The following is a 56,376-nucleotide window of genomic DNA, read 5'->3' on the forward strand; positions in this document are numbered from 1 at the left end:
ATCGCGCTCTACTGGCCGAGCGACGGTGAGCCCGATCTGCGTGCGCTGATCGAGACCCTGCGCGGACGCGGGCATGACTTCTATCTGCCGGTGCTGCGTCGCCCGGCGCCGGCCCGTGGCTCGACGCTGTGGTTCGTGCGCCACCAGCCGGGACGGCGGATGTGTCCCAATCGCTACCGCATTCCCGAACCTTGTGCGCGCGGTCGTGCGATCCGCCCGGTGAGGCAGCTCGATCTGGTGCTGGTGCCGCTGGTGGGGTTCGATGCCGATTGTCATCGCATCGGCATGGGCGGCGGTTTCTACGACCGCGCCCTGGCGCACCTGCGCCGTCATCGTCGCTGGCGCCGGCCACGGCTGTTCGGCATCGCCCACGAGTGTCAGCGTCTCGAGCGTATCGCGCCACGCCCCTGGGACGTGGCGCTCGATGCGGTCTTCACCGAGCGTCGGCGTTATCGGCGTCCGCCGTGCTGAGCGGCCCGGCGCCGGCGAACAGTCGGTAGGCGAGGTTGTCGGTCTCCTCCCAATAGCTGTAACCGAGCGCGTCGAGCGATGCGCGGAAGTTGGCGCGTTCGCCCGCCGGCACCTGGGCGCCGAGCAGCACCCGGCCATAGGCCGCGCCGTGGTTGCGGTAGTGGAACAGGCTGATGTTCCAGCGCTTGCCGATGGCGGTGAGGAAGTTGAGCAGGGCGCCGGGGCGCTCGGGGAACTCGAAGCGCACCAGCACCTCGTCGGCGATCCCCGGCGCGTGTCCGCCGACCATGAAGCGGATGTGCAGCTTGGCCGTCTCGTTGTCGCTCATGTCGACGACCTCGAGGCCCTTGGCGGCGAGCTTGGCGGTCAGCTCCTCGCGCTCGGACTGGCCCCGACTCAGCTCGACCCCGACGAAGACCTGGGCCTGACGGGCATCGGCATAGCGATAGTTGAACTCGGTGATCTGGCGCCTGCCGAGCAGCTTGCAGAAGGCGAGGAAGCTGCCCGGCCGCTCGGGGATGGCGACGGCGAGCAGGGCCTCGCGACGCTCGCCGAGTTCGGCACGCTCGGCGACATGGCGCAGGCGGTCGAAGTTGACGTTGGCGCCGCTCTCGATGGCCACCAGCTGCTGGTCGCGGATGTCGTGGGTGGCGACATAGCGCTTCATCCCCGCCACCGCGAGCGCCCCGGCCGGCTCGGCGATGCCGCGGGTGTCGTCGAAGATGTCCTTGACCGCGGCGCAGAGTTCGTCGGTGCTCACCAGCACCACCTCGTCGACGTATTCGCGGGCGATGCGGAAGGTCTCCTCGCCGATGCGCCTGACCGCGACCCCGTCGGCGAACAGCCCGACCCGTTCGAGCTCGACCGGGGCGCCGGCGGCGAGTGCCTGGTACAGGGTCGGCGCTTCCTCGGGCTCGACGCCGATGATCCGCACCTGAGGATAGAGCCACTTCACATAGGCGGCGATCCCGGCGATCAGCCCACCGCCGCCGACCGGGACGAAGATGGCGTCGGGTGGGGTCGGGTGCTGGCGCAGGATCTCCATGCCGATGGTGCCCTGGCCGGCGATCACCTCGGGGTCGTCGAAGGGATGGATGAAGGTCAGCCCCTGCGCCTCGACCAGCGCCATGGCATGGGCATAGGCCTCGTCATAGGAGTCGCCGTGGAGCACCGCCTTGGCGCCGAGGCGGCGCACCGCGCCGACCTTGATCGCCGGGGTGGTGCGCGGCATCACGATGGTGGCGGTGATCCCCAGGCGCTTGGCGCCGAGGGCGACGCCCTGGGCGTGGTTGCCGGCGCTGGCGGCGATCACCCCGCGCGCACGCGCCTCGTCATCGAGTCCGACGAGCTTGTTGTAGGCCCCGCGCAGCTTGAACGAGAACACCGGCTGCAGGTCCTCGCGCTTGAGATAGACGGCGTTGTCGAGTCGGGCGGAGAGCAGCGGTGCCTTGGTCAGCGGGGTTTCGCAGGCGACGTCGTAGACGCGGGCGCGGAGGATGCGCTCGATGTAGTGTGTGGGCATGGAGGACTCCGGGGATAGCGTTGCCGCTCCATGTTAGCGCAGCGACGCCCCGGCGCGGTTGCTATGATGGCCGCCCGCGGCCGTGCCGGCCGTGTCATCACGCCGAGTCCCTCGGCGTGTTCGTCAGCCAGAGAGTCCCATGCGGAGGAGTGAGATGGACCAGGACGCGATGAAGCGCCAGGCGGCCGAGGCCGCGTTGGCCTATGTCGAGGGCGGTGTGATCGGGGTGGGGACGGGCTCGACCGTCAACCATTTCATCGATGCGCTGGCCGGCATCAAGGGGCAGATCGAGGGGGCGGTGTCGAGCTCCGAGGCCTCGACCGAGCGGCTGAAGGCGCACGGTATCCCGGTGTTCGACCTCAATGCCACCGGGGAGCTGACGCTCTATGTCGATGGCGCCGACGAGTCGAACGCGCGCCTGCAGCTGATCAAGGGTGGCGGTGGCGCGCTGACGCGCGAGAAGATCGTCGCCGCGGCGAGCAAGCGCTTCGTCTGCATCGCCGACGAGAGCAAGCTGGTCGATGTGCTGGGCGCCTTTCCGCTGCCGGTGGAGGTGATCCCGATGGCGCGCAGCCATGTCGCGCGTGCGCTGGTCGAGCTGGGCGGGACGCCGGTGTGGCGTGATGGCTTCGTCACCGACAACGGTAACCTGATCCTCGACGTCCATCATCTCGAGATCCAGGATCCGGTGGCGCTGGAGCAACAGATCAATGCCATCGCCGGGGTGGTGACCGTGGGGATCTTCGCCCAGCGTCCGGCCGATGTGCTGATCCTCGGCTCTGCCGAGGGTGCACGGACGTTGACCGTGGCGGGTTGATCCTCGGTCGGTCGCACGCCTGGAGCGGACGCCGGTCGTCTTTTTTCCGGGCAACGAAAAACGGGGCCGCTGGCCCCGTTTTTCGTTCCACGGTTCTAGAGCGCGAGGCTTAGAAGCTGTGGATCATGCCGACCGAGAAGCCGTCCCAGTCCTCGACGTCGAGATCGCTGTCGACCTGGGTGTACAGCACGTACGCCTTGGTGCGCTTGCTGAAGTTGTGGTCGAAGGCGATGGCCCAGGCGTCGGCGTCGATGTCGTCGACGTTGTTCACGCCGAGGTCATAGGAGTTGGCGCCGTACATGGCCTTGACCTGGTTGTTGCCGAAGGCATAACCGGCCTGGATCTGCCACAGGTCAGCCGACGGATCGCCGAAGTCCTGGTTCTCGTAGACGGCGGCCAGGGTGAAGCCGTTCCAGTCGAGGAGACCGAGGCCGGCACGCCACTTGGTGTAGTCGTCCTCGACGTAGCCCGGGTTGGCGACGACGCGGCCGTTGGGCAGGACGATGTTCTTGCCGGTCAGGCTGTCAGCGGAGTCCATGAACAGCTCGTTGCCGATCGACTCGTAGGAGAGAGCGGCGTAGAACGGGCCGTTGGAGTAGATACCGGCCAGCGAGTAACCCTCGGCGAGGCTGTCGGCGTTGACGTTCTCACCGAAGCCCAGGGTCGAGCCGCCACCAGCGTGGGTCGCGGCGGCCAGCTGGAAGCCGCTGAAGCTCGGGCTGATGTAGGCGATGGCGTTGTCGAAACGGTTATCGTCGAAGCCGATGGTGCCGTTGTAGTCAGCCATGGTGTCGGCGAACAGGTCGAGCTTGCCGGTGGAGATCTTCATCGGGCTGTCGTGACGACCGACGAGGAAGGTACCCCAGTTGCCGGCGAGACCGACGAAGCTGTTACGCATGGTGATGGTGTCGTTGGCGCCGGAAGCGGCGTTGCCGTAGCCTTCCTCGGTCATGCGCACGCCGAACTCGACCTGGTAGATGGCCTTCAGACCGTTACCCAGATCCTCCGAGCCCTTCACGCCGATGCGGTTGGCGCGGCCAGCACCAGGCAGATCGCCGCCGCCGTTCAGGCCCCAGCCCTTGAAGCCGACGCTCTCGCCGGTGACGGGATCGATGGCGGTTGCCTCGACGTCTGCATAGTCGATCGACATGTGCAGCTTGCCGTAGAGGACAGCCTCAGCCATCGCAGCGGCCGGAGCGGCCATGGCGGTGGCGACCGCCAGGGTGATGAGTTTCTTGTTCATGATGTTCTCCGCTGTTGTGAATTTGTCAGACAGACTGCAGAAACCGAGCGCAATCATGCTTTGCGAAGTGAACTATAGAGGAGGGCATGGTGTTTTGCAACAGATTGGACGGGAAAAAGACACACCCATTAAAAAGTGTCTCTTTTTTGCATCGCTAGCGCTTGGTCGGACGGCTGAGTGCATCCCCCAAAAGTTTATCGGATGATTGCACGGCCCTGCTGTCGATGCGGTTTTTACGAATGCATCGAGCGGGGCGTTTCGAGCCGGTCGCGTATCGGCTGTAATTCGAGCACCCTGGGAGCGATCGGGCATCGCTTGTTGTGAAAAGGGTACATCTGTGTCAAGACCCGATATCGGGACAAGGATGAGGCGGGGAGGGGGATAAAGAAAAAGGCCCGAACCCTGAGGGCTCGGACCTTTTCCTGGAGTATGGCTGGGGGACTAGGATTCGAACCTAGGTTGACGGAGTCAGAGTCCGTAGTCCTGCCGCTAGACGATCCCCCAATATCGCTTGCCGCGATATGTCGGAGAATTATAGCGACTCCGACATACCGTGACAACCCCGAAGTTTTAACGCTTCGAGAACTGCGGACGCTTGCGCGCCTTGTGCAGACCGACCTTCTTGCGCTCGACCTCACGGGCATCGCGGGTCAGGAAGCCAGCGCGACGCATCGGAGAACGCAGGGTCTCGTCGTACTCGGTCAGTGCGCGGGCGATGCCGAGGCGGATGGCGCCGGCCTGCCCAGTGTTGCCGCCACCCTTGACGGTGACGTTGACATCGATCTTGTCGGCCAGCTCGGCGGTCTCGAGCGGCTGACGGACCACCATACGGGCAGTCTCGCGACCGAAGAACTGGTCGATCGGACGACCGTTGATCGTGATGTTGCCAGCGCCTGCCGTCAAGAAAACTCGTGCGGCGGACGTCTTGCGGCGACCAATAGCGTGTTGCGTCTCCGACATGCGTCTGATTCCTAAACGTTGAGCTCGAGGGGCTGAGGCTGCTGCGCCTGGTGTTCGTGATTCGGACCGGCGTAGACACGCAGCTTGCGGAACATGGCGCGTCCCAGCGGACCGCGCGGCAGCATCCCCTTGACTGCGAGCTGGATGGCACGCTCAGGGGCGGTCTCGAGCAGCTTTTCGAGGCTGGTCGACTTCAGGTTACCGACATACCCCGTGTGACGGTAGTACATCTTGTCCTGCATCTTGTTGCCGGTCACGCGAATCTTGTCCGCGTTGACGACCACCAGATAATCACCGGTATCGACGTGCGGGGTGTATTGCGGTTTGTGCTTGCCGCGAAGGCGCAACGCCAGTTCGCTGGCGAGCCGGCCGAGTGTCTTGCCTTCGGCGTCGATCAGGTACCAGGCGCGGCGAACCTCTGCGGGTTTGGCGCTAACAGTCGTTGTCATGTCCTTCGCTCCGGGAAGTCCACGCGCAACAGAACGGCGCGCGGTCCGTGAATTCGTTATCTGCGTCGAGAAAGACCGGGGATGGTACGCGATCGGTTTCGCGAGCGCAACCCCCCGTTGTATCATCGGGTGCGATCTGTGCTGCGGGTCCGTTCAGCCGGGCAACTTCAAGCGGTCAACGTGCTTGCCGGCGAGCAGATGAGACTGGAGGATCTCCTCGATATCCTCCTGATCCACGAAAGTGTACCAGACTCCCTCTGGATAGACCACGATCACCGGACCCAGCTCGCAACGCCCCAGGCAGCCGGCGGTGCTGATCTGCACCCCGCCCGGTCCGGTCAGCCCCAGTGCCTTGGCGCGCTGCTTGAGATGGTTGCGCATCTCCAGGGCGCCACACTGATCGCAGCTCTGGCGTCCGTCGCTGCGGGCGTTGGTGCAGAAGAAGACATGATGGCGATAGTAGGTCATCGTCGCTGTCAGAAGGTCCTGATCCAATGCTTGGCCCGGTTGCCCAGGGTAGCACGGAGCGAAGGCTCCCGACCGTTCGCGCCCGGACCGCCCCAGCCCGCTCAGAGTTCGAATGCCTTGAATACCGCCCTCAGCCAGACTTCTTCTTCCGACCCGGCGGCCCTGGAGTTGCTCCGGCTCGCCGATCAATGCGTCAAGTGCGGGCTCTGTCTGCCGCACTGCCCGACCTATGCCCAGACCCGCGACGAGGGCGACTCGCCGCGCGGGCGCATCGCCCTGATCCAGGGTTGGGCGAGCGGCCAGCTGGTGTGGGACACGGCGCTGGCCGCCCATCTCGACGGTTGTCTGGGATGTCGCGCCTGCGAGCGCGCCTGTCCCTCGCTGGTCGCCTACGGTCGGCTGATCGATGGCGCCCGCGCGCGCCATCAGGCGCAGCGCCCGCGCTGGCGGCGCTGGTGGTCGCGCCGGCGCCTGGAGACGGTCTCGGATGCCGTGCAGGTGCGTCGGCTCGTCGGACTGCTCGCGCGGTTGCGCGGGGCCGGGGCGCTGGCCTGGCTGGGTCGGCTCGCCCCGTCGCGACTGGCCGTCTATCTGCGCCTCGCTCGGGTGATCGGGACGCCGTCGCCGGCCCCTGCCGTGCCATCGGTCACGATGGCCGGTGACGCGGTCGAGCTGTTTGTCGGCTGTACCCAGGAGGGGTTGCAGGGCGGTGCGGTGATGGCTGCGCGGGCGCTGCTCGCCCGGCTCGGGGTGCAGACCCGGATCGCCGACGAATCGCTGTGCTGCGGGGCGCTGCTGCGTCACGCCGGTCACCCCGAGGCCGCCGACCGACGCCGCGAGCGGGTCGCCGAGGTGCACGCCGGGCGCACCCTGGTCGGCTTCTCCAGCGCCTGTGTCGGCGAGCTGCGCGAGCACCCGGGGCTCGCCGGGACCACCGAGCTGTGCGCCTATCTCGATGGCCTGGCCTGGCCCGAGGCGCTGCGTCTGCGCCCGACGCCGCTGCGGGTGCTGGTCCACGAGCCCTGCACCCATCGCACCCTGCTCGGCGGCAACGCCGCGGTGCACCGGTTGCTCGGGCGCATCCCCGGGGTGGTGCTGATCGGGCTCGGTGAACAGGCGAGCTGTTGCGGCGCCGCCGGCACCTACATGCTCGAACGCCCGGGGATGGCGCAGGCGCTGTTCGCCGATCAGCTCGCGGCGATCCGCGCCGCCGCCCCCGAGCTGATCGTCACCACCAACCTCGGCTGTGCCCTGCAGCTCGCCGCCTCGCTGCGCGAGGCGGGGCTGGAGATCGCCGTCGAGCATCCGGTCGAGCTGCTCGCGCGCCAGCTCGAGCCCCTGCCGGACACATGAAATCCGCCGTACACGACCCGATATCGCCCCATCACCGATGGCGTGGACGCCGTCGCGCGTGCCGCGCCCTGTCAACACGGACCCAGGAGACCATGAGCACTCGTCACTACACCCCGCTCGATGCCTTGCTGATCCAGGGCGATCGCGCCCTGCGCACCCTGTTCGGTCGGCCACCGCAGACCGAGCGCCCCAACCCCGCGGCCGGTCTCGGCGAGGGCGATCTCGGCAGCGATCAGCGCCGCCATGTCGCCCGGTTGATGCGCATCAACCATACCGGCGAGGTCTGCGCCCAGGCCCTCTACCAGGGCCAGGCGCTCACCGCGCGGTTGCCCGAGACCCGCCACCGGCTGGAGCGTTCGGCGCAGGAGGAGAACGACCACCTCGCCTGGTGCGAGACCCGGCTGCGCGAACTCGACGACCGCAAGAGCCTGCTCAATCCGCTGTGGTATGCCGGCGCCTTCGGGCTCGGTGCGGCCGCCGGGATCGTCGGCGACAAGTGGAGTCTCGGCTTCGTGGTCGAGACCGAGCGTCAGGTCGAACACCATCTCGACGATCATCTCGAACAGATCCCGCTACAGGACGAGAAGAGTCGCGCCATCCTCGAGCAGATGCGCGCCGACGAGATCCATCACGCCCAGGTCGCGCGCGCTGCCGGCGGCGCCGAGCTGCCCGCTCCGGTGCGGCGGATGATGCGTTGGGGCTCGCGGCTGATGACCCGCAGCGTCTACTGGGTCTGATCCGGGCGCTGAGCGCCCCGTTGCGCTGATCGTCTCGGCTGCCGCCGCGCGCCGGATGCGCGCGGCGCCGGGCCGTCGGAGAGCGCCAGCACCAGCCCCAGCATCACCAGCACGGTCACCAGGCTGGTGCCGCCCTGGCTGATCAGCGGCAGGGTGATGCCGGTCAGCGGGATGAGCTTGGTCACGCCGCCGAGATTGAGCAGGGTCTGGCAGGCCAGGGCGCTGACCAGCCCGAGTCCGAGCAGACGACCGAAGCGGTCGCGGGTGCGCTCGGCGACGAGCAACCCGCGCCACAGCAGGATCAGCACGAAGACCACCAGCAGCACGCAGCCGACGAAGCCGAACTCCTCGCCGATCACCGCATAGATGAAGTCCGACTGGGCGATCGGGGTGTACTCCGGATTGCCCGCGCCCAGCCCCTCGCCCCACAGCCCGCCCGAGTACATCCCCGAGAGCCCCTGGAGGATTTGCCAGCTCGCCCCGGTGGGATCGGCGAAGGGATCGAGCCAGGCGGCCAGTCGGCGCTGACCGTGGGCGAACAGCCCCAGCGCCGCCGCGCCGAGCGCGCACCCGAGCCCCAGCCCCCACCACAGATAGCCGCGTCGCCCGCTGCCGGCGACCAGCACCACCAGCTGCACCGTCGCCAGCACCGCGAGCATGCCGAGATCGCGCTGCCACAGCAGCAGCGCCGCGAGCGCCGCCCAGAACCCCACCAACGGCCACAGCGCGCGCAGCGGCGGCCAGATCGACCCGGGTCCGCGCCACTCGCCGAGCGCCTTGGCGTGCCGGTCGACGAACCAGGCCATGAACACCACCGCGGTGATCTTCAGGAGTTCCGTCGGCGTCACCAGCCCGACACCGTAGACCGCGCCGCGAAAGCGCTGCCCGAGCGCCAGCACCACGACGACCAGCGCCAGCGACAGCGCCGCCCACAGCCAGCCGGCGGTGGCGAGCCGGGTGTGGCGCCCGCGCATCGCCAGGGCGCAGGTGACGAGCATCGCCGTCACGCCGAGCGGCAGGGCGTAGAGCCCGGGGTCGGTCGGATCGCCCGGATCGAAGGCGCCCATGCGATAGCGCACCAGCAGCCCGAAGCCGGCGAGCAGGGCGATACAGGCGGTGAGCAGCTGATCGCCGCGACAGCGCAGCGCCACCAGACCGAGATGGATCACCACCACGCAGCCGAGCAGCAGCGCCGGGGCGACCAGCACCTCGGCGCCGAGCCGTGCGCCGGCGGCCTGTGCGCTGCCGATCGCCATGGCGAAACCGAGCCCGACGCACAGCAGCCCCCAGGCGAGCAGTTCGCGCTCCGGGGCCCGCAGCGCCCAGGCCGCGCGCAGATCGGGTGGCGGCGCGCTCATCGCAGCAACCCCCGGCGGGCGGCCTGCTCGATGAGCGCGCGGGCGATCGGCGCGGCGGCCACCGCGCCATAGCCGCCGCGCTCGACCAGCACGGCGACGGCCAGGGTCGGGCGCTCGGCCGGTGCGAGACCGAGAAACCAGCTGTGCGCCCGGCCCTGGGCGTGCTGCGCGGTGCCGGTCTTGCCGGCGATGCGCAGCGCCGGGTCGTCGATCGCGCGCGCCGTGCCCTCGGTGACCACCGCGCGCAGCAGCGGTAGCAGCGCCGCGCTGGTCGTCGGCGAGAAGAACTGGCCGAGCGCCTCGGGCGGCTGGTCGCGCAGCAGCCGGGGGCGCATCGCCACCCCCTGGTTGCCCACCGCCGCGCCGATCAGCGCGAGCTGCGCCGGGCTCATCAGCAGCGCGCCCTGGCCGAGCGACATCTGCGCCAGCCCGTAGCGGTCATCGGGGTCGAGTCGGGGCAGTCGCAGGGTCTGCATGGTGTAGCGTCCGTGGGCGCTGTGGTGGAGCACGATCGGTCGGTTGGCATGGAGCCGGTCGGCGAGGGCGTAGAAGGCGGCGTGACCATAGCCGACGCCGAGCTTGGCGAAGAACACGTTGGAGGAGCGCGCCAGCGCCGTGCCGAGCCCGATCGCGCCGTGACCGGGCCACTGCGTGCCGTGCTCGCGCGCCTCGTAGTACTCGTGGTCGCGGATGCGGGGATAGCGCGCCGAGGTGGTGAAGCCCTCGGCCGGACAGTCGATGGTGGTGTTGAAGCCGTGCTCGAGCGCGAGCGCGGCCATCACCACCTTGAAGGTCGAGCCCGGTGGATAGAGCCCCTGGGTGGCGCGGTTGAGCAGGGGGGCGGCGGCGTCCTCGGCGCCGCCGAGGGTGGCGGCGATGCGCTCGGGGTCGAACCCCGGGGTGCTCGCCAGCACCAGCAGCGCGCCGTCCTGCGGGCGCAGCATCACCACCGCGCCGCGGCGCGCGCCGAGCAGGGCGACGGCGTGGCGTTGCAGCTCGGCATCGAGGGTGAGCCAGAGATCGTGGCCGCGCGGGTGCTCGTCCTGGGTCAGCACCTGACGCCCGACCCGGCCCCAGTCGGCGAGCCGCAACGGGGTGCCGCCGTCGAGATGGACGCTGGCCACCGCCTCCAGCCCGGTGGCGCCGAAGCGCGGGTGTCGATAGCCGACGACATGGCCGAACACCGGTCCGTCGCGGTAGTGACGCCGGACCCGGCCGGCCTGCTCCTCGCTGTAGACCAGCACCTCGCCGTTGCGATCGAGGATACGTCCGCGGCGCAGCCGGTGCGCCGGGTTGAAGTCGCGGCGGTCGTAGAGCTGCATGAAGGCCATGAACTGCGGGCGCAGCATCCCGGTGAGCTGCCAGCTCGCCTGGTGCAGCAGCACCACCGCGAAGAGCAGGATCAGCACCAGCAGCGCGCGCCGCTCGCCGCCCTTGCCGCGCGCCAGCTGGCGCATCGGCAACTGCGGATGGAGGTCGCGGATGCGTTGGAGCAGATAGGCGAGGGCGAGCAGCAACCCGGCATGCAGCGCGACCCGCACCACCGGCCAGCGCGTCGGGTCGGTCAGCGACTCTAGCGCCATCGGCTCAGGGTGCCTGGGCGGGGAAGGGGGTGAAGCCCGAGCCCGGCGTGTCGGGGAGGGCGATGACGCCCTCGCGCGGAGAGGGCGCGACCCCGAGGTCCTCGGCGAGCCAGACGGCGGTATCGAGCCCGTGGGTCTGCGTCGGCGCCAGCGCGGCGGCGAGCTGGGCGTCGACCCACAGCCCGGCGGCGCTCTCGACCACGCTGGTGAGCACCACCTCGAGCCCGGCGGCGCGGGCCCGATCGGCGAGCGCCCGGGTGGCGCGCGGGCCGCCGAGGACGGCGGGCTTGAGCACCACTCGGCGCACCCCGAGCCGCTCCGGGGCAAGCCCGGCGAGCGGCCCGGCGAGCGACTCGTCGAGCGCCAGGGCGAAGGGCGCGCGCGCCTGCAGCGCGGCGAGGGTCGCGGTGTCGGGCTCGCGCAGCGGCTCTTCGAGCGATTCGACCGGCAGCGCGCGACAGGTCTCGATCATGGTCGCGGCGGTGGCCGCGTCCCAGGCGCCGTTGGCGTCGAGCCGCAGCCGTGTCTCTGGCGGCAGGTGGCGGGCGAGCACGCGGAGTCGCGCGCGCTCGGTACGCGGTTCCGCGACCCCGAGCTTGAGCTTGAACACCCGCGCGCCGCGCGCCGCGGCCGCGCTGAGCGCGCTGGCCGGATCGTCGCCGAGTGCGCCGAGCACGGCGTTGACCGCGACCCGTGCCGGGGCCTCGGGGGCGAGCAGGGCGCGCAGCGTCAGCCCGCGCCGCCGTGCGATCAGATCGAGCAGGGCGCTCTCGACCCCGTGTCGCGCCGCCGGGGCGGCGAGGGTCAGGGCCTCGAGTCGGTCGAGCAGCGCCTCGGCGCCGAGTGCGCCGGCCGCCCCGAGCACCCGCGCGAGCGCGGTCTCGGCGACGTCCGGTGACTCGGTCCCGGCCGCCGGCAGCGGCGCGCAGTCGCCCCAGCCGCTGACGCCACCGGCGCTGGCCCTGACCAGCCAGCCGCGGCGTTGGGCGAAGCCGCCGCGGGCGCTCGTCCAGTCGCGCGCCAGCGCCAGGGCGTAGGGGGTGATGCGCAGCGCGACGCTCATCGCCCTAGAGCGCCAGCGCCACCACCAGCAGCAGGGTCAGCGCGCTCTGGTAGAGCGCGGTGCGTGCCAGCTGCTGGTTGAGCGCACGTCCCTCGGCACCGCGCAGCAGGTTTGCCGCCAGCGCCAGCGCCAGCGGCAGCGCGGCGAGCAGCGGCCAGGGGTTGGCCGGTATCCCGGCGAGCAGCAGGATGGGCACCGGCAGCACCAGCAGCAGGGTGTAGAGCAGCCGCGCCCGGGGCCGACCGAGATAGTGACAGAGGGTGCGCCGCCCGGCGCGCCGATCGCTGTCGAGGTCGCGATAGTTGTTGATCACCAGCACCGCCGCCGCCGGCAGCCCCAGCGCCAGCCCCACCAGCAGCGGCGTCCAGCCGAAGCTCAGGGTCTGCAGGTAGTAGGTGCCGCCGACCGCCGCGAGGCCGAAGAACAGCAGCACGTAGAGTTCGCCGAAGGGGCCGTAGGCGATCGGTCGCGGGCCGCTGGTATAGGCGTAGCCGGCGACCAGCGAGGCCAGGCCGATCACCAGGATCGGCCAGCCGCCGCGCCACAGCAGGGCGATGCCGAGGACGAATGCAAGGGCGAAGGCCAGGTGCGCGGCCAGGCGCACCTGACGCGCGCTGAACCAGCCCTCGGCGCTGGCGCGCGCCGGTCCGAGTCGGTCGGGACCGTCGGTGCCGCGTTCGAAGTCGACGGCATCGTTGTGCAGGTTGGTGCCGATCTGGATGGCCATCGCCGCGAGCAGGGTACAGAGCGCGGTGAACGGCGCGAGCCGCCCGGTCTGTGCCACCGCCAGGGCGATGCCCGCGATCACCGGCGCCAAGGCCATCGGTAGGGTCTTGGGCCGGGCCGCGAGGATCCAGCGCACCAGGGGCGAGTGCGTGGCGCTCACGTCAGGGGCGCCAGGGGAAGCGGCTGAAGTCGGGGTCGCGCTTGTCGAGGAAGGCGTTGCGGCCCTCCTGCCCCTCCTCGGTGGTGTAGAAGAGTGCGGTGGCGTTGCCCGCCAGTTCCTGGATACCGGCCATGCCGTCGGTGTCGGCGTTGAACGAGGCCTTGAGGATGCGCAGCGCGGTGGGCGAGAGCTGGAGCATGCGTCGGCACCACTCGACGGTGGTGCGTTCGAGCTCGGCGAGCGGCACCACGGTGTTGACCAGGCCCATGTCGAGCGCCTCGGCGGCGTCGTACTGACGACACAGGAACCAGATCTCCTTGGCCTTCTTCAGCCCCACGGTGCGCGCCATGATGCCGGCGCCGAAGCCGCCGTCGAAGCTGCCCACACGTGGTCCGGTCTGGCCGAAACGGGCGTTGTCGGCGGCGATGCTGAGATCGCAGATCAGGTGCAGCACGTGACCGCCGCCGATCGCGTAGCCGGCGACCATGGCCACCACCGGCTTGGGCAGGGTGCGGATCTGGCGCTGCAGCTCGAGTACGTTGAGGTGCTCGACCCCGGCCTCGTCGCGATAGCCCTCATGGCCACGGATGCGCTGATCGCCGCCGGAGCAGAAGGCAAGATCGCCGGCGCCGGTGAGCACGATCACCCCGACCTTGGGGTCGAGATGGGCGCGGCGGAAGGCGTCGATCAGCTCGCGCACCGTCTGCGGACGGAAGGCGTTGCGCACCTCGGGGCGGTTGATGGTGATGCGTGCGATACGCTCGGCCTGATGGTAGAGGATGTCCTGGTACTCGGGCGCGCCGGCCGGGGTCTCCCAGGCGATCGGACGGCTCGGGTCGGCCGCGCTCGGGGCGGGCAGTTGGACGGACTGGTTGGGGTTGTCTGGCTCCACCTGTGTAGGACCTCTGATGTGACTGTACAGGGTGTCGGGACGGCCTCCTGGTCGTCGCGACACCGCGAAACGGGGCCGGTGGCGCCGGCCCAGGGCCGGGCCTCCCGCCCGTGCCGACGGACGCCCGTGGGCGTCACTCGAACAAGCGGGTGTCCTCGTGCAACCGGCTCCAGAAGGTCTGGTGCACGGCGCGGCTGCGCTCGGCGTCGATCCGCACCTCGATGATCCCGGCGGCGTCCTCGCGGGCGAGGCTGGCGGCGAACTCGGCCGCGCCGGTGACGGCGTGATGGGCGAGCCCGTGAGCGCGCGCCACGGCGCCGATGTCGAGCGGTGGCGGGGTGCGCCAGAGCCGCTCGAAGCCCTCGACGCCCTGCTGCGGGAGATAGTCGAAGATGCGACCGCCACCATTATTGAGCACCACGCAGGGGCGGTCGAGTCGCTGCAGCAGTTGCAGTCCGGAGAGGTCGTGGAGCAGCGACAGGTCGCCGAGCAGGCCGTGACAGGGCACCCCGGCGGCGTTGAGTCCGGCGAGCGTCGAGGCCTGGCCGTCGATGCCGCTGGCGCCGCGGTTGCAGAACAGGCGCAGCGGGGTGGCGCGCGCCCCGGCCCAGGTGTCGAGCTGGCGGATCGGCATCGAGTTGGCGCTGAACAGCCCGGCGCCGGGGTCGATGTGCGCGAGCAGGGTGGCGAGCAGCTGTGGTTCGCACCAGGGCGACTCGGCCAGATGCTCGGCGGCGATCGCCTCGACCCGACGCTCGGCCTGTTGCCAGTGCGCCAGCCAGTCGCGTGGGGCGGGATCGAGCCGCTCGGCGAGCCAGTCGCAGCAGGCCGCCGGGTCGGCGTCGAGCAGCAGGGCGACGTCGTGGTTGGGGTCGCTCCAGCGCGCCGCCGGGTCGATGCGCAGGGTGGGGACGTCGGCGAGCCAGCCGAGCAGGGTCTTGGAGACCGGCGCGCGACCGAGTGCGATCACCCAGTCCGGGCGCAGCTGCGCGCGCGCCCCGGGGTTGCGCAGGAAGCCGTCGTAGCGGGCGATGCGCGCGGGGCTGCCGGGTCCGAAGCGCAGTCCGGAGAGCGGGTCGCAGAGCACTGGGACGCCGAGGTGCTCGGCGAGTTGCCAGAGTCGCGGCGCGAGCCCCGGCCGGGCGGCGTCGGGGCCGCAGCAGATCAGCCCGCGTCCGCGCAGCAGCGCGCGCGCCTGCTCGGCGCGGTGCGGGTCGGGGGCGCCGCCGTGCCAGGCCGCCGGTGGCGGCGGCGGCGTTGGTCTGTGTTGCGCGGCCGGTGGCGCCAGCGTCTCCTCGGGTACCAATGGCTCGCGCAGCGGCAGGTTGATGTGTACCGGACCGGGGTGCGGGCCGCGCGCGACGGCGGCGGCGCGTGCGCCGAGCGCGCGCATCATCTTCAGCGCCGCCGGGTCGTCGGTGGCCGGGCCGGGGTCGTGGCGCTCGCGCGCGAAGGGCACGAACAGCTCCCCCTGCTCGATGGTCTGGTTGGCCCCCCAGCCGCGCAGCTCGGGCGGACGGTCGGCCGAGATCAGCACCAGCGGTCGGCCGGACTGGGCGGCCTCGATCACCGCCGGCAGCCAGTGCGCCGGTGCGCTCCCCGAGGTGGCGAGCAGCGCCACCGGACGGTTCGCCGCAGTGGCCAGGCCGAGGGCGTAGAAGGCGGCGCTGCGCTCGTCGAGGATCGGCTCGATGGCGAGTTCGGCACGGCGCTGCGCGGCGAGGATCACCGGGGTCGAGCGCGAGCCCGGCGACAGCACCAGGGTGGCGACGCCGCCGGCGATCAGCCCGTCGAGCAGTGCCGCGCACCAGTTCAGGTTGCGCGTTCCCTGATCGGTCATCACGGACACCTCAGGCGAACTGCAGCGCGGTGGACATGGCCGCGAGCTTGTGGTCGATCTCCTCCCACTCGCTGACCGGGTCGGAACCGGGGACGATGCCGGCCCCGGCATAGAGCTCGGCGGTGTCACCGGCGACGCGGGCACAGCGCAGCAGCACCCACAGCTCGCCGCTGAGATCGGGCTCGACGATGCCGGCCGCGCCGGTGTACCAATCGCGCTCGAAGGGTTCGTTGCGCCGCAGCCAGTCGTGGGCGTCGCGCCGCGGCTGGCCGTTGGTCGCCGGGGTGGGATGGAGCAGTTCGGCGAGGCTGAAGACATCGCCCTCGGCATCGATCTCGCCGCGCACCAGGCTCCACAGGTGCTGAGCGTTGTTGAGCTGCATCACCTGCGGACCATCGATCGGCTCGATCCGCTCGCAGCAGCGCTCGAGCGCGGCGCGCACCGCCTCGACCACCACCTGGTGCTCGTGCAGGTTCTTGGCGCAGCCGAGCAGCTCGACGGTGAGTGCCGCGTCGCGCGCGGCGTCGGCGGCGCGGCAGGCGGTGCCGGCGATGGCGTCGGCCTCGACCCGGCGACCGCGCAGGGTGAACAGCCGCTCGGGGGTGGCGGCGACGAAACAGCTCTCGCGGTGACGGACGTTGATCACCTGACAGGAGGGGAAGAGATAGGCCAGGGCGTCGTTGAGCCGGTCGAGGTCGAAGCGGCGGTGCCCCTGCAGCCGCTGGCGCCGGCACAGCACCAGTTTCTCCAGCGGGCCGTCACGCTCGATGGCGTCGAGCGCGGCGAGCACCAGGTCGCGCCAGGGCTCGAGCGCCGGCTCGCTGGGACCGCGTTCGAGCGTGGCCGGGGTCTGCGGGGTGCGTGCCGGTTGCGCGAGCAGCGGGACCAGTCGCTCCAGCCAGTCATCCCAGCGCGCCAGCAGGGCCTCGGGCTCGACCGGCAGGCGGGCGGTGAGGATCAGCGCCGATTGCTCGTTGGTGGTGTTGAGTGCGACCTCGGGGATCCAGTAGACGGCGTTGGGCAGGTCGGAGGCGCCGGGCGTGGTGGTCGGCTCGGGGGTGGCGGCGAAGCCGAGCATGGCGAAGCCGCCGAGTCCGGTCTCGTCGGGGTCGAGCTGGTGCCAGTCGGGGGCGGTGGCGCGCGCCCGTTGGCGCAGTTGCTGCAACCGCTGCTCGCCCTCGGCCCGCCACTCGGCGGCGATGCCGTAGCCGGCGCGCAGCTCGCCGCGATGGTTGTGGGCGAACTGGAAGCGCGGGCCGGAGAGCTCGGGAGCGGCATGGAGCGGCTGGGGCAGCTCGAGGGCGAGCGAGACGAGTCCGTGCGCGCGGGTGAATGCAGGAGTGGCGATCGCCTCGCGAACGCGAGCCTTGAGCTGCTCGAGGCGTTGGAGCGGTGCAAGCATGGGATAGATCGATGGACCGGGATTGAGTGCACGGCGCGCGCGGGCGCGCCGGCGTTGGTGTCAGGGCTGTGTCGGGGCCGTCAGCCGGCGGACCGCTCGGACCAGAAGCGGTCGATGGCCGCGGTGGTCTCGGCGGGCCGGTCCCACTGCGGCATGCCACGGGTCGGCGCGATGCGCTCGGCGCGCCAATTGTCATGACGGCAGAGGAAGTCGGGCAACTCGTGGAAGTCGATATTGGGGTCGCGATCGTAGAGCACCAGCACCGGCTGGGTGAGCGAGTCGTAGAGACGCTCGCCGGCCTCGGGGGTGAACAGCTGCCCGGAGAGGAAGTAGAGCGGTGCGTACTTGGCCCCCGGCTGGTGGGAGGTGGCGTAGGCGTAGTCGACCATCTCGGGCGGGGTCGGACCGGCGAAGGCCTGACGATAGAAGTACTTGATGCTCGGGCGCGAGGTCAGCAGCCGGAACAGGCCGTCGTTGAGTCCGGGGATGCTGAGCGCGCGGTGGACACGCTCGGCGGCGACCCCGGTGGGCATGGCGCGGGCGTTGAAGCCGGTGGGCGAGAGCAGTACCAACGAGCCGATGCGCTGCGGGCGCAGCGCGGTGGCGCGGGCGGCGAACTCGCAGCCGAGCGAGAAGGCGACCAGGTCGATCTCACCCTCGTCCTCGACCACCCGGTCGAGGAAGTCGACCAGGGCGTTGGCGTAGAGTTCGGGCGAGTAGCGGCGGTTGCCGCGATCGGAGCGACCGAAGCCGGGCAGGTCGAGGGCATAGACCCGGCGCTCGCCGCGATAGCGCTCGAACAGCGGCTTCATCTCGAAGGCGCTGGGCGCGGCGTTGACGCTGTGCACCAGCACCAGCGGGCGCGTCCCGCTGGGGCCGTCGACATAGTAGTGGATGCGGCCACCGTGCTCGGTGACGAGGTCGTGTGCGGGCGCCTCGAGCGCCGGTGCCAGCTCGACACCGCCGCCTGTGCTGTGTTGCTCGGGACGGGCGATGGAGGAGTCGATACCTGAGTCCATGTGATTGTCACCTCTTGTCTTGAGTGGACGCGAGTGCGTCGATGCCGGGCGTCTCGCGCTCGGCGCGGCGGCAGATCTCGCGGGTCAGCCGTTTGAATACCAGACGGTGGATGGGTTCCAGCGCGTACCAGTAGAGCAACCCCCAGACCCCGGCCGGATGCCAGTAGCCGCTGGTGGTGAGCCGGGCGCGACCGGGGCCGCGCGGCTCGATCTCGAACTCCATCATACCCGCCCCGGGGGCGCGCATGCCGAACCCGAGGGTCAGGCGTCGCTCCGGTTCGAGTCCGATCACCGTCCAGTGGTCGATGCGATCGCCGGCGCGCAGCTGCTGCGGATGACGCCGGCCTCGGCTGCGCCCGGGGCCGCCGATGGCCCAATCGAACCACTCGCGGAGCGACCACAGGGCATTGCAGCAGTAGTAGCGGTTGTCGCCGCCGATGGCCGCGAGCAGCCGCCACAGCGCGGCGGGGTCGGCGCTGGTCTCCGCGCTCACCCGCAGCCGCTTGGCGTAATAGGCGTAGTCCGGGCGCTGCTGGCGCGCGCCCAGCGCGCCCTCGGTCCAGCGGCTGATCACGGCGGTGCGGCGTTCGGCGTCGAGCGCGGCGGCGACCGCCTCGCGGAAATCGAGCAGCCGTTGCGGCAACAGGCGGCGCAGCTCGGCGTCGTCGGCGTGGAAGTCGTGGCGCAGCCCGCCGATGAGGGCGCGGGCGATGTCGGTCGGCACCGCGGTGACCAGCCGCAGCCAATAGGCCGACAGCCCCGGGGTGAGGACCGGGACCGGCAGGATCCAGGGGGGACGACGCCCGGCGGTCTCGGCCAGGATGCGCATCATCTCGGCATAGGTCAGCTGTTGTGGGCCCGCGGCATCGAAGCTGCGACCCGCGCTGGCGTCGACCCAGGGGATGCGCGCGAGATAGTACAGCAGGTTATCGAGCGCGATCGGTGGCGACAGGGACTGCACCCAGCGCGGGGTGATCATCACCGGCAGATGATAAACCAAATCGCGCATCACCTCGAACGCCGCCGAGCCCGGCCCGACGATGATCCCGGCGCGCAGCTCGGTGACCGGGACCGGGCCCTCGCGCAGCACCTCGCCGGTGCGCCGGCGCGAGACGATGTGCTCGCTGGTGGCCGTCGCCGGCGCCAGCCCGCCGAGATAGACGATGCGCCCGACCCCTGCGGCGGCCGCGGCGGCGGCGAAGTTGCGCGCCGCCTCCAGGTCGAGCCGGGCGAAGCCGCGCCCGGCGGCCATCGAGTGCACCAGATAGTAGGCGACCTCGATCCCGGCGAGCGCGGCGGGCAGGGTGGCGGGGTCGAGGGCGTCGGCCGCGACCAGCTCGACGCCCTCCCAGCCGCGCGCCGCGAGCACCGCCGGGTTGCGCGCGCTGGCGCGTACCCGGTGGCCGCGTGCGCGCAGCAGTGGCACCAGGTGGCCGCCGATATAGCCGCTGGCGCCGAAGACCAGACAGTGCGTGCTGCGTTCGGTATCGGGGCTGGGGTGGGGCTGGTCGTTCATCGTCGGGGCTCCGCTCGGCGATCCTGGGGGCGACATTGCCGTCATCTTCTAGCGCACTTGCGGGTCGCAGTGGTGCGCTGCAATGGCGCGGCCTGTCGTCGCCTTGAGGCGGCGGTCGTCGACAGGGCGTGAGCGGGGTTTGCGCCCCCGATGCCTTTGTGGTTCAACTGACCGCATCGAGCCCATCCCGAGGACGCCGCTTGCGCACGTTCGCCCGTACTCCATTGTTGCTCCTGTGGTGCTGTCTGGCGGCGTTGTTGAGCGCGGGCTGTGCCGGGACCGGCGCGGTTCGTGACACGGCCGCCGGCGATGACGCCGTGGTGCGACTCTATCCGGGCACGGGCGCACGGGCGGGCGATCTGGTGGTGCTCGGGCACGGTTTCCTGCGCAAGCAGTCGACCCTGGCCGGACTGGCGCGGACCCTGGCTGCGGCCGGGGTCGATTGCGCGACCCTCGACTTCACCGCGCAACGCCCCTGGGACGGCGCCCATCTGCGCAACGGTCTGGCGATGATCGGCGTCGCCGATCGGCTCGGTGCGCGTCGGGTGGTCTATGTCGGCTTCTCGGCCGGTGGGCTGGCGGCGTTGGTGGCCGCGCGCAATGATCCGCGCGCCCGTGGTGTGGTCACCCTGGATCTGGTCGACGCCGCCGGGCTCGGGCGCGTCACGGCCGCGGCGCTGCGCGTGCCGCTGGTCGGGCTGGAGGGCGAGCCGGGGCGCTGCAATGCACACAATGGGGCAGGGCTGGTCCATGCCCAGGCCCCTCGGGGGCGGCTCGAACGCATCGCCGGCGCTGGTCACTGCGACTTCGAGTCGCCGACCGACCTGCTGTGCGAGATGCTTTGCGGCGAGGCCGATCCGGCCCTCGGCGCGTTGGTACGCGCGCGTGCCAGCGCCGCGGTGCTGGCGTTGCTGGAGCCTGTGGATTCCACCTCGGCGGAGTGACCCGATGCTTTCCCGACTCGCACACTGGATCGAACGACACCCGCCGCTGCATCGTCTGGCGCTGCGGTTGTGGCGGTTGTTCCCGGCGCGCCTGGCCGGATTCCTCAAGGGGGTGTTCGCGCGCCGCTGGGTGGTGGGCGCGGTGGCGGTGATGATCGACGAGACGGTGACGCCGCCCGAGGTGCTGCTGGTCGAGCACAGCTATCGGCGTCGCGGTGCCTGGGGACTGCCGGGCGGTTCGGTGGAGTCGATCCCGGGCAGCCCCACCGCGCCGGGTGGGCCGGCCTCGCCGGACGACGTGCTCGAGGCGACCCTGGCGCGCGAGGTCGAGGAGGAGCTGGGTCTCGCCATCGAGGGGATCGAACTGCTGCGCGTCGATGCCGTGCCTTTCATCCCCGAGGAGCCCGGTCCCTACCGCCTCGACTTCTATTTTCGCTGCCGTCCGGTGGCGGGTTTCGCGACGCTGCGCGAGGCCGCCGCGGCGCCGCGCTCGCCCGAGATCACCGCGGTGCGGATGGTGGCGCTGCCGGCGCTCGCCGACTACGACCTGTTCTCGCCCGACGCCCGCTTCCTCCGCGAGGATCTGCCACGGCTCTGTCCGGGGCTGGCTGATTGACGCTCAGGCGGCCTCGTCGAGCGGTTGCTCGACGGTCTTGGCCATGCGCTTGGCGAAGTAGTAGATGCGCTTGAGCTTCTCGATGATGTCGACCTCGATGGTGTAGGCGGGGATGCGCTTGGGTTCCTGCGCGACCAGGCGCTGTGCCTGGTGCACCGCCGCCGAGTCGGCGATGCGCGAGATCTCCTGCTTCATGGTGGTGACGCTGCGCGCGGCCAGCTCGTTGTTCTGCGCCACCGCCTGGATCGCCGCGGTCACCGCGCGGGTGACGCTGTGGTGGAAGCCGTTGAGGACCTGACGGGTCGGCGTGCTGATCGAGACCCCGGCGTCGATGCGCTGGTGGCCGAGCATCACCAGGTTGGTCTCGACCACGTCGCCGATGTTCTCGAGGTCGTTGACCGCCTCCATCAGCCCCATCAACTCGCCGGTCTGACGCTCGGTGAGACTCAGTCGACTGATCTTGCCGAGATAGGTGAGGATCTGCGCGTGCAGGGTGTCGACGTCGTTGTCCATCAGCTCGACCTCGCGCAGCATCTGTTTGTCGCCGCTGAGGATTGCCGGCATGCTGCGATCGAGCATGCGCTGGACGTACTCGCCCATGTGCAGGATCTCCAGCCGTACCCGGTCGAGCGCGAGCGACGGGGTGGTGAGCAGCTCGTCGTCGAGATACTTGGCGCGCACCGCCACCGCCGCCTCGCCGAGCGGGCGCTCCGGTACCAGCCATTCCACCAGACGTGCGAACTGACCGGCGAAGCCGATGAAGATCAGGGTGTTGGCGATGTTGAACAGGGTGTGGGCGTTGGCCAGCTGGCGGGGCACCTCGGCGGCGAGACGCTCGGCGCCGGCGAGCTCGGGGTGACGCGGCGAGATCTCCTGCACCAGGAGCGACAGCTCGCCGATGAAACCGACCCAGAGCACCACCCCGGCGACATTGAAGATGACGTGCACCAGCGCCGCGCGCAGCGCCTCGCGTGACTTGCCGATCGCGGCCAGCAGCGCGGTGACACAGGTGCCGATGTTGGCGCCGAAGGCCAGGGCGATGCCGGTCGGCAGGGTGATGAAGCCCTGGCTGGCCATGACGATGGCGATGCCGGTGGTCGCCGCCGAGGACTGGATCAAGCCGGTGAAGACCGCCGCCACCAGGATGCCGAGCAGCGGGTTCTCCAGCCGGGTCATGAAATCGAGGAAGGGCTGATAGCTGCGCAGCGGCGCCATCGCCTCGCTCATCACCCCCATGCCGAAGAACACCATCCCCAGCCCCATCAGCATCCCGCCGTAGTGACGCGCGCGCTCGCCCTTGGCGAAGAACTGCAGGGTGAAGCCGACGCCGATCATCAACAGCGCCGCCTCGGTGACCTGGAAGGCGATCAGCTGGGCGGTGACGGTCGAACCGATGTTGGCGCCCATGATCACCCCGACCGACTGCGACAGGGTCATCAGCCCGGCGCTGATGAAGCCGACCACCAGCACCGTGGTCACCGAGGAGGAGTTGATCACCGCGGTGACGAAGGCGCCGGTGAGCGCGCCCATGAAGCGGTTGACGGTGAGCTTGGCGAGGATGTCCTTCATGCGCTCGCCGGCGACCGCCTTGAGCGCGTTGGCCATCTGCTCCATGCCGAAGAGGAACAGCGCCAGACCGCCGAACAGTCCCATGCCCATGGTGGTCCAGTCGATCGTCTCGGCGGCCTCGTCGGCTAGGGCGAGGGTGGGCAGGGCGAATGCGCCCAGGGCGCAGATCAGCAGTGGCCACAGACGCTGGGCGGGATGGTGGTGTGGGGGCGGCGGAGGGGTCGGCTTCATGGAGTACGGTTGCGGGGAGATTTGACGATGGTCACCGGGATCGTCGCGCGGTGGACCACGCGTTCGGCCACCGAGCCGATCAGCAGGTGTCTGAGTCCGGTCAGCCCCTTGCTGCCCATCACGATCTGCTGCGCCGTTCGGCGCTCGGCGATCTCGAGGATACGGGTGCTCGGCAGGCCCTTGACCAGCAGGGTCTCGGCGCCCTGCAGTGGCCCGAGGTCGGGGTGGCGCGCGCTCACCGCGGCGACGAACTCATCGAACATCTCGGCGGCGCCGTCCTCGATGCGGTGGAGCTGCTTCTTCTTCAGTGCGCGCCCGTAGTAGCCGGGCATGCTGAAGGGATCGTGGACGACGTGAAGGATCAGCAGTGGTCGCTCGCGACAGGTGGCCAGCTCGGCGGCGAACGTCAGCGCGGCCTCCGAGTGCGGCGAGAAGTCCACCGGTACCAGGATCGGGCTGGGGGCGGTCGGCTTGGTCATCGATGCTCCTGGTCGCCTGCGGGTTGTCCATGCCGGTCATGGGGTCAGGGTCGGGGCGGACACCGGCGAACACCAGGCCGCGCGGCCTGGCGGTCCCCGCATTATGACACCTGTCTGACGGAATCGTGACGACGCCGGGTCGATCTCAGGCGTTGGCGGAGAAGTGGTTGTAGGCGGCCAGCTGCGGCTCGCTCGGGTAGCGCAGCGGCAGCAGGTGCTTGCGCCCGCGGGTGATCACCCCGATCCAGTCGGGGTGGGCGCCGTAGAGCACGTGGTGATTGGCGATGCCGCCGGCGTCGATCCAGCAGGTCTCGTCGCGCGACAGCGGGGTATGGCCGACGATGCAGGGGGTCTGCTCGCGCACCCCGAGACAGCGGCGCAGCCGTGCCAGATCGCTCGCGCCATAGCCCTTGGGCGAGTTGTTGCGGCGCAGCCGCACATGGGTGAGCTGATGGGCGAGGCGCGGATGGCGGTCGATCTCGACCAGCATCTGCCAGGTGCAATAGCCGGTCGGCGGGCCGGCGTGACAGGCGATATAGCTGGGGGCCACGGCGACATAGGGCAGCAGGTCGTAGAAACGCTGCATGGCGTCGCGATAGGCCTGGCCCCGAGTGGTGATCAGGTGCTGCTCCCAGACCAGCCCCTGGGGGATGCCGGCCTTGCTGATCTCGTCGGAGAAGCTGTCGTGGTTGCCGCGCAGATAGAACACCCGGTCGGGAAAGCGCACCTTGAGGCGGAAGATCAGCTCCATCATCAGCACCGAGTCCTCCATCTCCGCCTCGCGCCCGGGGGCGTCGGGTTGGACCGCATCGCCGAGCAGGATCAGCACCGCGCTGCCCTCGGCGAGCGCATCGAGGAAACCGCCCTGGGTGAGCACCACCAGCAGGTTGTCGATGCGGGCGTGGAGATCGCCGACGAAGATCGGGCGCGCGCGCTCGGGCAGCGCCAGCAGCCCGCCGGGCCGATCGTCCGCGGTGCGTATCCGGTAGGGCTCGGTGGCGAGCAGGGCGTTGACCTGCTCGAGCAGCGTCAGCGCTTCGGCGCCGGGCAGCGGTTCCAGCGGGCCGCGCAACAGGCCGTGCAGCTGGCCGAGCTGGCGCCGTCGCCAGCGGGCCATGCGCTCGCGCGCGCTGCGCGCGGTGAGCGGGGCGATACAGGCCGGGGCGCGGGTCGACTTGCGCTTGAGCGCCAGCCCCTTGGGCGAGAGCTTGAGCCGCAGGTGACGCTCCTCGACCAGCTTGGGGTAGCGCAGCAGACGACGCTGCAGTTGATCGCGTCGCCCGAGGGTGAGCGCCTCGCCGTGATAGAGACGGAGGAACCCGCTGATGTCGCTGAAGTACTCCTCGGGGTCGAGCAGCAGATAGTCGCCGCTGGGTTGGAGCTGGGCGTTGGCGTCGAAACACAGTTCCGGGTAGAGGTGCAGGCGGTAGCCGGGTTCGCTGCCGAGCTGGATCTGCAGCGGCAGGGTCGGTGCGGGGATGCGCACCTTCTCGGTACCGAGCCGCAGCGAGCCGCTGAGATCGACGTCCTCGCAACCCTCCAGCTCCTGGACCAGGCCGTGGAACTGCTGGAGGAAGGTCTTACGGGCGTTGCGTTTTGTCGCCATGGCACTGAACCTCGGGGGTGATCGCGATCCGCTCCGGGATCGCCAGGGCGCGGGTACGGACATGCACGATCATGCCGGCGCGATGCAGGATCATCGCCAGTTGCGCACAGGTCTCGACCTGGGCGTGGATCTGCTCGGGCTCGATGTGTCGGTCGATCGGGTGGGTGCCGCGACGTGCGCGCGCGAGCCGGTCGGCGACGATGGTCTCGGCGTCGGGGAGCAGGAACTCGAAGGCGAAGCGGCGGCGCCAGTCGATGCCGAGCAGCGAGCGTCGCGGCGGCGGGATGCGCAGCCGTGTCGGATCGAGCCGCAGTCGCGCCCAGCCCTCGAGCCAGGCGGCATCGAACAGCGCGAGCGCCTCGCTCTGATCGACGAAGGGTAGCCCGAGATGGATCTCGCGCGGGCGCAGGGCGAGCACCCGGTCGCGCCACCAGCCCTTGTGCGAGAGATCGACATAGCCCTCGCCGGGCCAGCCGCCGAGGCGCTCGACCAGGGTGGTCTTGCCCGAACCCGGCGGGCCGGTCACCAGCAGCTGGCCGAAGCGGACCTCGGGCGAGAGCGGCACGCCACGGATGTACACCGGCGACTCGACCGGGCGCAGTGGCAGCACCAGACGGCCGGTCGTGTCGCTCATCGCGCCCGCCCCCGGGCCCGGCCTCTAGCCGAAGATGCCTGCCAGCACATAGAAGAAGATCGCGGCGAGGATGGCGCCGGCGGGCAGGGTGATGATCCAGGAGAGCACGATGTTGCCGATCACCCGCAGGTCGAGTGCGGCGATCCCGCGCGACAGGCCCACGCCCATCACCGCGCCGACGGCGATGTGGGTGGTCGAGACCGGCAGGCCGGTCTTGGAGGCGAGCACCACCACGCTGGCCGCGGCCAGGGTGGCGCTGAAGCCGCGTGTCGGGGTGAGCTCGGTGATCTTGGTCCCGATGGTCTGCATCACCCGATAGCCCATGGTCGCCAGGCCGACGACGATGCCGACGCCGCCGAGGGCGAGGATCCACAGCGGCAGCGGGGCCTTGGCCATCACCTCGCCGCCACTGTTGATGATCGCCACGATCGCCGCCAGCGGGCCGATGCCGTTGGCGACATCGTTGGAACCGTGGGCGAAGGCCATGGCACAGGCGGTGAACAGCATCATCGGGGTGAACACCCGCTCGACGCTGGCGAAGTGGAAGCTGCGATCGGCGTTGGGGTCGACCTCGACGCGGTCGATGAGCAGCTTGCCGACGGCGGCGGTGGCCAGCCCGATCAGGGTGGCGGTGAGTAGTGTGGCCGGCAGCGAGAGATGGAAATCGAGGTGCTTGAGTCCCTTGAACAGGGTCACCAGACTGACGATCCAGCCGACCAGGAAGACATAGACCGGTCCCCAGCGCTTGGCCTGACGGAAGGGGTCCTCGGTGTTGAGGATCAGGGTGCGGATGCTCAGCATCAGCAACAGCGCCACGGCGCCGCCGAGCACCGGCGAGATCACCCAGCTGGCGACGATCTGGCCGATCTTGTCCCAGTGCACCGCATGGATACCGATGCCGGCGACGGCGAAGCCGACGATGGCGCCGACGATCGAGTGGGTGGTCGAGACCGGCCAGCCACGGGTCGAGGCGATCATCAGCCAGATCGCGGCGGCGAGCAGTGCCGCGAGCATGCCGAAGACCAGCAGCTCCGGCTGGTTGGCCACCGCGCCGGCGTCGATGATGCCGCTGCGGATGGTCGAGGTGACGTTACCGCCGGCGATGAAGGCGCCGGCGAACTCGAAGATGGCGGCGATCACGATCGCCTGCTTGACGGTGATGGCCCCGGAGCCGACCGATGTCCCCATGGCATTGGCGACGTCGTTGGCGCCGATGCCCCAGGTCATGTAGAGACCGAATACGATGGCCAGGATCAGGAAGACCGATCCCCACTCACTGATGATTTCCACGCTTCCTCCAAAACGATGCCGGATGTGGCGGCGGGTCGATGCGCGTCAACGCGCGATAAGCAGTAGCAGGCGTTCGCCGACCTTCTCGGCGTGGTCGGCGAGGTCGCCGATGCGCTCGATCAGGCGATACCAGAACACCACCGAGACCGGGTCGAGCCGGTCCTCGTGGGCGAACAGGGTGCGGTTGAGCGACGCGACCAGGGCGTCGGTCTCGCTCTCGATGTTGCAGAGGGTCTCGACCATCTCCTCGACCCGCGCCGCCTCGCGGCCACGAAAGCCGGTCTCGAGCAGCTCGTCGAGCTCGTCGACCACCCGGGTGGCCTGGATGCAGGCGTCGATACAGCGGCGTACCAGCGTCATCAGCTCCGGCTGCATCACCCCGGGCAGGGGCATCTCGCGCTGCACCAGCACCCCGGCGATCTCCTGGGCGGTGTCGGCGATCGCATCCTGGGTCTCGAGGACCGCCAGCAGGTCGCGACGATCGACCGGCATGAACAGGCTGCGCGGCAGGCGCAGGCGGATCCGGTTCTTGGCCTGGTCGGCGGCGTGCTCCTGGTCGACGATCGCCTGCTGGGCGCGCTCGAGGCGCTCGCGGTCACCCTCGAACAGGGCGGTGAACAGCTCCGGGAGCAGGGCGACGCAAGCATCGACCAGATGCATGTGCTCCTGCATCGGTTTGAACGGCGAGCGACCGAACAGATCGGCGATCGGGTTGCTGGGTTTCATGGTTTCATCCTCCTCGGCGGATGCGACGGGAGCGACCGGTATGGGCTGGGATTGATCATGGGTCGGGTGGTGCTGAATCGATCGACGCTATCCTGCCGATGAACGGCGATCGCGCCGGACGGCGACTGGACGTCGCGACCAGGACGCGTCGAGCATTGGATGACATTCAGGTTGCGGCCGGCGACATAGTGGCAAAAAACGGCAATCGGGTCGCCATCTTTTTGGTACAAGGTCGCGCATGATAGCGGGCCGCGTGGACATGGTCCGCGTTCTCCAGGTCACACGGTAGATGATGGAGGCGGTGCATTGAACCAGATTGCGGGCCGGTTGCGTATCGGCGAGAAGCTCGTCCTCGGCTTCGGGGCGGTGGCCCTGATCTTCCTCGCGGTGATCTGGCACGATCAGCGCGACCTGCGCGCGGTGCTCGAGCAACACCGCGACCTGCACGCGCTCGCTGCGGCGCGCCAGGAGGCGGCCTTCGCCATCGAGCGTCACCTGATCGCGCTGCGCGACGCCGAGGCGCGGTTCCTCGCCGCGCGCGAGCCGGCACAGGCCGAACGGGTGCGGCGCGAGGGCGCGGCGCTGCTCGACTGGGGCGCGCGGCTGGCGGCGACCGACGCCGCGGCCGGGGCCGCCGCCGCGCGGATCCGCGCGGCGCTCTCCGACTATCTGGCGCGTTTCGGCGAGATCGAGGCGGGCTGGCGCCGGCGCGGACTCGATCACGACAGCGGTCTCCAGGGTGACTTCCGCGCCAGCGCCCACGCGCTGGAGGCGCGTCTGGCGCAATGGGCCCCGGCGCTCGAGCGTGAGCTGCTGCAGCTGCGTCGACGCGAGAAGGACTATCTGCTGCGCGGCGAGGCGGGTTATGCGGTGATGGTCGAGCGCATCGCCGAGACGCTCGCACAGGGTCTCGCCGCCGCTGACCTGGAGCGCGGGGCGCGTAGCAGCCTCGAGCAACTGCTCGGCGACTATCTGCGCGATTTCCGCGCGCTGCTCGAACAGGATCGGCGGATCGCCGTGTTGCGCGCACAGATGGATCAGGCCGCGGCCGCGGTCACGCCATTGGTCGAGACCGCGCTCGCCGAGGCCCGTGCCCGGCTCGATGAGACGGTGCGGGGGATCGATGCGGCCTCCACCGAGCGGGCACGGCGCAGCGTCTATCTGGCGCTCGTCGCCACCCTCGTCGGGACCCTGCTGGCGCTGGTCTTCACCGCCCGTCTGGTGCGACCGGTGCGCGAGATGGCCGGGCTGCTCGATCGCCTGACCTACGAGAACCCGCACCAGCGCATCCCCACGCGCCCCGGCGCACGCGACGAGATCGACGCCATGGCCCGTTCGCTCAATGCCCTGGCCGATCATCGCGCCACCTTCACGCATTGGTGGCGCAACGCCATGGCCGAGGCGGTCGCGCTGCGCGACCTGCAGCTGGCCGCGACCCCGGAGTCCGAGGATACGGCGCGGGCCCGGTTGCGCCGTGCCATCCGCGAGCGTGCCCGGCGGTTGCGGACGGTGCGTGCGCGCTGCATGCAGCAGCTCGAGCGTATCCGCACCCTGGCGCGTGCCCCGGTGGCGGCGAGCCGCACCGAGCGTGCGCGCGAGCGGGCGACGCTGCAGCATGCCAGCGAGTCGCTGGCGACCCTGTTGCAGTTGCTCGACGAGCCACTGCCCGATCCGGTTCGCGACGAGGCGGGGCGCCTCCCGAGCGGCGACGAGCGGTCTAGTTGAGCGCCGGCAGGTAGGGGTTGGGGAGCAGCCCGATGCGCCGTCTCCCGGGATGCTTGCCATGTCTGGCGCGGAGGTGGCGCGATCCGTGCGGACCGACGAACAGCCCTGACGCGCTGGCCTTGGCGCGGTGCTTGAGTTCGGCGATGGTCTGGCCGAGCTGCTCGACGCTGCCGTGGTCGTCGCCGGGGCGGATGGTCAGCAGCGCGGCGCTGCAGCGCATCAGCCCGGCGCGACGCGGGGTGCCGTCGCGGTCGTGGGCGAGGATACAGCCGCGAGCGCGGTCCTCGGGGTCGTAGAGGCTCTGCACGTCGGAGCGGAACTTGGCGAGCAGCTGCTCGATGCGGTGGACCACGGCGCCGGACTCGACATCGGCGATGCCGGCGAAGAAGTCGTCGCCGCCGATATGACCGATGAACCACTGCTCGGGACCGAGCAGCTTGCGCAGCAGCTCGGCGAACATCAGGATCGCGCGGTCGCCGCGGCGAAAGCCGTAATGGTCGTTGAAGGCCTTGAAGTTGTCGAAGTCGAGATAGACCAGGTGCCAGATGCGGTGACGCTCGCCGAGCGCGCCCGAGACATAGGCATAGACCGGGTTGTTGCCCGGTAGCCGGGTCAGCGGGTTCTGCTCGCGGGCGGCGGCGAGGTTCTTCTGCTCGACCAGCTGGAGCAGCGCGGTCGCCGAGATGAAGCCGTGATAGCGGGCGTCGCGGGTGAGGATCAGCCCCGCGGGGTTGATGTCGGCGCAGTAGGCGCCGAGCAGCCGCTCGGCCGAGTCGTGGATGTCGACCGTCGGGCAGGGGCGCAGGAAGTCGTGCAGGTTGCGCCCGAAGGCGCGGTTGAGCAGCAGCTCGCGACCATAGTTCGAATAGAGCACATCCTTGATGTCGGCCTCGTGGATCAGCCCGAGCGGGCGCCCGGCATGGTCGATCACCGGCAGCACGTGATGTACGCGGTCGTGACGGAAGGTCTCGATCATCGCGCCGACCTCGGCATCGATCGGTAGTGGCCGGATCGGTTCGATACAGGCGGCGATCAGGCTGCGATCGTCATCGGTGCGTCGCCGGTCGCTGGCGTTGACCCTGGCGATCTCCCGGTAGCGGGTGCGCAGCGCGCGGTGATCGGTCTGCGGGCGGGCGACCAGATAGCCCTGCACCAGATCGCAGCCGACCTCGCGACAGGCGAGCAGCTCGCGCTCGGTCTCCACCCCCTCGGCGATCACCGCGATGCCCATCACGTGGGCCAGCTGCACGGTGCTGGCGACGAACAGTCGCTTCTTGTGATCGTCGGCGATGCCGCTGACGAAGAAACGGTCGATCTTGAGCAGCTCGGGCGGGTGCTCGTAGAGCAGTCGCAGCCCGGCGTAACCACTGCCGAAATCGTCGATGGCGAGATGGAAGCGATGACGGCGATAGGCGGCGATCACCTCGGCCACTCGCGGGCTGGCGGTGAGGTCGGCGCGCTCGGAGAGCTCGAAGCAGACCGTCTCGGGCGGCAGGCCGTGCTGCTCGAGCAGGCGCAGGGTGTGGCCCGGGTCCTCGAGTTCGATCAGCTGGGGGTCGAGGTTGAAGAACAACCGGTAGCGCGCCGCCTCGGGCAACGCGGCGAAGCTGGCGATCGCCAGGGTCCGCAGCTCGCAGTCGAGTTCTGCGGCGCAGCCGAGCCGCCAGGCATGTTCGAGCAGCGCCGGGACGGTGTCGAAACCGAGCCGGTCGACCCCGCGCAGCAGCGCCTCGTAGCCGTAGACACAGCCGGTGTGGATGTTGACGATCGGCTGCAGCGCGTAGCGCAGTCCATCGCGGGCCTGCGCGAGCCAGGTCTCTGGAGTCATGGTGTCGGGCTGGCGATGGGTGCGCTGAGTCATCCCTGGACCCGGAAGAAGGTGACGCGCTCGGTGAGACCCTGCGACAGGTTGCTGAGATGGTGGCTGTGGGCGAAGCCGTCGTTGGCCGCCTCGGCGCTCTCGCGCGCGAGCAGGGTGATGCGCTCGAGGGCGCGGGTGACCTCCTCGGCCATCCGGCTCTGCTCGTCGGCGGCCTGGGAGATCTGCTCGGTCATCCCGGTCAGCTGCTCGATCGAGCCGTAGAAGCCGTCGAACTCCTCGGCCGCGCTGCGGTAGCGGGCGATGCTCTCGCAGGCGCGGCTGCGATTGTCGTGGATCACGCTCACCGCCTCCTCGGCGCTCGACTGCAGCGAGCCGATCAGCCCCTCGATCTCGCCGATCGACTGCTCGGTGCGCTGCGCGAGCTGGCGCACCTCGTCGGCGACCACCGCGAAGCCGCGACCGTGCTCGCCGGCGCGCGCGGCCTCGATCGAGGCGTTGAGCGCGAGCAGGTTGGTCTGCGCCGAGATGGTGCGGATCACTTCGAGCACGTTGCCGACCGACTGGCTGTGTCCGGCCAGTCCGTCGACGACCTCGGCGGCGTGACCGATCTCATCGGTGAGCCGCTCGACCACCGCCGTGGTCTGCTCGAGGATCCGGCGCCCGGCGTCGATCCGCGCCCGCGCCTCACCGGTCGCGGTGGCCGCCGCGCTGGTGTGCTCGGCGACCTGATGAGCGGAGAGCGCCAGCTGGTTGATGGCGTCGTCGACCTGGTGGGTCTCGGCGCGCTGGCGGTCGAACTGTCCCTTGCTCTGCTGCGACAGGTTGGCCATGTCGCCGGCCGAGGCGTGCAGCTCGTGGCTGGCCTGGTGGAGGTGGGAGATGATGTCGCGCATGCGCTCGGTCATCGCCTGCAGCGCCGTCATCAGCTGGCCGACCTCGTCGTTGCGGGCGTGTGGGAAGCGCGCGTTGAGATCGCCCTCGGCGAGCGCCGAGACCGTCTCCAGCGCCGCGCCGAGCGGGCGCAGCGCATGCTTGACGTAGAGAAAGATGCCGCCGCTGGCGAGCGCCAGCACCAGCGCCAGGGCGCCATAGACGGCGAGCTGCAGGCGCCGCTCGGCGTAGTAGGCGGCGCTCTGGTCGGCGATGGTCGTCAGGTGGGCGATCGGCGCGTCGTCGATGCCGAGGATCGGGCGGGTGAGCACGCCGTAGATGCCGCCATCGGCGGCGCGGCGGGTGAGGCCGTGCTCGGTGAGCGGTTGCGCCGGGGGGGCTGTCGTCTCGTACAGCGCCGGGTCGGTGCCGGCGAGCATGCGGCCCTCGGCATCGCTGAGATAGACCTCGGCGCCGTCGATCCGCTTGAAGCGTGCCAGGGCGTCGTCGAGTGTGCGCTCGAACAGTGCGACCCCGACCAGCGTGTGACGGAATTCGAGCGGCAGCGCATGGAAGGCCACCGGGACACCGTCGGCGCCGAGGCCGATGCCCTGACGTGGTTCGCCGGCGCTGCTCGCGCGCTGGGCCAGCAGGGTGCCCGCGGTCGGTATCGGCGTCTCCGGCGAGGGGGCGAGCAGCAGCTTGCCGTCGTCGTCGAGCAGATAGAGCCGATCGAAATAGCCGAGATCGCCGAGCAGGTTGAGCAGCGAGTCGCGTGCGCGCTGCAACGCCTCGCGGTCGCCGGACCTGAGCGCCTGGCGCAACGGGAAGTCGCGCGCGATCGCGTCGACCCCGCCGGCCATGTGCTCGAGCAGTTGCTCGCTCACCATCCGCCAGACCATGCCCTTGCCGGTGTCGACCGCGTCGGCGACGCGCACCTCGAGCCGGGTCTGGTTGAACTGCGCGATCAGGGTCAGGGCGCCTGCGACGAGCAGGGTGACGAGGATGGCAACGAGGGTGACGCTGCGTCTGATAGTCATGGTGTCGAGGTCGGGTGCGTCCAAGGGAGCGCGGACATCGACTGGCGCGAAGTCTTTGGAGGGACAGGCGTGGCGCAGGATGTTCGCGATGCCGCGATCATCGACCGGGGAGCCCGGTGGATCGGATCAGCGGCGCAAGTACACCAGACGAAGGTGAAGATCCGATGACGGACCCTTGGGGGCACGGGGGGCAGCGATCAGAAGATTGAACCGCCAAGGCGCCAAGGGCGCAAAGGAGAGAAGAGCCCCCAGTGGTCAGCCTCCAGCCTCCAGCCGCTACCTGCCCTCAAACACTGGCGCTAAAAACGTACGCCACGACTGATGGTCAGCCGTGCCGTGGTCGAAGGCGCACACTCACTGGAGGCTGGCGGCTGGTCGCTTGCAACTTGAACTTCTTTGCGCTCTTGGCGCCTTGGCGGTTCATCCCCCCCCCCAGCTGTCGACTGGTCACTAACTCCGCCCGTAGACCGGGATCGCCGCGCCGGTGACGGCGCGTGCGGCGGGGGAGGCGAGGAAGACGATGACCTCGGCGATCGCGGCCGGCTCGACCCAGTCGCCGGGGTCCTGGTCGGGCATGGCGGCGCGGTTCTCCGGGGTGTCGACGGTGCCGGGGAGGATACAGTTGACGTTGACGCCCTGGTCGCGCAGCTCGGCCGAGAGGGTCTCGGTGAGTGCGATCACCGCCGACTTGGCGGCGCTGTAGGGGCCCATGTAGGCGCCGGCGGGGCGGGCGGCGCGGGCCGAGACATTGACCATGGCGCCGCCGCCGCCGGCGACCAGGTGAGGGACGGCGGCGCGCGCGCCGTGGAGCAGGGTGCGGGCGTTGATGTCGAGCATCCGCTCCCAGTCGGCGTCACTGGTCTGGTGCAGCGGCGCGCCCATGGCGAAGCCGCCGGCGAGGTTGGTCAGGGTGTCGAGTCGGCCATGGCGTTCGACCAGCCGGGCAAGCTCGGCGCCGAGCGCGTCGGGGGCGAGCAGGTCGCAGGCGAGACACTCGACGGTGATTCCGGCGCCGAGTTCGTCGCGTGTGCGTTCGAGTGCCTCGCGGTCGCGCGCGAGCAATGCCAGCCGGGCGCCGCGTCGGGCGAAGGCGGCGGCGGTGGCGCGACCGAGGTTGCCGGTGGCGCCGGTGATGAGGACCAGTTGCTGGTCGAGTTCGCGGATCATGTTCGGACCTCCTGCCCGAGGGGCTCGTGCCGAGCAATCTGGGGTGGGCGCGGTACGGACTCAAGGCAGGAAGCCTCGTGCGGTCGGTCGCGCCGGCCTGTTATGATTGGGCCGGTGAGCGACCGATCCGGATCACTTGACGGCCCACTCTTCGGTCCTTGCGCTCCTGGGGTGCGAGGTACACGGGCGGTCATGCGCGTGCCGCACGGTGACGCTTGCCGTGATCCCTTGCCGTGGTCGTGCCGCGCAGCCTCAGGTACGGCCCCGGCCCGGCTCGATGGAGTGCGCGCGTGATCGAGATCCTGTTCCTGCTGCTGCCGGTTGCGGCGGCCTCCGGTTGGTGGCTGGCGCGACACGAGCGTCCCGCGTCCCGACGGTCTCGCCGCCCTGCCCATCCGAGCTTCCTGCGCGGACTCAACTATCTGCTCGACGAGCAGCCCGACAAGGCGCTCGACATGTTCATCGAGCTCGCCGAGGTCGACGACGAGACCGTCGAGACCCATCTCGCCCTCGGCAGCCTGTTCCGTCGTCGCGGCGAGGTCGACCGCGCGATCCGTGTCCACCAGAACCTGATGGCGCGTCCCAGCCTCGATGCCGAGCAGCGCGGCTATGCCCTGCTCGAGCTGGGGCAGGACTACATGAGCGCCGGGCTGCTCGATCGCGCCGAGCTGCTGTTCCAGGAGCTGGCCGGTCTCGGCCTGCACCGTCAGCGCGCACTCGCCGGGCTGCGCGAGATCTATCAGCAGGAGCGTGACTGGGAGCGCTGTCTGGAGGTCGCCGAGCAGCTGCGTCCCGGCGGCGAGTCGATGCTCGACGCCGAGATCGCCCACTATCATTGCGAGCTGGCCGAGGAGGCGCGCCGTCGCGGCGAGCACGAGCGCGTTCGCGCGCAACTCGCGCGGGCGCTGGAGACCGATCCGGAGTGCGTGCGCGCCAGCATGCTCGAGGCCCGGGTGGCGCTCGAGGAGGGTGAGCCGCAGCGGGCGCTGGCGCTGTTTCGCGGGCTGGTCGAGCGCCACGGCGCCTATCTGCCGGAGATCCTGCCGGCGCTGATCGAGGCGCTCGAGCGCGTCCCCGGGGAGGACCCGCTGGCGGTGCTCGAGGAGCTGGCGGCGCGTCATCCCAGTCCGGCGTTGGTGGTGACGCTGGCCGAGCGGGTCGCCGCCGAGCGCGGTCGCACCGAGGCGCTCGAACTGCTCTGCGCGCACCTGCGCCGGTTCGCCGACCTGGTGGGACTCGAGCGCCTGCTCGCGCTCGCGCTGACGGAGCTGTCGGACGCCGCCGATGTCCATCGGCTCGAGCGCGCGCTGGCGGTGATCCGCCATCTGGCCGCGCGCCAGCCGGCCTATCAATGCGATCATTGCGGCTTCCAGGCGCGCTCACTGCACTGGCAGTGCCCGAGCTGCAAACGCTGGGGCTCGGTGGTGCCGGTGCAGCCCGAGCCGCTGGTGATCGACGCCGGGCTCGACGGCCCACGCCTGGCCTAGACGCCGATCTCAATCCGAACCCTTGAAGGAACCCCCGTGACCCAGTCGACACGCATCATCGTGGCCCTCGATTTCCCCGCCCGCGAGCCGGCGCTCGCCCTGGTCGATCAGCTCGACCCGGCACGCTGTCGCCTCAAGGTCGGCAAGGAGCTGTTCACCCGGCTCGGGCCGGACTTCGTCGCCACCTTGCAGGCGCGCGGCTTCGAGGTCTTTCTCGACCTCAAGTTCCACGACATCCCCAATACCGTCGCCGCGGCCTGTGCCGCGGCGGCCGATCTTGGGGTGTGGATGGTCAACGTCCATGTCACCGGCGGGCGGCGGATGATCGAGACCACCCGCGAGCGGCTCGATGCGCTGCCCAAGGCGCCGCTGCTGATCGGGGTGACGGTGCTCACCAGCCTCGACGGTGACGATCTGGCCGAGGTCGGCTGTCCGGGCGAACCGGCCGAGCGGGTGCTCGCGCTCGCCGAACTCGGTCGCGAGGCCGGGCTCGACGGCATCGTCTGCTCGCCGCGCGAGTCGGCGGCGGTGCGCGCCGCGCTGGGCGAGGATTTCCTGCTGGTCACCCCGGGGGTGCGCCCGAGCTGGGCGGCGACGGGGGATCAGAAACGGGTGATGACCCCGCGCGAGGCGGTTGCCGCCGGCTCCGATCACCTGGTGATCGGCCGCCCGATCGCCGCCGCGCCCGATCCGCTGGCCGCGCTGGCCGAGATCGAGCGCGAACTCGCGGGCTGAACACGGCGCCCCGCCGGCGCTGGTCGAGGCCGATCGTGCCTCCCGCCGGCGACGCGTGGATGCGTTCGCCCCGGACGGGGTGCGCCGTATCAAGCAATCAATATCGACGTAGAGGAGATGACTCGATGGCAAAGATTCACAAGGCGGTCTTCCCGGTGGCCGGTCTCGGTACCCGCTTCCTGCCGGCGACCAAGGCCAGCCCCAAGGAGATGCTGCCGATCGTGGACAAGCCGCTGATCCAGTACGCCGCCGAGGAGGCCGAGGCCGCCGGGGTGGAGCAGCTGGTGTTCATCACCGGACGTCACAAGCGCTCGATCGAGGATCACTTCGACAAGGCCTTCGAGCTCGAGGTGGAGCTGGCCGAGGCGGGCAAGGACAAGCTGCTCAAGGTCGTGCGCAACGTGCTCACCGAGGGCACCACCTGCGCCTATGTGCGTCAGGCCGAGGCCCTGGGGCTGGGCCATGCGGTGCTCTGCGCCAAGCCGGTGGTCGGTCGCGAACCCTTCGCGGTGCTGCTCGCCGACGATCTGATCCGCGCCGAGGGCAAGGGGGTGGTCGAGCAGATGGCCGAGGTGCACGCGCGCTATGGCTGCAGCGTGCTCAGCGTCCAGGAGGTGCCGCGCGAGGAGACGCACAAGTATGGCATCGTCGAGGTCGAGCCCGGTCCCGACGGTGAGCTGCGGGTGGTCTCGATCGTCGAGAAACCGGCGCCCGAGGATGCGCCCTCGAACCTCGCCGTGGTCGGGCGCTACCTGCTCACCCCGACGATCTTCGACAAGCTCGAGAACACCGGTACCGGCGCCGGCGGCGAGATCCAGCTCACCGATGCGATCTCGGCGCTGCTCGCCGACGAGCCGGTGATCGCTCACCCCTTCGAGGGCAAGCGCTACGACTGCGGCAGCAAGCTCGGCTATCTGGAGGCGACGGTGGAGTTCGGGCTCGACCACCCCGAACTCGGCGAGCGCTTCGCCGCTTATCTGCGCGATTTCGTCGCGCAGCAGTAGGAGGCTGGCGTCCAGCGATCAGCCGCCAGCCTCCAGTGACGGGGATGGCGCGGCTCCGAGCGTCGCGGCTGGACGCCAGCGTTCACCAGAGGAGGGCGTTTCACGCCGGACATGCTGTGCGTTGCTCGGATTCATGAGCGACCGGTCGCTACTGGCGAGACCTGGGCGCCGAGGGCTGGGCGTCGAGTCCTTTTGCGGCCTTCGTGTCTGGGCGGTTTAATCTTGCTGGCCGCTGGCCGCTGGCCGCTGGCCGCTGGCCGCTGGCCGCTGGCCGCTGGCCGCTGGCCGCTGGCCGCTGGCCGCTGTCACCGATCCGCTGGCAGCGGCGCGCTGCGCGTCCGCGGGACGCGTTCGATGCGCCAGTGCGCGATGGCGTGTTCCCAGAAGCGTTGCAGGGTGCAGTGCGGCGGCGGGGGCGGTTGGCCGAGGAAGGCCCAGGCGCGGCGCAGCGCCGGGAGTGGGTCGGCGGGATCGACCGGGGCGGCGGCGAGGCGCTTGCTGAGCTTGCGTCCCTCCGGGTCGAGCACCAGCGGGACATGGGCGTAGTCGGGCTGGGGCAGGCCCAGCGCGCGCTGCAGCCGGATCTGGCGCGGGGTGGAGTCGAGCAGGTCGGCGCCGCGCACCACCTGGTCGATGCCCTGCCAGGCATCGTCGACCACTACCGCGAGCTGGTAGGCATGGATGGCGTCGGCGCGACGCAGCACGAAGTCGCCGACCGCCTGCTCGAGGTCCTGCGTGCGTGGGCCGAAGACCCGGTCGTCGAACTCGACGGGGGTGCTGTCGGTGCGCATGCGGATGGTGCGCGGCGCCCGCCCGCGCGGCAGCCCGGCGCGACAGGTGCCGGGATAGATCGGTCCTTCGCTGCCGCGCCTGGCGCGGCGGGCGATCTCGGCGCGACTGCAGCCGCAGGGATAGGTCAGCCCGCGTGCGGCGAGCTGGGCGAGTGCGGCGTCATAGGCGGCGAGCCGGTCGTGCTGATAGCACACCGGGCCGTCGTGGCGCATGCCGAAGGCGGCGAGGGTGTCGAGGATGGCCCGCGCCGCGCCCGCGACCTCGCGCGGACGGTCGAGGTCCTCGATGCGCACCAGCCACTCGCCGCCGTGCGCGCGCGCATCGGCATGGCTGGCCACCGCGGTGACCAGCGAGCCGAAGTGCAAGGGGCCGGTGGGGGAGGGGGCGAAGCGCCCCCGATAGCCGGCGATCAGCCGCGCTGACGCTCGCGGATCTCGTCGAGCGTCTTGCAGTCGATGCAGAGCGTGGCGGTCGGTCGGGCCTCAAGCCGACGGATGCCGATCTCGACGCCGCAGGCGTCACAGTAGCCGTACTCGTGCTCGTCGAGGCGGTCGAGTGCCTCGTCGATCTTCTTGATCAGCTTGCGCTCGCGGTCGCGGGTCCGCAGCTCGAGGCTGAACTCCGACTCCTGGGTGGCGCGGTCGTTGGGGTCGGGGAAGTTGGTCGCCTCGTCCTGCATGTGATGTACGGTGCGGTCGACCTCTTCCATCAGTGACCGTTTCCAGGCCTGGAGGATGGCGCGGAAGTGCGCCTCCTGCTCGGGGCTCATGTAGTCCTCGTCGCTCGCGGCTTCATAAGGTTCGAAACCGAACGCCTTGGCGTCTTGTGCTCTTGCTTCGGCCATGGATGTGCTCCCGAAGGCTCTTCTCGTGGGGTGTCCTAGCGACCGGGCCCATCCGGACCTGTTCGCGAAAAACGCCCTTAAGTACCAGATCCCCGCGCGGTGGGCAACTCATGATGAGACGTTCGGCCGTGCGCGGGCATCGCTGGTCGGCTAATCTGGAAGGCTTGCCGCTGCCCGCCGTCTTGCGTAAGCGCAACAGGAGATCGAGCATGTATCCCTTCGAGGCGATCATCTGGGATGTCGACGGCACCCTCGCCGATACCGAGCGTGACGGCCATCGTCGCGCCTTCAACGCGGCCTTTGCCGAGGCCGGTCTGGACTGGTGCTGGGATGTCGCCACCTATGGTGAGCTGCTCGAGGTGACCGGTGGGCGCGAGCGTATCGCCGCCTTCATCGTCGAGCACCGTCCGGCGCTGCCGGCGGGTGTCGAGCCCGAGACGCTCGCCGTGCGTCTGCACCGGGCCAAGTCGCGCCACTATGCCCGGTTGCTCGCGGCCGGCGCGATCGGGCTGCGGCCAGGCGTGTTGCGACTGTTGCGCGCGGCGCGCACGGCGGGCATCCGTCTGGCGATCGCCACCACCTCGACGCCGGAGAACGTGCATGCACTGCTCGCGCACGCCGGCGAACCGGGGCTGACCGAGTGGTTCGAGGTGATCGCCGCCGGGGACATGGTGGCGAACAAGAAGCCGGCGCCGGATGTCTATCTGCTCGCGCTCGAGCGCCTCGGTCTCGGCGCCGACGCCTGCGTGGCGGTGGAGGACTCGGCGCCGGGCCTGCGGGCGGCGCGCGCCGCCGGACTCGGGACGGTGGTGATCACCGTCAACGACTATACGCGGGAGCAGGCGTTCGACGACGCCGCCCTGGTGGTCGACGGACTCGGCGCGCCCGAGACGCCGGTCAGCGTGCTGCACGGACGGCTCGGGGGACGCTCCCATGTCGACCTCGCGGCGCTCGCGGACCTTGTCCGCGCGCGCCACCCTGAAACCTCATAGATCAAGATGCAATCCACAGAACAACCCAGACTGGCACCGCGCGCCCGCGCGGTCGAACCCTTCCATGTGATGCGCCTGCTCGAGCGGGCCAAGAGGCTCGAGGCCGAAGGGCGCTCGATCATCCATCTCGAGGTCGGCGAGCCCGACTTCCCCACTCCCGAGCCGATCCTCGCCGCGGCGCGTGCCGCGCTGGAGGGCGGCGCCGTGCACTACACCCCGGCTGCGGGCCTGCCGCAGCTGCGTGAGCGGCTGTCGCGCTATTACGCCGAGCGGTATGGTGCCAGCGTCGCGGCCGACCGCATCCTGGTCACGCCGGGCGCCTCGGGCGCCATCCAACTGGTGTTCCAGGCACTGCTCGAGCCGGGTGACGAGGTGCTGATCTGTGACCCCTCCTATCCCTGTTATCGCCAGGTGTTGCGATTGCTCGGGGTGGAGCCGCGCGCGGTGGCGGTCGACGCCGCCGACGACTTCCAGCTCAGCGCGGCGCGCGCCGAGGCGGCCTGGTCGCCGCGGGTGCGCGCGCTGATCGTCGCCTCTCCGGCCAACCCGAGCGGCACCCTGCTCGGGCGCGAGCAGCTCGCCGAGCTGCATGCGCTTTGCCGTGCCAGGGGGGCGGCGCTGATCGTCGACGAGATCTATCAGGGGCTGGTCTACGACGCCCCGGACCATACCGCGCTCGAGCTGGCCGAGGATGTCTACGTCATCAACAGCTTCTCCAAGTACTTCGGTATGACCGGTTGGCGGCTCGGCTGGCTGGCCGCGCCGCGCGCGGCGGTCGAGGTGATGGAGCGGATGGCGCAGAACCTGTTCATCGCCCCCAACACCCCGGCGCAGCATGCCGCGCTCGCTGCCTTCGAGCCTGCCACCCTGGAGATCCTCGAGCAGCGTCGCGTCTGCTTCCGCGCGCGCCGCGACGCCCTGCTCGACGGGCTGCGTCGACTCGGCTTCGGTATCGACGGCGAGCCCAAGGGGGCCTTCTATCTCTATGCCCGGCTGCCCGAGCAGGTGGGGATGGACTCGATGCAGTTCGCCACCACCATGTTGGAGGAGGTCGGGGTGGCCGCGACCCCGGGGCACGACTTCGGTTGCCATGGCGCCGAGCGTCACGTGCGCTTCGCCTACACCTGCGATCTGCCGGTGATCGACGAGGCGCTCGGGCGCATCGACCGCTTCCTCGCCCAGTGCCGGTCGCGCTGAGCACCAGTGCCACGCGGGGCCATGGTCCCGCGTGACCCTTCTTCATCCACAGTCAGTTTCGAGAGACCTGCCTTGACCGCTTCAGCCTCATCATCCCCCGACCGATCCAGTTTCCAGCCACGCGACCCGGCCCAGCGTGAGGCCCACGCGCGCCTGCTCGCACTGCACCAGGCGCTCGAGCGCGCGCCGGCGCCCGGAGGCGGGCTGCTCGGTCGGGTGCGTCGTCGTCTCGGCGGCGAGGTGACGCCGGTGCCCGGGCTCTATTTCTGGGGTGGCGTGGGGCGCGGCAAGACCCACCTGATGGACTGGTTCGTCGATGGGCTGGAGCTGCCGGGCAAGCGGCGCATGCACTTCCATCACTTCATGCGCGAGGTGCATGGCCACCTGGCGCAGCTGCCGCGCCAGACCGATCCGCTCGATCGGGTCGCCGAGCTGATGTGTCGCGATCTGCGAGTGCTCTGTCTCGACGAGTTCCTGGTCACCGACATCACCGACGCCATGCTGCTCTACGGTCTGCTCAAGGCGATGTTCGCCCGCGGCGTGACCCTGGTGACCACCTCCAACACCCCGCCCGACGACCTCTATCGCAATGGTCTGCAGCGCCAGTCCTTCCTCCCGGCGATCGAGCTGATCAAGCGTCATACCGATGTCTTCGAGCTCGACGGCGGCCAGGACTACCGGCTGCAGACGTTGATGCGCGAGGGGGTCTATGTGCTCGCCGGCGAGGACGGTGAGGCGCGGTTGGCGGCCGATTTCGACGAGCTCAGCGGCGGGCATCGGGTGGCCGCCTCCTGGCTCGAGGTCAATGGCCGGACGATCGAGGCGCGCGCGCTCGGCAGCAACGTCGCCTGGTTCGATTTCGATGCGCTCTGCGCCACCCCGCGCTCCACCGCCGACTATATCGAGATCGCCCGCGATTACCTCACCCTGCTGATCTCCGGGGTGCCGCAGCTCGGTCCCGGCTGCGACGCCGCCGCGCGGCGCTTCCTGCACCTGGTCGACGAACTCTACGACCGCCGGGTCAAGCTGGTGCTCTCGGTCGAGGTGCCGCTCGATCGGCTCTATGCCGGCGGCATGACCGACTTCGCCCACGCCCGCCTGCTCAGTCGCCTGCAGGAGATGCAATCGGTCGAGTACCTGGCCGCCGCGACCGCCGCCGAGTCCGAACCGGACAGCGTCGCGGCCTGATTGGCGCCAGTCGATCAGCCGCCAGCCGTCAGCCTTCAGCCGCCAGCTACCAGTCGCGCTGTCGGTCGGCTCCTCGGGCGATCCTCCGGGCTCCCGGCTTGCTGTGAGCCTGGACGCTGCGGTCGTGATTGACTAAAGCCGCCCACTGGCGGCTGGCGGCTGGTCGCTAAAGCCTGCCAGCTTGCTTCCACGGGCTTGAATCCGCCATGATCGACTCCATTGGATGTCAATTAACCGGTATTCCAGGGAGTTCGCCGATGCCCACCGCCCATCTCACCGCTCCGAGCGTCGATCCCGAGGAGCTCGCCTATTACGAGCGACTGGCGCATCGCTGGTGGGATGCCGAGGGGCCCTTCTGGCCGTTGCACCGGCTCAATGCCTTCCGGGTCGGCTATCTCCGCGAGCGTCTGGCGGCGGTGTTCGGGCGTGATGCGCGGGATGCACGCCCGTTCGCCGGACTGCGGGTGCTCGATATCGGCTGTGGCGGGGGCATCCTCAGCGAGTCGATGGTCGCGCTCGGCGCCGAGGTCACCGGGATCGACATCACCGAGAAGACCCTGAGGGTTGCGCGCATGCATGCCGAGGCGGGTGGGCTTGCGATCGACTATCGGTTGGCGAGTGCCGCCGAGATGCGCGAGGCCGGCGCGACCTTCGACGTGGTGCTCAACATGGAGGTGCTCGAGCATGTCGAACGCCTGCCCGACTTCCTCGCCGACAGTGCCGAGCTGGTGCGCCCCGGCGGGGTGATGCAGGTCTCGACCATCAATCGCACCCCGATCGCCTGGCTGATGGCGATCATCGGTGCCGAGTACGTGTTGCGCTGGCTGCCGCGCGGTACCCATCGCTATCGCAAGCTGGTGCGTCCCGACGAGGTGCGCGGCGGACTCGGCGAGGGCTTCGATCTGTTGCACCAGACCGGTGTGCGGGTCAACCCCTTCACCCGCGCCTTTTCCTTTACCGATTGGATGGGCGTCAACTACATGATGCTGTTTCAGCGCGGCTGAGCCGGTTTCTCGGCTCGGGTCGCTGCGATGACGGTCCCGGGTTGCCGGGACATATGCATGGGGCGACGGAGGTCGCTCCGGATACCGAACGGTCGCAACGAGGGATGTCATGAGCGAAAACAAGCGGGAATTCGATCGATGGGTCGCGGCGATCAGCCGCGGTGGTCTCGGTCATGTCTATGTCCGTCTCTATCAGGACGCCCCGACCTGGGTGCGTGACATGGCGGTCAATCGCTACGGCAAGGGCACGGTGTTCCTGCCGGCGCAGCGGTTGCGCGCGAGTGCGCCGGTCGCGGCCTGAATTCAGTCGGCGCGCAGCGCCTCGACACGGATCCGCTCGGTGCTCACGCCGCCCGTCCTCAGGGCCTGCTCCAGGGTGCTGACGGTGACCTCCGGCCCCGCGAGATAGAGACGCTGGTGGTCGTGTGGCGGGTGTTCGTCGAGGATGCGCGCGGCGAGCCGGTCGGCGGGTGTGGCATCGAGCAGCGTATAGGTGAAGTCGTCCAGGGCGTCACCGAGCGCGCGCGCCCAGTGCGCCAGGTGATGCCCCTCGGGGGCTGCGGTCTCCCAGTAGAGGTGATAGCGGGGGATGGCGTCGATCGCGACCGCCTGCTCGATGAGGCTGCGGACCGGGGCGATGCCGTCGCCGCAGGCGATGAAGAGCGCCTCGTCGGTCGCTGACTCGTCGAGCACGAAGTCGCCGTAGGGCCCTTCCAGGTCGAGCCGTTGCCCCGGTCCCAGCCGATCGTCGAAGAGTGCGCGGGCGAGTGCGTCGTCACCGGCGCGGATCAGGAAGCGCAGGTTGCGTCCGTCGCAGGGGCAGCTGGCGATCGGCAGTTCGCTCGGCGGCTCGCCCGGGCGTGCGAGCCGCGCGCGCTGACCGGCCATGAAGCGCAACAGCTGATTGCGCGGTGTCTGGATCTGGAGCGCGCGCAGCGTCGCTCCGATCGTCTCGACACGGCGCACGCTGACGCGAATGCGCTGCAGCGGCAGCTCGGCGCTCGAACGTGCCTCGCCGATCTCCAGGGTGAGATCGGTGAGCGCGGTATGGGCGCAGGTGAGCAGATAGCCGAGTCGGCGCTCGCGCGCGCCGATCGAGTAGTCGTGGGGCCTGATCTGGCGGGTCTCGCCGCTGACCAGCCGTGCCTTGCAGCCGCCGCAGTTACCGCTGGCGCAGCCGTGCTCGAGATGGATGCCGGCGCGCACCGCAGCCTCGAGCAGCGACTCCTCTCCCTCCACCAGGAAACTGTGTCCACTGGGGATCAGCCGTACCCGGGCGGCCAGGGTGCGCGCCGGTGCCGACCGCTCCTCGGGTGCCTCATTGACGGGCAGTGCGGCGCGTGCCTCGGCGAGCCAGTGGCCGAGGGCCGCGAGTGCCGTGGGCAGCGTGGCGGGGTCGCTGGCGGAGAGCGCCGCGATCCGCTCGGCGACCTGCTCGATCAGTCCGCGCGCGGCCTCTCCGGCCTCGATCTCGTGCGCCAGTGCCGCGCTCAGCCGACGCGCCTGCTCGAGCAGCACTCGGGCGTCGGGCAGCGCGACCGGTTCGGGTTCGAGCCGGGGGCGGGCGTTGTCGACGATCTCGCGCACCTGTTCGAGCGCGCCCTCGTGCTCGAGGCTCAGGCTGGGGTAGAGGCGCAGCAGCTCGTGCGCGGCCACCTCACCCTCGAAGGTCGTCAGCTCGGCGCGGCGGATGCGTCGTTGCAGCTCGCCGCGGCTGACTCCGGCCAGCCGGGCGGCGCGCGAGAGCGTCAGGTAGGTCGTCACGGATACGCCTCCAGATGACTCGGCGTCTCAGGTGAGCAGGTAGTGCTTCTCCACCGGGTCGAGGATCTCCCAGGTGCAGTTGAGTCCGGCGGGAAAGCGGATCAGGTCGCCGCGCCCGTACTCTCGTGGCGCACCGCCCTCGGGGGTGACGCGGAAGCGTCCGCGCACGATGTAGCAGGTCTCCTCCTGGCGGTAGTGCCAGGGAAAGGTCGCCACCTCGCGGCGCCACACCGGCCAGTGTTCCACGCCCATGACCTCGAGCTTGGCGGGGGAGGGGCGTTCGTGATGGATCTCGGTGTCGTCCATTGGTCTGGGGTCCGTGCTGCGCATGGTGTCGGGGATAGAGTCTGAGGTCGGCGGCCGATGCTTTCCACCCCGACAAGGATTGCCCGGCGAGTCGAGCTGGGCGACACTCCGTACCATGGACGATGTAAATGATTCTCCCGCCCTGGAGGTGCTCGCTCGTCGTCTGGGCGAGGCGTTGCGCGCGCGTGGCTGGCAGCTGGCGACGGCCGAGTCCTGTACCGGCGGCTGGGTGGCCAAGGTGATGACCGATGTCGCCGGCAGCAGCGCCTGGTTCGAGCGCGGCTTCATCACCTATTCCAATGACGCCAAGCGCGAGCTGCTCGGGGTCTCGGACGACGCGCTCGAGCGCTATGGCGCGGTGAGCGAGCGGGTGGTCGCCGAGATGGTGAGCGGCGCGCTCGCCCGCAGTCGCGCCGAGGTTGCGGTGGCGGTCAGTGGCATCGCCGGGCCGGGTGGCGGTACGGCCGACAAGCCGGTCGGTACCGTGTGGTTCGCCTGGGGCTTTCCCGGCGAGGGCCCGACGGCGCGCTGTCTGTGTTTCGAGGGCGATCGTGAGACGGTGCGCGAGCAGGCGGTGCGCGCTGCGCTGTTGGGCCTGCTCGGCGGCCTCGGTGCCGATGGCTGAGCGCTGGTTCTTCGCGCTCTGGCCGGAGCCGGCGCTGCGTCGGGCGCTGCTCGGGCGCATGCCGTGCTGGCTGCCGCCGGGTGGGCGCGCGACCCACGGCGAGGACCTGCACCTGACGCTGGTCTTTCTCGGTGCGTTGACGCCGCCGCAGCTCGATGCGGTGAACGCGGCGGCACAGCAGGTCGCGGCGGCGCCCTTCGAGCTGGTGCTCGATCGGTTGGGTCATTTCGCGCGTGCCGGCGCGGCCTGGTGCGCGCCGCAGCGGGTGCCGGAGTCGCTGCTGGCGTTGCAGTTGGCGCTGGTCGAGGCGCAGTGCGCCTGTGGCTTGACCCCGGAGCAGCGGTCCTATCGGCCGCACCTGACGCTGGCGCGTCGCAGCACGGCGCCGCGGGCGGCGTTCGGGGCGCCGCTGCGCTGGCCGGTGCGCGAGTTCGTGCTCGCTCGCAGCGTTCCGGGGTGTGTGCCGCGCTATCGGGTCGAGCGGCGCTGGTCGCTGCGTCCCGGCTATGACTTGAGCATGCCGCCTATGCGATAATCAGCGATGATTCGCGCGGCCCGCTCGAAAGATCACGAGACACGAACCGACCGACACGCGATCGCCCCGGGCGACGCGCGGCGGGCGGCTGCGCTCAAGAGTTGACGGAGATCCAATGGACGACAATCGCAAGAAGGCGTTGGCCGCCGCGCTGACCCAGATCGAGAAGCAGTTCGGCAAGGGCTCGGTGATGCGCATGGGCGATGCCGGCGCGGTGCGCAACATCGAGGCGATCTCCACCGGTTCGCTGGGGCTGGACATCGCCCTCGGCATCGGCGGCCTGCCCAAGGGGCGGGTGGTCGAGATCTACGGCCCCGAGTCCTCGGGCAAGACCACCCTCACCCTGCACGTGGTCGCCGAGGTACAGAAGCTCGGCGGCACCGCGGCCTTCGTCGATGCCGAGCACGCGCTCGACCCGGTCTATGCCGAGAAGCTCGGGGTGCAGATGGAGGACCTGCTGGTGTCGCAGCCCGACACCGGCGAGCAGGCGCTCGAGATCACCGACATGCTGGTGCGCTCGGGTGCGGTCGACGTGGTGATCGTCGACTCGGTCGCGGCGCTCACCCCCAAGGCCGAGATCGAGGGCGAGATGGGTGACTCGCACGTCGGTCTGCAGGCGCGGCTGATGTCGCAGGCGCTGCGCAAGCTCACCGGCAACATCAAGCGCTCCAACTGTCTGGTGGTCTTCATCAACCAGATCCGCATGAAGATCGGGGTGATGTTCGGCTCGCCCGAGACCACCACCGGCGGCAACGCGCTCAAGTTCTACTCCTCAGTGCGGCTCGACATCCGTCGTATCGGCAGCATCAAGAAGAGCGACGAGGTGGTCGGCAGCGAGACCAAGGTCAAGGTGGTCAAGAACAAGGTCGCGCCGCCGTTCAAGCAGGTCGAGTTCGATATCCTCTACGGCCAGGGGATCTCGCGCGAGGGCGAGATCATCAGCCTGGGCGTGGCCGAGGGCATCGTCGACAAATCCGGCGCCTGGTACAGTTACCAGGGCAATCGCATCGGCCAGGGCAAGGACAACGTCCGCGCCTTCCTCTGCGAGAACCCCGAGCTGGCCCAGGAGATCGAGGCGAAGATCCGCGCCAAGCTGTTGCCCCAGCCGAGCGAGGCGACGGCCGAGGCCGTGGCCCCGGCGGAGGACTGATCCTGGACGATCACCCTGCCAGCACCCTCCTCGATGCCGACCTGCTCGCCGAGATCGAGCGGGCGGCGCTACGTCTGCTCGCCATGCGCGAGCACTCGCGGCTGGAGCTCTCGCGCAAGCTCGTCTCGCGCGGCTTCGAGGTCGCTGCCCTCGCCCCCGTGCTCGATCGGCTCGAGGCCGAGGGCGCGCTCGACGAGTCGCGTCTGGTCGAGCGCTATGTCGCCGAGCGGGTGGAGAAGGGCTTCGGGCCGCTGCGCATCCAGGCCGAGTTGAACGACAAGGGTGTGGCCGATACCTTGATCGAGCCCCAGTTACGGCACCTGCGCGAGGCGTGGCCGGAGCATCTCGCCGCGCTCCATGCGCGCCGCTTCGGTGATGCGCCTCCCGCCGATCGTGCCAGCTATGCCAAGCGCGCACGCTTTCTGACGCGGCGCGGTTTCCCCACGGACATGGTCCGGCGCCTGCTGCGCTGGAACGACTGACCGAACCGCCCGCGCGGTTCATTCGAGAACTCCCACATGACTACGAGTGCAGAGCTTCGAGCGAGCTTCCTTGATTATTTCGCGCAACGCCAGCATGAGCAGGTGCCCTCCAGCCCGCTGGTACCCGCCAATGATCCGACCCTGCTGTTCACCAACGCCGGAATGGTCCAGTTCAAGGATGTCTTCCTCGGTCGCGAGCGGCGGGGCTATTCGCGGGCGGTCACCGCGCAGCGCTGTGTGCGTGCCGGCGGCAAGCACAACGACCTCGAGAACGTCGGCTACACCGCCCGGCATCACACCTTCTTCGAGATGCTCGGCAACTTCAGCTTCGGTGACTACTTCAAGCGCGAGGCGATCGGCTTCGCCTGGCAGTATCTGACCGGCGAGCTGGGGCTGCCCGCCGAGCGGCTGTGGGTGACCGTCTACGAGGACGACGACGAGGCCGCCGACATCTGGCTCAAGGAGATCGGGGTGTCGGCCGAGCGCTTCTCGCGCTGCGGCGCCAAGGACAACTTCTGGTCGATGGGCGACACCGGTCCCTGCGGTCCGTGCTCGGAGATCTTCTACGATCACGGTCCCGAGGTCGCCGGCGGTCCCCCTGGCTCGCCCGACGAGGACGGCGACCGCTACGTCGAGATCTGGAACCTGGTGTTCATGCAGTTCAACCGCGACGCCGAGGGCAACATGACCCCGCTGCCGCGTCCCTCGGTCGATACCGGCATGGGGCTCGAGCGTCTCGCCGCGGTGCTCCAGGGCGTGCACAGCAACTACGACATCGATCTGTTCCGCAATCTCATCGCCGCCGCCGCCGAGGCGACCGGCTGCGAGGATCTCGGCGACAAGTCGCTGCGGGTGATCGCCGATCACATCCGCTCGAGCGCCTTCCTCATCGTCGACGGGGTCACCCCGGGCAACGAGGGGCGCGGCTATGTGCTGCGCCGGATCATGCGTCGCGCGATCCGTCACGGCTATCGTCTCGGCCAGTCGCAACCCTTCTTCCATCGTCTGGTGGCGGCGCTGGTCGCCGAGATGGGTGCGGCCTATCCCGAGCTGGTGGCGGCGCAGGCGCACGTCGAGCGGATCGTGCTGCTCGAGGAGGAGCGCTTCGCCGAGACCCTCGAGCACGGTATGCGCATCCTCGACGAGGCGATCGCCGGGCTCGCAGGCGAGCGCACCATCCCCGGCGAGACGGTGTTCAAGCTTTATGACACCTACGGCTTCCCCACCGACCTGACCGCCGACATCGCCCGTGAGCGCGGGCTCGGCGTCGACCTCGAGGGCTTCGAGGCGGCGATGGCCGACCAGAAGGCGCGTGCCCGTGCGGCCAGTCAGTTCAGCGGTGGGCAGGACGTCGAGATCGATCTCCAGGGCGAGACCGAGTTCCGCGGCTACGAACGCTGCGAGGACGAGGCCACGGTGGTCGCGCTCTATCGCGACGGCGAGTCCTGCGACTCGCTGGGTGCCGGCGAGCGCGGCATGGTGATCCTCGACCTCACCCCCTTCTACGGCGAGTCCGGCGGCCAGGTCGGCGACCGTGGCTGGATCGCGAGTAGCGGCGGGCGCTTCGAGGTCACCGACACCCTGAAGAAGGGCGGCGCCCTGGTCTGCCACCTCGGCGAGCTGCGCGAGGGCGAGCTGCACGTCGGTGACGCGGTGCGCGCCGAGGTCGACGCCGAGCGGCGTCGCGCCATCGCGCTCAACCACTCGGCCACCCATCTGCTCCACGCGGCGCTGCGCCGGGTGCTCGGCGAGCACGTGCAGCAGAAGGGCTCGCTGGTCGGTCCCGAGCGGCTGCGCTTCGACTTCTCGCACTTCGAGCCGGTCTCGCGCGAGCAGTTGCGCGAGATCGAGCGCCTGGTCAACAGCCAGATCCGCGCCAATCACCTGGTCGAGACCCGCATCATGAGCCTGGAGGACGCCAAGGCCTCCGGGGCGATGGCGCTGTTCGGCGAGAAGTATGCCGATCAGGTGCGGGTGCTGCGGATGGGCGAGTTCTCGGTCGAGCTCTGTGGCGGTACGCACGTCAAGGCGGTCGGTGACATCGGTCTGATGAAGATCGTCTCCGAGGCCGGTATCGCCTCCGGAGTGCGCCGCATCGAGGCGGTGACCGGCGCCGGGGCGCTCGACTGGGTCGAGGCCGACGAGTCGCGGGTGCTGCGTATCGCCGGGCTGCTCAAGGGTGCCCGCGAGGACGTCGACGAGCGTGTCGAGCAGCTGCTCGAGCGCAGCCGTCGGCTGGAGAAGGAGCTCGAGCAGCTCAAGTCCAAGCTCGCCAGCGCCGCCGGTCAGGACCTCGCCGCCCAGGCCGAGGAGATCGCCGGGGTGCGGGTGCTCGCCGCCGAACTCGAGGGCGCCGATCCCAAGGGGCTGCGTGAGACGGTCGACCAGCTCAAGGACAAGCTCGGCTCGGCGGTGATCGTGCTCGCCACCGTCGCCGAGGGCAAGGTCGCGCTGGTCGCCGGCGTCACCAAGGATCTCACCGGCCAGCTCAAGGCCGGTGAGCTGATCCGCGAGGTCGCGGCCAAGGTCGGCGGCAAGGGCGGCGGTCGGCCCGACATGGCGCAGGCCGGGGGCAGCGACCCCGATGCATTGCCCGAGGCGCTGGCGCTGGTGCGCGACTGGGTCGCGCAGCGCAGCGCCGCCTGATGCGGCAATCGGGCCGGGATCCCCGGCCCATCACCGGGGACCGTCGGGCGGCATCGCGTCGCCGACGGTCCCATCGTTTCAATCGGGGAGACCTGAAAGACGTGCTTGGCAGGAGTAGTCGATGGCGCTGATCGTCCAGAAATACGGCGGGACGTCGGTCGGGAGTGTGGAGCGTATCCAGGCGGTGGCCGATCGGGTCAAGCGCTGGCGCGACCAGGGTAATCAGGTGGTGGTGGTGGTCTCGGCGATGTCCGGCGAGACCGACCGACTGATGGGCCTGGCCAGACAGATCCAGATGCGGCCCGAGCCGCGCGAACTCGATGTGCTGCTCTCCACCGGTGAGCAGGTCACCATCGCGCTGTTGAGCATGGCGCTGGCCGCGCGCGGCTGTCCGGCGCGCTCCTACACCGGCGCTCAGGTGCACATCCTCACCGACAGCGTGCACAACAAGGCGCGCATCCGCGACATCGATGCGGCGCGTGTCGGCGCCGATCTGGAGGCCGGGCGCGTGGTGGTGGTCGCCGGGTTCCAGGGGGTCGACGAGAGCGGTGACATCACCACCCTCGGACGCGGTGGCTCGGATACCTCGGCGGTGGCGATCGCCGCCGCGCTCAAGGCCGACGAGTGCCAGATCTATACCGATGTCGACGGTGTCTACACCACCGATCCGCGGGTCGAACCCAAGGCGCGCAAGCTCGACCGCATCACCTTCGAGGAGATGCTGGAGATGGCCAGTCTCGGCTCCAAGGTGTTGCAGATCCGCTCGGTGGAGTTCGCCGGCAAGTACCAGGTCCCCCTGCGCGTGCTCTCCAGCTTCGGCGAGGGCGAGGGCACGCTGATTACCTTCGAGGAAGATGAAGTGGAAGACGCAAAGATCGCCGGCATCGCCTTCAGCCGTGACGAGGCCAAGCTGACCATCCTCGGCGTGCCCGACCGTCCCGGTGTGGCGCACGAGATCCTCGGCGAGATCGCGGCGGCCAACATCGAGGTCGACATGATCATCCAGAACGTCGCCGCCGAGGAGGCGACGACGGACTTCACCTTCACCGTCCAGCGCGGCGACTATGCGCGGGCGCTGGAGATCCTGCAGGCGCGCGCCGAGGCGCTGGGCGCGCGTCAGGTGCTCGGCGACGAGCAGATCGTCAAGATCTCGCTGGTCGGCGTCGGCATGCGCAGTCATGCCGGGATCGCCAGTCGGATGTTCGAGACCCTGGCGCGCGAGGGGATCAACATCCGCATGATCTCGACCTCCGAGATCAAGATCTCGGTGGTGGTCGACGAGCGCTATCTCGAACTCGGCGTGCGCGCGCTGCACGACGCCTTCGGTCTGGATCAGGGCGGCGAGGTCTAGGCTCGCGGCAATCCTGCTGCCGCACCGCCGGGTCTCGGCGGGGCGGCATGTCTCCGAGGTCGGAGAGGGCGGCACGTGATGGATCGATCGCAATCCGGTCGGGGGCGTGCCGACCGCGCCTCTCCGCTTTTTGTCGATCTCCATGAACGGCGTCTCGTCGCTGCAGCCGTGGGACGTCTATGCTGGCGCTGCGCGGTCGAGAGCGTGAGCGGTCGTGCGACGGTGGCTACCAGTCATCGGGAACCCAACGGATTTCGCCTTGGATTCACGCACAAGAGACAAATGTCAATGAACCTGAGCAAATTGCCATGGAATAGCCGTGGCAGTTGCTAAGCTTCCGTCATGGGGCATGGGGTCCCGGGCGGAATCGGGTGTAAACACCCGCCGGATGACGCCGCAGGAGTCGGGTTGAGTCGCCGGTTTGGGTATTACCATCAAGCTGGAAAGGGAAACTAAAGGGAGAACGTAGCGATGTTGATCTTGACTCGTCGGGTCGGCGAAACCCTCATGGTTGGTGACGAAGTCACCGTTACAGTCCTTGGCGTCAAGGGCAATCAGGTGCGCATCGGTGTCAACGCTCCGCGTGACGTCGCGGTCCACCGTGAAGAGATCTACGAGCGCATCAAGCGCGAACAGGCCGAGACCACCCCGGGTGTCGCGGTGGTCGATCAGGGTGGCCAGATCGAGTGATTGGCAACCGGGTAAAGAGTGGGTTATAATCACTCGCCCAAGCACGATAGCCCCTGATCGACGCGTCGAATGGCTAAAGGGGTCCTGTGACCCGGTGTATCTTCCAGATCCCGGGTCATCGCACGAGGCGGTTATGCAAAACCGTTGCTCATGCATGGAGAGATGGCCGAGTGGCTGAAGGCGCTCCCCTGCTAAGGGAGTATGGGGTTAATAGCTCCATCGAGGGTTCGAATCCCTCTCTCTCCGCCACACACCGAAAAACCCCGCGTGGTCTCGACCACGCGGGGTTTTTTGTTGTCCGCACCTTGGTGTTGGACACCGTCCGTTCTCAGTACTTGCCGAGCGCCTTCATGATCAGCTTGTGGATGCTGTGATAGGTCAGCCCGGGCTTGAGATACATCACCGCGCAGGTCCCTGTGCGCAGGTTGATACCGCGCTCCCTGGCCGTTGCCACGGCCTCGGGGGTGTCGTGCGCCATATGGATCCAGACATCCTTGATGCCGGCGTCGGCGGCGCGCGCCACCCAGTCGGCGCACTCCTGTTTCGGGGTCTCGATGATCAGGCCCTCGACCGCGCCCGGCAACGATGCCAGGTCGGCGAAGCTCGGATCGCCGTCGATCTTGCTGGTGCTGGGGTCGACGGCATAGACGGTCTTGCCGAGCTTCTTGAGTCGACGATAACTGAGGATGGGGAAGGGTTTGTTCGCCGAGCGCCCGACGAGCGCGAAGCTGCCGAGCTGGAAGAAGGTCTCGTGATTCGATGCCATGCTGATGCTCCAATGCCTGGGGGGAGCGCGAGCCGTCCGTGGGTCGGTGGGGTCGCGCGTGCCTGGGGACGATCTCTCCGTGCAGATCGTTGGGCGCACTCTAGAGCGTGGAGTGGGGCCGCGTCCTTGCGGCTCGTCAACCCGGACTCAGCGCATCAGCAGAGTGGGGATGCGCGCCGAGCGCAGCAGGTCGGTGGTCTTGCTGCCGAAGAGCAGGGTGCGCAGCGGTGAATGGGCATAGGCGCCCATGATCAGCAGGTCGATGTCCTGGGCGATCACGGTCTGGGCGATGACGCTCTCGGCGTCGCCCGGGATCAGCCAGGCGGGGGCATCGAAGCCGGCGGACTCGAGCCGTTGGCGTGCCCAGTCGAGCTGCTTGCGCGCATCGCCACGGGCCTTGCCCGACATCAGCAGGTGCACGGTGAGCCCCTGGAACAGCGGGCTCGCGGCGACCATCTCGACGCCCTGACGGGTGGCGGCGCTGCCGTCGAAGGCGACCATCACCCGTTGCGGCTCCTTGAATCCCTCGGTGACGGTGAGGATCGGGCGGTGCAGTGCGCGCACCATGCGCTCGACGTTGCGCCCGAGATCGCGCTGGGTGGTCTCGGCAGCGGTGCCGCGCCGCCCGAGCACGAACAGCCGTACCCCGTCCTCCTGCTCGACCAGGGTCTCTTCGAGCGCGCCGTGACGCTGGCGGATGTCGGGCGAGGGGACTCCGGCAGCGGTGGCGCGCTCGCGCAGCCGGTTGAGAAACAGCCGGCCGCGCTCGCGGGCGTCGCGGCTGCGGGTCTCGTCCTGGTTCGATAGCTCGGTGAGCAGCGTCTCCTGGGCGCCGATGCCGATCGCGCCGCTGTGGTCGACGCCGGTGGCGATCTCGGGGTGACGGCTGAGGATGTGGAGGAACTCCAGCGGCGCATTCATGCGCTGCGCCGCCCAGGCGGCATAGTCGGCGACATAGTCGGCGAAGCGCGACTGGTCGACACAGGCCAGGATCTTCTCGTCAGTATGCATCTTGCTGTCTTCCTTCCTCAGTGACCCATGAGCTGTTCGACGGCCTCGGGCTTGTCGTGCTCCGCGAAGCGATCGACCATGGTCGCGCTCGCCTCGTTGAGCCCGATCACCTCGACCTCGGTGCCCTCGCGGCGGAACTTCAACACCACCTTATCGAGTGCGCTGACCGCGGTGATGTCCCAGAAGTGCGCGCGGCTGACGTCGATGCGCACCCGCTCGATTACCTCCTTGAAGTCGAACGAGGCGACGAAGCGTTCGGCCGAGGCGAAGAACACCTGACCGACCACCCGATAGGCGCGGACCCGACCCTCGTCCTCGGCGTGCGAGCCGACATAGAGCACCTTGCCCACCTTGTGGGCGAAGAAGACGCCCGAGAGCAGCACCCCGACCAGCACGCCCTGAGCCAGGTCATGGGTGGCGACGACCACCGCCACGGTGGCGATCATCTCGATGCTGGAACTCTTGGGATGTTCGCGCAGGTTGCGGATCGAGGCCCAGTTGAAGGTGCCGATCGAGACCATGATCATCACCGCCACCAGCGCGGCCATCGGGATCTGCGCCACCCAGTCGCCGGCGAAGACCACCAGCATCAGCAGCACGACGCCGGCCGTCAGGGTCGAGAGCCGGCCGCGCCCCCCCGACTTCACGTTGATCATCGACTGACCGATCATCGCACAGCCGGCCATGCCGCCGAGAAAACCCGAGGCGATGTTGGCCGTACCCTGGCCGACGCACTCGCGATTCTTGTTGCTCGACGAGTCGGTGAGATCGTCGACGATCGAGGCGGTCATCATCGACTCGAGCAGACCGACCGCCGCCAGGGTGAGCGAGACCGGGAAGATGATCGCCAGGGTCTCGAGGTTGAGCGGCACCTCGGGGAGCAGGAAGATCGGCAGGGTGTCGGGCAGCTCGCCCATGTCGCCGACGGTACGGATGTCGAGCCCGAGGGCGATCGAGACTGCGGTGAGCACCACGATGGTGATCAGCGGTGAGGGCACGGCGCGGGTCAGGTAGGGGAAGAGATAGATGATCCCCAGCCCGGCGGCGACCATCGCATAGACCTCCCAGGGCATGCCGATCAGCTCCGGGAGCTGGGCCATGAAGATCAGGATCGCCAGGGCGTTGACGAAGCCGGTGATCACCGAGCGCGAGACGAAGCGCATCAGTGAGCCCAGGCGCAACCAGCCGGCAAGGATCTGCAGCACGCCGGTGAGGATGGTGGCGGCGAGCAGGTACTGCAGCCCGTGATCCTTCACCAGGGTGACCATCACCAACGCCATGGCGCCGGTGGCCGCCGAGATCATCCCCGGTCGACCGCCGGCGAAGGCGATCACGGTGGCGATGCAGAAGGAGGCATAGAGCCCGACCTTGGGGTCGACACCGGCGATGATCGAGAAGGCGATCGCCTCCGGGATCAGCGCCAGCGCGACCACCAGGCCGGCGAGCAGGTCGTTCTTGACGTTCGACAGCCAGTCCTGACGTATGGCGTTCATCATCGGCGGTTCCGTG

General features: G+C 69.6%; 51 protein-coding genes, 2 tRNA genes and 1 pseudogene (1 of these 54 only partly in view). 23 read left to right on the plus strand and 31 right to left on the minus strand.

Features of this window, described 5'->3' with window-relative positions; genetic code table 11:
• A protein-coding gene (locus EDC29_RS06110) for a 5-formyltetrahydrofolate cyclo-ligase (RefSeq protein WP_123139499.1) crosses the window boundary here: on the plus strand, nt 1-471 show its 3' portion. It extends 141 nt beyond the left edge of the window; the window shows 471 of its 612 coding nt (coding positions 142-612); the start codon falls outside the window, past its left edge; the stop codon is at nt 469-471.
• On the opposite strand, the pseudogene ilvA reads toward EDC29_RS06110, so the two are convergent.
• A pseudogene (gene ilvA / locus EDC29_RS06115) lies at nt 434-2,002 on the minus strand (threonine ammonia-lyase, biosynthetic); the annotation flags it as partial. The gene EDC29_RS06110 and the pseudogene ilvA sit on opposite strands and share 38 nt — an antisense overlap.
• 145 nt (nt 2,003-2,147) lie before the next feature.
• On the opposite strand from ilvA, the gene rpiA reads away from it, so the two are divergent.
• On the plus strand, nt 2,148-2,810 hold the full coding sequence (rpiA, locus tag EDC29_RS06120) for a ribose-5-phosphate isomerase RpiA (protein WP_123139497.1): 663 nt from the start codon (nt 2,148-2,150) through the stop codon (nt 2,808-2,810).
• Nucleotides 2,811-2,919: 109 nt separating this feature from the next.
• On the opposite strand, the gene EDC29_RS06125 is transcribed toward rpiA, so the two are convergent.
• The 5 genes from EDC29_RS06125 to EDC29_RS06145 all read right to left on the minus strand — a co-directional run bounded on the left by EDC29_RS06125 (nt 2,920) and on the right by EDC29_RS06145 (nt 5,930).
• The gene (locus EDC29_RS06125; RefSeq protein WP_132229015.1) at nt 2,920-4,053 is read right to left on the minus strand and encodes a porin; all 1,134 of its coding nucleotides are present in this window, start codon (nt 4,051-4,053) and stop codon (nt 2,920-2,922) included.
• Between the two features lie 430 nt (nt 4,054-4,483).
• Nucleotides 4,484-4,557, minus strand: a tRNA-Gln gene (locus EDC29_RS06130).
• Nucleotides 4,558-4,623: 66 nt separating this feature from the next.
• On the minus strand, nt 4,624-5,013 hold the full coding sequence (gene rpsI / locus EDC29_RS06135; protein ID WP_005222320.1) for a 30S ribosomal protein S9: 390 nt from the start codon (nt 5,011-5,013) through the stop codon (nt 4,624-4,626).
• An 11-nt stretch (nt 5,014-5,024) separates the two neighbouring features.
• Nucleotides 5,025-5,462, minus strand: coding sequence for a 50S ribosomal protein L13 (rplM, locus tag EDC29_RS06140; protein ID WP_005222322.1), 438 nt, complete (start codon nt 5,460-5,462; stop codon nt 5,025-5,027).
• Between the two features lie 153 nt (nt 5,463-5,615).
• The gene (locus tag EDC29_RS06145; protein WP_123139495.1) at nt 5,616-5,930 is read right to left on the minus strand and encodes a (2Fe-2S) ferredoxin domain-containing protein; all 315 of its coding nucleotides are present in this window, start codon (nt 5,928-5,930) and stop codon (nt 5,616-5,618) included.
• A gap of 117 nt (nt 5,931-6,047) precedes the next feature.
• Between EDC29_RS06145 and EDC29_RS06150 the strand changes: the two genes are divergently transcribed.
• Nucleotides 6,048-7,283, plus strand: a complete 1,236-nt coding sequence (locus tag EDC29_RS06150) for a (Fe-S)-binding protein (RefSeq protein ID WP_132229017.1) — start codon at nt 6,048-6,050, stop codon at nt 7,281-7,283.
• Between the two features lie 92 nt (nt 7,284-7,375).
• Nucleotides 7,376-8,020 (plus strand): 2-polyprenyl-3-methyl-6-methoxy-1,4-benzoquinone monooxygenase, encoded by a 645-nt coding sequence (gene coq7, locus EDC29_RS06155; RefSeq protein ID WP_123142277.1) that lies wholly within the window; start codon nt 7,376-7,378, stop codon nt 8,018-8,020.
• Here the strand turns inward: coq7 and EDC29_RS06160 are convergent.
• From EDC29_RS06160 to EDC29_RS06200, 9 genes are all read right to left on the minus strand, one after another.
• The gene (locus tag EDC29_RS06160) at nt 8,008-9,378 is read right to left on the minus strand and encodes an FtsW/RodA/SpoVE family cell cycle protein (RefSeq protein WP_132229019.1); all 1,371 of its coding nucleotides are present in this window, start codon (nt 9,376-9,378) and stop codon (nt 8,008-8,010) included. The two genes, coq7 and EDC29_RS06160, sit on opposite strands and share 13 nt — an antisense overlap.
• Nucleotides 9,375-10,961: a penicillin-binding transpeptidase domain-containing protein gene (locus tag EDC29_RS06165; RefSeq protein WP_132229021.1), complete on the minus strand. Its 1,587-nt coding sequence runs from the start codon at nt 10,959-10,961 to the stop codon at nt 9,375-9,377. The genes EDC29_RS06160 and EDC29_RS06165 overlap by 4 nt, the downstream gene beginning before the upstream one ends.
• Before the next feature lie 4 nt (nt 10,962-10,965).
• Nucleotides 10,966-12,024: an o-succinylbenzoate synthase gene (menC, locus tag EDC29_RS06170; protein ID WP_132229023.1), complete on the minus strand. Its 1,059-nt coding sequence runs from the start codon at nt 12,022-12,024 to the stop codon at nt 10,966-10,968.
• A 4-nt stretch (nt 12,025-12,028) separates the two neighbouring features.
• Nucleotides 12,029-12,910, minus strand: coding sequence for a 1,4-dihydroxy-2-naphthoate polyprenyltransferase (locus EDC29_RS06175; protein WP_190288035.1), 882 nt, complete (start codon nt 12,908-12,910; stop codon nt 12,029-12,031).
• A gap of 1 nt (nt 12,911) precedes the next feature.
• Nucleotides 12,912-13,769: a 1,4-dihydroxy-2-naphthoyl-CoA synthase gene (gene menB, locus EDC29_RS06180; protein WP_043762868.1), complete on the minus strand. Its 858-nt coding sequence runs from the start codon at nt 13,767-13,769 to the stop codon at nt 12,912-12,914.
• 166 nt (nt 13,770-13,935) lie between these two features.
• Complete coding sequence (gene menD, locus EDC29_RS06185) at nt 13,936-15,642, minus strand: 2-succinyl-5-enolpyruvyl-6-hydroxy-3-cyclohexene-1-carboxylic-acid synthase (protein WP_132229025.1); 1,707 nt, start codon at nt 15,640-15,642, stop codon at nt 13,936-13,938.
• 10 nt (nt 15,643-15,652) lie between these two features.
• A complete protein-coding gene (locus tag EDC29_RS06190; RefSeq protein WP_123139488.1) occupies nt 15,653-17,044 on the minus strand; it encodes an isochorismate synthase in 1,392 nt (463 codons plus the stop codon).
• An 80-nt stretch (nt 17,045-17,124) separates the two neighbouring features.
• A complete protein-coding gene (locus tag EDC29_RS06195; RefSeq protein WP_123142272.1) occupies nt 17,125-18,063 on the minus strand; it encodes an alpha/beta fold hydrolase in 939 nt (312 codons plus the stop codon).
• Between the two features lie 7 nt (nt 18,064-18,070).
• The gene (locus EDC29_RS06200) at nt 18,071-19,579 is read right to left on the minus strand and encodes a DUF2867 domain-containing protein (RefSeq protein WP_123142271.1); all 1,509 of its coding nucleotides are present in this window, start codon (nt 19,577-19,579) and stop codon (nt 18,071-18,073) included.
• Between the two features lie 200 nt (nt 19,580-19,779).
• Between EDC29_RS06200 and EDC29_RS06205 the strand changes: the two genes are divergently transcribed.
• Together EDC29_RS06205 and EDC29_RS06210 are read left to right on the plus strand one after the other, a co-directional pair.
• Complete coding sequence (locus tag EDC29_RS06205) at nt 19,780-20,523, plus strand: alpha/beta hydrolase (RefSeq protein ID WP_132229027.1); 744 nt, start codon at nt 19,780-19,782, stop codon at nt 20,521-20,523.
• A 4-nt stretch (nt 20,524-20,527) separates the two neighbouring features.
• On the plus strand, nt 20,528-21,139 hold the full coding sequence (locus tag EDC29_RS06210; RefSeq protein ID WP_132229029.1) for an NUDIX hydrolase: 612 nt from the start codon (nt 20,528-20,530) through the stop codon (nt 21,137-21,139).
• Nucleotides 21,140-21,142: 3 nt separating this feature from the next.
• On the opposite strand, the gene EDC29_RS06215 is transcribed toward EDC29_RS06210, so the two are convergent.
• From EDC29_RS06215 to EDC29_RS06240, 6 genes are all read right to left on the minus strand, one after another.
• Nucleotides 21,143-22,939 (minus strand): Na/Pi cotransporter family protein, encoded by a 1,797-nt coding sequence (locus tag EDC29_RS06215; protein ID WP_132229031.1) that lies wholly within the window; start codon nt 22,937-22,939, stop codon nt 21,143-21,145.
• Complete coding sequence (locus EDC29_RS06220; protein ID WP_123139482.1) at nt 22,936-23,418, minus strand: universal stress protein; 483 nt, start codon at nt 23,416-23,418, stop codon at nt 22,936-22,938. Before EDC29_RS06220 ends, EDC29_RS06215 begins: the two co-directional genes overlap by 4 nt.
• A gap of 145 nt (nt 23,419-23,563) precedes the next feature.
• On the minus strand, nt 23,564-25,024 hold the full coding sequence (locus EDC29_RS06225) for a metallophosphoesterase (protein ID WP_132229033.1): 1,461 nt from the start codon (nt 25,022-25,024) through the stop codon (nt 23,564-23,566).
• Nucleotides 24,999-25,658: an ATP-binding protein gene (locus EDC29_RS06230; RefSeq protein ID WP_132229035.1), complete on the minus strand. Its 660-nt coding sequence runs from the start codon at nt 25,656-25,658 to the stop codon at nt 24,999-25,001. Before EDC29_RS06230 ends, EDC29_RS06225 begins: the two co-directional genes overlap by 26 nt.
• Before the next feature lie 24 nt (nt 25,659-25,682).
• A complete protein-coding gene (locus tag EDC29_RS06235; RefSeq protein ID WP_123139479.1) occupies nt 25,683-26,948 on the minus strand; it encodes an inorganic phosphate transporter in 1,266 nt (421 codons plus the stop codon).
• Nucleotides 26,949-26,993: 45 nt separating this feature from the next.
• Entirely contained in the window at nt 26,994-27,674 is a 681-nt protein-coding gene (locus tag EDC29_RS06240; RefSeq protein WP_123139478.1) for a TIGR00153 family protein, read from the minus strand.
• 306 nt (nt 27,675-27,980) lie between these two features.
• On the opposite strand from EDC29_RS06240, the gene EDC29_RS06245 reads away from it, so the two are divergent.
• Nucleotides 27,981-29,399: a HAMP domain-containing protein gene (locus tag EDC29_RS06245; protein WP_132229037.1), complete on the plus strand. Its 1,419-nt coding sequence runs from the start codon at nt 27,981-27,983 to the stop codon at nt 29,397-29,399.
• Here the strand turns inward: EDC29_RS06245 and EDC29_RS06250 are convergent.
• From EDC29_RS06250 to EDC29_RS06260, 3 genes are all read right to left on the minus strand, one after another.
• Entirely contained in the window at nt 29,392-31,260 is a 1,869-nt protein-coding gene (locus EDC29_RS06250) for a GGDEF domain-containing protein (RefSeq protein ID WP_123139476.1), read from the minus strand. The two genes, EDC29_RS06245 and EDC29_RS06250, sit on opposite strands and share 8 nt — an antisense overlap.
• Nucleotides 31,257-33,131, minus strand: coding sequence for a methyl-accepting chemotaxis protein (locus EDC29_RS06255; RefSeq protein WP_132229039.1), 1,875 nt, complete (start codon nt 33,129-33,131; stop codon nt 31,257-31,259). The genes EDC29_RS06250 and EDC29_RS06255 overlap by 4 nt, the downstream gene beginning before the upstream one ends.
• A 450-nt stretch (nt 33,132-33,581) precedes the next feature.
• Complete coding sequence (locus EDC29_RS06260) at nt 33,582-34,298, minus strand: SDR family oxidoreductase (protein ID WP_123139475.1); 717 nt, start codon at nt 34,296-34,298, stop codon at nt 33,582-33,584.
• A gap of 290 nt (nt 34,299-34,588) precedes the next feature.
• Here EDC29_RS06260 and lapB point away from each other — a divergent pair, with 290 nt between their 5' ends.
• The 3 genes from lapB to galU all read left to right on the plus strand — a co-directional run bounded on the left by lapB (nt 34,589) and on the right by galU (nt 37,524).
• A complete protein-coding gene (lapB, locus tag EDC29_RS06265; protein WP_123142264.1) occupies nt 34,589-35,785 on the plus strand; it encodes a lipopolysaccharide assembly protein LapB in 1,197 nt (398 codons plus the stop codon).
• Nucleotides 35,786-35,821: 36 nt separating this feature from the next.
• Nucleotides 35,822-36,520: an orotidine-5'-phosphate decarboxylase gene (gene pyrF, locus EDC29_RS06270; RefSeq protein ID WP_123139473.1), complete on the plus strand. Its 699-nt coding sequence runs from the start codon at nt 35,822-35,824 to the stop codon at nt 36,518-36,520.
• Between the two features lie 125 nt (nt 36,521-36,645).
• A complete protein-coding gene (galU, locus tag EDC29_RS06275; RefSeq protein WP_123139472.1) occupies nt 36,646-37,524 on the plus strand; it encodes a UTP--glucose-1-phosphate uridylyltransferase GalU in 879 nt (292 codons plus the stop codon).
• Between the two features lie 305 nt (nt 37,525-37,829).
• Here galU and gluQRS read toward each other — a convergent pair whose 3' ends face one another.
• Both gluQRS and dksA read right to left on the minus strand, forming a co-directional pair.
• Nucleotides 37,830-38,681, minus strand: a complete 852-nt coding sequence (gene gluQRS / locus EDC29_RS06280) for a tRNA glutamyl-Q(34) synthetase GluQRS (protein WP_242466002.1) — start codon at nt 38,679-38,681, stop codon at nt 37,830-37,832.
• 44 nt (nt 38,682-38,725) lie between these two features.
• Nucleotides 38,726-39,160 carry an RNA polymerase-binding protein DksA gene (dksA, locus tag EDC29_RS06285; RefSeq protein WP_005224024.1) on the minus strand — a complete coding sequence of 145 codons (435 nt, stop codon included), beginning with the start codon at nt 39,158-39,160 and terminating at the stop codon, nt 38,726-38,728.
• A 209-nt stretch (nt 39,161-39,369) separates the two neighbouring features.
• Here dksA and EDC29_RS06290 point away from each other — a divergent pair, with 209 nt between their 5' ends.
• The 5 genes from EDC29_RS06290 (at nt 39,370) to EDC29_RS06310 (ending at nt 43,842) form a co-directional block, all read left to right on the plus strand.
• The gene (locus EDC29_RS06290; protein ID WP_132229043.1) at nt 39,370-40,152 is read left to right on the plus strand and encodes an HAD-IA family hydrolase; all 783 of its coding nucleotides are present in this window, start codon (nt 39,370-39,372) and stop codon (nt 40,150-40,152) included.
• Nucleotides 40,153-40,158: 6 nt separating this feature from the next.
• Nucleotides 40,159-41,349, plus strand: coding sequence for an aminotransferase class I/II-fold pyridoxal phosphate-dependent enzyme (locus tag EDC29_RS06295; RefSeq protein WP_123139469.1), 1,191 nt, complete (start codon nt 40,159-40,161; stop codon nt 41,347-41,349).
• Between the two features lie 72 nt (nt 41,350-41,421).
• Nucleotides 41,422-42,537: a cell division protein ZapE gene (gene zapE / locus EDC29_RS06300; RefSeq protein ID WP_123139468.1), complete on the plus strand. Its 1,116-nt coding sequence runs from the start codon at nt 41,422-41,424 to the stop codon at nt 42,535-42,537.
• 257 nt (nt 42,538-42,794) lie between these two features.
• On the plus strand, nt 42,795-43,541 hold the full coding sequence (gene ubiG / locus EDC29_RS06305; RefSeq protein WP_123142260.1) for a bifunctional 2-polyprenyl-6-hydroxyphenol methylase/3-demethylubiquinol 3-O-methyltransferase UbiG: 747 nt from the start codon (nt 42,795-42,797) through the stop codon (nt 43,539-43,541).
• A 109-nt stretch (nt 43,542-43,650) separates the two neighbouring features.
• The gene (locus EDC29_RS06310) at nt 43,651-43,842 is read left to right on the plus strand and encodes a hypothetical protein (RefSeq protein WP_123139466.1); all 192 of its coding nucleotides are present in this window, start codon (nt 43,651-43,653) and stop codon (nt 43,840-43,842) included.
• 2 nt (nt 43,843-43,844) lie between these two features.
• Here EDC29_RS06310 and EDC29_RS06315 read toward each other — a convergent pair whose 3' ends face one another.
• The gene (locus EDC29_RS06315; protein WP_123142259.1) at nt 43,845-45,305 is read right to left on the minus strand and encodes a 2Fe-2S iron-sulfur cluster-binding protein; all 1,461 of its coding nucleotides are present in this window, start codon (nt 45,303-45,305) and stop codon (nt 43,845-43,847) included.
• A gap of 27 nt (nt 45,306-45,332) precedes the next feature.
• Complete coding sequence (locus EDC29_RS06320; protein WP_123139464.1) at nt 45,333-45,611, minus strand: cupin domain-containing protein; 279 nt, start codon at nt 45,609-45,611, stop codon at nt 45,333-45,335.
• A gap of 115 nt (nt 45,612-45,726) precedes the next feature.
• Between EDC29_RS06320 and pncC the strand changes: the two genes are divergently transcribed.
• From pncC to EDC29_RS06360, 8 genes are all read left to right on the plus strand, one after another.
• Nucleotides 45,727-46,236 (plus strand): nicotinamide-nucleotide amidase, encoded by a 510-nt coding sequence (pncC, locus tag EDC29_RS06325; protein ID WP_123139463.1) that lies wholly within the window; start codon nt 45,727-45,729, stop codon nt 46,234-46,236.
• Nucleotides 46,229-46,771, plus strand: coding sequence for an RNA 2',3'-cyclic phosphodiesterase (gene thpR / locus EDC29_RS06330; RefSeq protein ID WP_132229045.1), 543 nt, complete (start codon nt 46,229-46,231; stop codon nt 46,769-46,771). Before pncC ends, thpR begins: the two co-directional genes overlap by 8 nt.
• Nucleotides 46,772-46,886: 115 nt before the next feature.
• Nucleotides 46,887-47,921, plus strand: a complete 1,035-nt coding sequence (gene recA, locus EDC29_RS06335; RefSeq protein ID WP_062275572.1) for a recombinase RecA — start codon at nt 46,887-46,889, stop codon at nt 47,919-47,921.
• A gap of 53 nt (nt 47,922-47,974) precedes the next feature.
• Complete coding sequence (locus EDC29_RS06340) at nt 47,975-48,403, plus strand: regulatory protein RecX (RefSeq protein WP_424960598.1); 429 nt, start codon at nt 47,975-47,977, stop codon at nt 48,401-48,403.
• Nucleotides 48,404-48,439: 36 nt separating this feature from the next.
• On the plus strand, nt 48,440-51,049 hold the full coding sequence (gene alaS / locus EDC29_RS06345) for an alanine--tRNA ligase (RefSeq protein WP_132229047.1): 2,610 nt from the start codon (nt 48,440-48,442) through the stop codon (nt 51,047-51,049).
• 121 nt (nt 51,050-51,170) lie between these two features.
• On the plus strand, nt 51,171-52,400 hold the full coding sequence (locus EDC29_RS06350; RefSeq protein WP_123139459.1) for an aspartate kinase: 1,230 nt from the start codon (nt 51,171-51,173) through the stop codon (nt 52,398-52,400).
• A 471-nt stretch (nt 52,401-52,871) separates the two neighbouring features.
• Nucleotides 52,872-53,090 (plus strand): carbon storage regulator CsrA, encoded by a 219-nt coding sequence (csrA, locus tag EDC29_RS06355; RefSeq protein ID WP_005224038.1) that lies wholly within the window; start codon nt 52,872-52,874, stop codon nt 53,088-53,090.
• Between the two features lie 156 nt (nt 53,091-53,246).
• A tRNA-Ser gene (locus tag EDC29_RS06360) sits at nt 53,247-53,339 on the plus strand.
• A 79-nt stretch (nt 53,340-53,418) separates the two neighbouring features.
• On the opposite strand, the gene EDC29_RS06365 is transcribed toward EDC29_RS06360, so the two are convergent.
• The 3 genes from EDC29_RS06365 to EDC29_RS06375 form a co-directional block, all read right to left on the minus strand.
• Complete coding sequence (locus tag EDC29_RS06365; protein WP_132229049.1) at nt 53,419-53,856, minus strand: CoA-binding protein; 438 nt, start codon at nt 53,854-53,856, stop codon at nt 53,419-53,421.
• A gap of 147 nt (nt 53,857-54,003) precedes the next feature.
• A complete protein-coding gene (locus EDC29_RS06370) occupies nt 54,004-54,867 on the minus strand; it encodes a universal stress protein (RefSeq protein WP_062275565.1) in 864 nt (287 codons plus the stop codon).
• A 17-nt stretch (nt 54,868-54,884) separates the two neighbouring features.
• Entirely contained in the window at nt 54,885-56,363 is a 1,479-nt protein-coding gene (locus EDC29_RS06375) for a SulP family inorganic anion transporter (protein ID WP_200189310.1), read from the minus strand.
• Between the last annotated feature and the right edge of the window lie 13 nt (nt 56,364-56,376).

It is taken from the genome of Marichromatium gracile, from assembly GCF_004343155.1.
GTDB lineage: Bacteria > Pseudomonadota > Gammaproteobacteria > Chromatiales > Chromatiaceae > Marichromatium > Marichromatium gracile.

Coding starts and splice junctions, on each gene's coding strand:
- rpiA (WP_123139497.1), top strand. CDS start 2,148: ATGGACCAGGACGCGATGAAGCGCCAGGCGGCCGAGGCCGCGTTGGCC.
- EDC29_RS06125 (WP_132229015.1), bottom strand. CDS start 4,053: ATGAACAAGAAACTCATCACCCTGGCGGTCGCCACCGCCATGGCCGCT.
- rpsI (WP_005222320.1), bottom strand. CDS start 5,013: ATGTCGGAGACGCAACACGCTATTGGTCGCCGCAAGACGTCCGCCGCA.
- rplM (WP_005222322.1), bottom strand. CDS start 5,462: ATGACAACGACTGTTAGCGCCAAACCCGCAGAGGTTCGCCGCGCCTGG.
- EDC29_RS06145 (WP_123139495.1), bottom strand. CDS start 5,930: ATGACCTACTATCGCCATCATGTCTTCTTCTGCACCAACGCCCGCAGC.
- coq7 (WP_123142277.1), top strand. CDS start 7,376: ATGAGCACTCGTCACTACACCCCGCTCGATGCCTTGCTGATCCAGGGC.
- EDC29_RS06160 (WP_132229019.1), bottom strand. CDS start 9,378: ATGAGCGCGCCGCCACCCGATCTGCGCGCGGCCTGGGCGCTGCGGGCC.
- EDC29_RS06165 (WP_132229021.1), bottom strand. CDS start 10,961: ATGGCGCTAGAGTCGCTGACCGACCCGACGCGCTGGCCGGTGGTGCGG.
- menC (WP_132229023.1), bottom strand. CDS start 12,024: ATGAGCGTCGCGCTGCGCATCACCCCCTACGCCCTGGCGCTGGCGCGC.
- menD (WP_132229025.1), bottom strand. CDS start 15,642: ATGACCGATCAGGGAACGCGCAACCTGAACTGGTGCGCGGCACTGCTC.
- EDC29_RS06190 (WP_123139488.1), bottom strand. CDS start 17,044: ATGCTTGCACCGCTCCAACGCCTCGAGCAGCTCAAGGCTCGCGTTCGC.
- EDC29_RS06195 (WP_123142272.1), bottom strand. CDS start 18,063: ATGGACTCAGGTATCGACTCCTCCATCGCCCGTCCCGAGCAACACAGC.
- EDC29_RS06200 (WP_123142271.1), bottom strand. CDS start 19,579: ATGAACGACCAGCCCCACCCCAGCCCCGATACCGAACGCAGCACGCAC.
- EDC29_RS06210 (WP_132229029.1), top strand. CDS start 20,528: ATGCTTTCCCGACTCGCACACTGGATCGAACGACACCCGCCGCTGCAT.
- EDC29_RS06215 (WP_132229031.1), bottom strand. CDS start 22,939: ATGAAGCCGACCCCTCCGCCGCCCCCACACCACCATCCCGCCCAGCGT.
- EDC29_RS06220 (WP_123139482.1), bottom strand. CDS start 23,418: ATGACCAAGCCGACCGCCCCCAGCCCGATCCTGGTACCGGTGGACTTC.
- EDC29_RS06225 (WP_132229033.1), bottom strand. CDS start 25,024: ATGGCGACAAAACGCAACGCCCGTAAGACCTTCCTCCAGCAGTTCCAC.
- EDC29_RS06230 (WP_132229035.1), bottom strand. CDS start 25,658: ATGAGCGACACGACCGGCCGTCTGGTGCTGCCACTGCGCCCGGTCGAG.
- EDC29_RS06240 (WP_123139478.1), bottom strand. CDS start 27,674: ATGAAACCCAGCAACCCGATCGCCGATCTGTTCGGTCGCTCGCCGTTC.
- EDC29_RS06250 (WP_123139476.1), bottom strand. CDS start 31,260: ATGACTCAGCGCACCCATCGCCAGCCCGACACCATGACTCCAGAGACC.
- EDC29_RS06255 (WP_132229039.1), bottom strand. CDS start 33,131: ATGACTATCAGACGCAGCGTCACCCTCGTTGCCATCCTCGTCACCCTG.
- EDC29_RS06260 (WP_123139475.1), bottom strand. CDS start 34,298: ATGATCCGCGAACTCGACCAGCAACTGGTCCTCATCACCGGCGCCACC.
- galU (WP_123139472.1), top strand. CDS start 36,646: ATGGCAAAGATTCACAAGGCGGTCTTCCCGGTGGCCGGTCTCGGTACC.
- dksA (WP_005224024.1), bottom strand. CDS start 39,160: ATGGCCGAAGCAAGAGCACAAGACGCCAAGGCGTTCGGTTTCGAACCT.
- EDC29_RS06290 (WP_132229043.1), top strand. CDS start 39,370: ATGTATCCCTTCGAGGCGATCATCTGGGATGTCGACGGCACCCTCGCC.
- EDC29_RS06295 (WP_123139469.1), top strand. CDS start 40,159: ATGCAATCCACAGAACAACCCAGACTGGCACCGCGCGCCCGCGCGGTC.
- ubiG (WP_123142260.1), top strand. CDS start 42,795: ATGCCCACCGCCCATCTCACCGCTCCGAGCGTCGATCCCGAGGAGCTC.
- EDC29_RS06310 (WP_123139466.1), top strand. CDS start 43,651: ATGAGCGAAAACAAGCGGGAATTCGATCGATGGGTCGCGGCGATCAGC.
- EDC29_RS06320 (WP_123139464.1), bottom strand. CDS start 45,611: ATGGACGACACCGAGATCCATCACGAACGCCCCTCCCCCGCCAAGCTC.
- pncC (WP_123139463.1), top strand. CDS start 45,727: ATGGACGATGTAAATGATTCTCCCGCCCTGGAGGTGCTCGCTCGTCGT.
- thpR (WP_132229045.1), top strand. CDS start 46,229: ATGGCTGAGCGCTGGTTCTTCGCGCTCTGGCCGGAGCCGGCGCTGCGT.
- recA (WP_062275572.1), top strand. CDS start 46,887: ATGGACGACAATCGCAAGAAGGCGTTGGCCGCCGCGCTGACCCAGATC.
- alaS (WP_132229047.1), top strand. CDS start 48,440: ATGACTACGAGTGCAGAGCTTCGAGCGAGCTTCCTTGATTATTTCGCG.
- EDC29_RS06350 (WP_123139459.1), top strand. CDS start 51,171: ATGGCGCTGATCGTCCAGAAATACGGCGGGACGTCGGTCGGGAGTGTG.
- csrA (WP_005224038.1), top strand. CDS start 52,872: ATGTTGATCTTGACTCGTCGGGTCGGCGAAACCCTCATGGTTGGTGAC.
- EDC29_RS06365 (WP_132229049.1), bottom strand. CDS start 53,856: ATGGCATCGAATCACGAGACCTTCTTCCAGCTCGGCAGCTTCGCGCTC.
- EDC29_RS06370 (WP_062275565.1), bottom strand. CDS start 54,867: ATGCATACTGACGAGAAGATCCTGGCCTGTGTCGACCAGTCGCGCTTC.
- EDC29_RS06375 (WP_200189310.1), bottom strand. CDS start 56,363: ATGATGAACGCCATACGTCAGGACTGGCTGTCGAACGTCAAGAACGAC.